Source organism: Microbacterium sp. che218, assembly GCF_040436305.1.
Lineage (GTDB): Bacteria > Actinomycetota > Actinomycetes > Actinomycetales > Microbacteriaceae > Microbacterium > Microbacterium algihabitans.
Map to the genome: position 1 here is coordinate 1,249,443 of NZ_AP031501.1, position 57,432 is coordinate 1,306,874.

At 72.1% G+C, this 57,432-nt stretch carries 46 protein-coding genes (2 of these 46 running past the window's edge); 20 read left to right on the forward strand and 26 right to left on the reverse strand.

Annotated features, from left to right (window positions below):
• Positions 1-408 carry the final stretch of an NADH:flavin oxidoreductase/NADH oxidase gene (locus ABXS86_RS05950; RefSeq protein ID WP_353665926.1) on the forward strand. It extends 651 nt beyond the left edge of the window, so the window shows 408 of its 1,059 coding nt (coding positions 652-1,059); its start codon lies beyond the left edge, outside the window; it ends in the stop codon at positions 406-408.
• Positions 409-482: 74 nt separating this feature from the next.
• Here ABXS86_RS05950 and ABXS86_RS05955 read toward each other — a convergent pair whose 3' ends face one another.
• Positions 483-1,538 (reverse strand): hemolysin family protein, encoded by a 1,056-nt coding sequence (locus ABXS86_RS05955; RefSeq protein WP_144828739.1) that lies wholly within the window; start codon positions 1,536-1,538, stop codon positions 483-485.
• Positions 1,538-2,878 carry a hemolysin family protein gene (locus tag ABXS86_RS05960; RefSeq protein WP_353665927.1) on the reverse strand — a complete coding sequence of 447 codons (1,341 nt, stop codon included), beginning with the start codon at positions 2,876-2,878 and terminating at the stop codon, positions 1,538-1,540. The genes ABXS86_RS05955 and ABXS86_RS05960 overlap by 1 nt, the downstream gene beginning before the upstream one ends.
• Positions 2,879-3,034: 156 nt before the next feature.
• Here ABXS86_RS05960 and ABXS86_RS05965 point away from each other — a divergent pair, with 156 nt between their 5' ends.
• Positions 3,035-4,069: a glycoside hydrolase family 76 protein gene (locus ABXS86_RS05965; RefSeq protein WP_353665928.1), complete on the forward strand. Its 1,035-nt coding sequence runs from the start codon at positions 3,035-3,037 to the stop codon at positions 4,067-4,069.
• Here ABXS86_RS05965 and ABXS86_RS05970 read toward each other — a convergent pair.
• On the reverse strand, positions 4,059-5,519 hold the full coding sequence (locus tag ABXS86_RS05970) for a GuaB1 family IMP dehydrogenase-related protein (RefSeq protein WP_307209810.1): 1,461 nt from the start codon (positions 5,517-5,519) through the stop codon (positions 4,059-4,061). The genes ABXS86_RS05965 and ABXS86_RS05970 overlap by 11 nt on opposite strands.
• A gap of 148 nt (positions 5,520-5,667) precedes the next feature.
• Here ABXS86_RS05970 and ABXS86_RS05975 point away from each other — a divergent pair, with 148 nt between their 5' ends.
• Positions 5,668-9,360: a multifunctional oxoglutarate decarboxylase/oxoglutarate dehydrogenase thiamine pyrophosphate-binding subunit/dihydrolipoyllysine-residue succinyltransferase subunit gene (locus ABXS86_RS05975; RefSeq protein WP_353666227.1), complete on the forward strand. Its 3,693-nt coding sequence runs from the start codon at positions 5,668-5,670 to the stop codon at positions 9,358-9,360.
• Positions 9,361-9,588: 228 nt separating this feature from the next.
• Here ABXS86_RS05975 and ABXS86_RS05980 read toward each other — a convergent pair whose 3' ends face one another.
• The 5 genes from ABXS86_RS05980 to ABXS86_RS06000 form a co-directional block, all read right to left on the reverse strand.
• The gene (locus ABXS86_RS05980; RefSeq protein ID WP_353665929.1) at positions 9,589-10,893 is read right to left on the reverse strand and encodes an alpha/beta hydrolase; all 1,305 of its coding nucleotides are present in this window, start codon (positions 10,891-10,893) and stop codon (positions 9,589-9,591) included.
• On the reverse strand, positions 10,890-13,400 hold the full coding sequence (locus ABXS86_RS05985; RefSeq protein ID WP_353665930.1) for a bifunctional lysylphosphatidylglycerol flippase/synthetase MprF: 2,511 nt from the start codon (positions 13,398-13,400) through the stop codon (positions 10,890-10,892). The genes ABXS86_RS05980 and ABXS86_RS05985 overlap by 4 nt, the downstream gene beginning before the upstream one ends.
• A gap of 84 nt (positions 13,401-13,484) precedes the next feature.
• Entirely contained in the window at positions 13,485-14,783 is a 1,299-nt protein-coding gene (locus ABXS86_RS05990) for a GNAT family N-acetyltransferase (RefSeq protein ID WP_353665931.1), read from the reverse strand.
• 57 nt (positions 14,784-14,840) lie between these two features.
• Positions 14,841-15,083 (reverse strand): zf-HC2 domain-containing protein, encoded by a 243-nt coding sequence (locus ABXS86_RS05995; RefSeq protein WP_251504411.1) that lies wholly within the window; start codon positions 15,081-15,083, stop codon positions 14,841-14,843.
• A complete protein-coding gene (locus ABXS86_RS06000; RefSeq protein ID WP_373459130.1) occupies positions 15,080-15,763 on the reverse strand; it encodes a sigma-70 family RNA polymerase sigma factor in 684 nt (227 codons plus the stop codon). The genes ABXS86_RS05995 and ABXS86_RS06000 overlap by 4 nt, the downstream gene beginning before the upstream one ends.
• Before the next feature lie 31 nt (positions 15,764-15,794).
• Here ABXS86_RS06000 and aroA point away from each other — a divergent pair, with 31 nt between their 5' ends.
• The 3 genes from aroA to bcp are packed head-to-tail and all read left to right on the forward strand — an operon-like array spanning position 15,795 to position 18,670.
• Positions 15,795-17,138, forward strand: a complete 1,344-nt coding sequence (aroA, locus tag ABXS86_RS06005; protein ID WP_353665932.1) for a 3-phosphoshikimate 1-carboxyvinyltransferase — start codon at positions 15,795-15,797, stop codon at positions 17,136-17,138.
• A 3-nt stretch (positions 17,139-17,141) separates the two neighbouring features.
• Complete coding sequence (gene rsgA, locus ABXS86_RS06010) at positions 17,142-18,200, forward strand: ribosome small subunit-dependent GTPase A (protein ID WP_353665933.1); 1,059 nt, start codon at positions 17,142-17,144, stop codon at positions 18,198-18,200.
• On the forward strand, positions 18,197-18,670 hold the full coding sequence (gene bcp, locus ABXS86_RS06015; protein WP_353665934.1) for a thioredoxin-dependent thiol peroxidase: 474 nt from the start codon (positions 18,197-18,199) through the stop codon (positions 18,668-18,670). The genes rsgA and bcp overlap by 4 nt, the downstream gene beginning before the upstream one ends.
• 55 nt (positions 18,671-18,725) lie before the next feature.
• On the opposite strand, the gene ABXS86_RS06020 is transcribed toward bcp, so the two are convergent.
• Positions 18,726-19,115 carry a histidine kinase gene (locus ABXS86_RS06020; RefSeq protein WP_307209797.1) on the reverse strand — a complete coding sequence of 130 codons (390 nt, stop codon included), beginning with the start codon at positions 19,113-19,115 and terminating at the stop codon, positions 18,726-18,728.
• Between the two features lie 214 nt (positions 19,116-19,329).
• On the opposite strand from ABXS86_RS06020, the gene ABXS86_RS06025 reads away from it, so the two are divergent.
• Positions 19,330-19,578 (forward strand): WhiB family transcriptional regulator, encoded by a 249-nt coding sequence (locus ABXS86_RS06025; RefSeq protein ID WP_013583608.1) that lies wholly within the window; start codon positions 19,330-19,332, stop codon positions 19,576-19,578.
• Positions 19,579-19,725: 147 nt separating this feature from the next.
• Here the strand turns inward: ABXS86_RS06025 and ABXS86_RS06030 are convergent, their stop codons facing one another.
• Positions 19,726-21,222, reverse strand: coding sequence for a sensor histidine kinase (locus tag ABXS86_RS06030; RefSeq protein WP_144828773.1), 1,497 nt, complete (start codon positions 21,220-21,222; stop codon positions 19,726-19,728).
• 518 nt (positions 21,223-21,740) lie between these two features.
• Here ABXS86_RS06030 and ABXS86_RS06035 point away from each other — a divergent pair.
• A complete protein-coding gene (locus tag ABXS86_RS06035) occupies positions 21,741-22,166 on the forward strand; it encodes an Rv3235 family protein (protein WP_307209763.1) in 426 nt (141 codons plus the stop codon).
• 351 nt (positions 22,167-22,517) lie between these two features.
• Here ABXS86_RS06035 and ABXS86_RS06040 read toward each other — a convergent pair whose 3' ends face one another.
• Positions 22,518-23,744 (reverse strand): pyridoxal phosphate-dependent aminotransferase, encoded by a 1,227-nt coding sequence (locus ABXS86_RS06040; protein WP_144828778.1) that lies wholly within the window; start codon positions 23,742-23,744, stop codon positions 22,518-22,520.
• A gap of 218 nt (positions 23,745-23,962) precedes the next feature.
• Positions 23,963-26,764: a preprotein translocase subunit SecA gene (gene secA, locus ABXS86_RS06045; RefSeq protein ID WP_353665935.1), complete on the reverse strand. Its 2,802-nt coding sequence runs from the start codon at positions 26,762-26,764 to the stop codon at positions 23,963-23,965.
• 183 nt (positions 26,765-26,947) lie between these two features.
• Here secA and ABXS86_RS06050 point away from each other — a divergent pair, with 183 nt between their 5' ends.
• Complete coding sequence (locus ABXS86_RS06050; protein WP_353665936.1) at positions 26,948-28,261, forward strand: hypothetical protein; 1,314 nt, start codon at positions 26,948-26,950, stop codon at positions 28,259-28,261.
• Positions 28,262-28,348: 87 nt separating this feature from the next.
• Here ABXS86_RS06050 and hpf read toward each other — a convergent pair whose 3' ends face one another.
• The 5 genes from hpf to mtrA all read right to left on the reverse strand — a co-directional run bounded on the left by hpf (position 28,349) and on the right by mtrA (position 33,918).
• Positions 28,349-29,011, reverse strand: a complete 663-nt coding sequence (gene hpf, locus ABXS86_RS06055; RefSeq protein WP_353665937.1) for a ribosome hibernation-promoting factor, HPF/YfiA family — start codon at positions 29,009-29,011, stop codon at positions 28,349-28,351.
• 135 nt (positions 29,012-29,146) lie between these two features.
• A complete protein-coding gene (locus tag ABXS86_RS06060) occupies positions 29,147-29,791 on the reverse strand; it encodes a ComF family protein (RefSeq protein WP_353665938.1) in 645 nt (214 codons plus the stop codon).
• Between the two features lie 98 nt (positions 29,792-29,889).
• Positions 29,890-31,548 (reverse strand): LpqB family beta-propeller domain-containing protein, encoded by a 1,659-nt coding sequence (locus ABXS86_RS06065; protein ID WP_353665939.1) that lies wholly within the window; start codon positions 31,546-31,548, stop codon positions 29,890-29,892.
• On the reverse strand, positions 31,545-33,230 hold the full coding sequence (gene mtrB, locus ABXS86_RS06070; protein WP_251504435.1) for an MtrAB system histidine kinase MtrB: 1,686 nt from the start codon (positions 33,228-33,230) through the stop codon (positions 31,545-31,547). The genes ABXS86_RS06065 and mtrB overlap by 4 nt, the downstream gene beginning before the upstream one ends.
• A gap of 7 nt (positions 33,231-33,237) precedes the next feature.
• Positions 33,238-33,918 carry an MtrAB system response regulator MtrA gene (mtrA, locus tag ABXS86_RS06075; protein WP_144828821.1) on the reverse strand — a complete coding sequence of 227 codons (681 nt, stop codon included), beginning with the start codon at positions 33,916-33,918 and terminating at the stop codon, positions 33,238-33,240.
• Between the two features lie 163 nt (positions 33,919-34,081).
• Between mtrA and ABXS86_RS06080 the strand changes: the two genes are divergently transcribed.
• The 8 genes from ABXS86_RS06080 (at position 34,082) to ABXS86_RS06115 (ending at position 44,487) form a co-directional block, all read left to right on the forward strand.
• Positions 34,082-35,545 carry a glycerophosphoryl diester phosphodiesterase membrane domain-containing protein gene (locus ABXS86_RS06080; RefSeq protein WP_353665940.1) on the forward strand — a complete coding sequence of 488 codons (1,464 nt, stop codon included), beginning with the start codon at positions 34,082-34,084 and terminating at the stop codon, positions 35,543-35,545.
• Positions 35,542-36,198, forward strand: coding sequence for a DUF4129 domain-containing protein (locus tag ABXS86_RS06085; RefSeq protein ID WP_353665941.1), 657 nt, complete (start codon positions 35,542-35,544; stop codon positions 36,196-36,198). Before ABXS86_RS06080 ends, ABXS86_RS06085 begins: the two co-directional genes overlap by 4 nt.
• Positions 36,195-37,361 carry a DUF4350 domain-containing protein gene (locus tag ABXS86_RS06090; protein ID WP_353665942.1) on the forward strand — a complete coding sequence of 389 codons (1,167 nt, stop codon included), beginning with the start codon at positions 36,195-36,197 and terminating at the stop codon, positions 37,359-37,361. Before ABXS86_RS06085 ends, ABXS86_RS06090 begins: the two co-directional genes overlap by 4 nt.
• A gap of 146 nt (positions 37,362-37,507) precedes the next feature.
• Positions 37,508-38,437, forward strand: coding sequence for an AAA family ATPase (locus ABXS86_RS06095; protein ID WP_353666228.1), 930 nt, complete (start codon positions 37,508-37,510; stop codon positions 38,435-38,437).
• Positions 38,437-39,738, forward strand: a complete 1,302-nt coding sequence (locus ABXS86_RS06100) for a DUF58 domain-containing protein (protein ID WP_307209740.1) — start codon at positions 38,437-38,439, stop codon at positions 39,736-39,738. Before ABXS86_RS06095 ends, ABXS86_RS06100 begins: the two co-directional genes overlap by 1 nt.
• A 125-nt stretch (positions 39,739-39,863) precedes the next feature.
• Positions 39,864-40,886, forward strand: a complete 1,023-nt coding sequence (locus tag ABXS86_RS06105; protein WP_154096019.1) for a 3-oxoacyl-ACP synthase III — start codon at positions 39,864-39,866, stop codon at positions 40,884-40,886.
• Positions 40,883-43,531, forward strand: coding sequence for an alpha/beta fold hydrolase (locus ABXS86_RS06110; RefSeq protein ID WP_353665943.1), 2,649 nt, complete (start codon positions 40,883-40,885; stop codon positions 43,529-43,531). The genes ABXS86_RS06105 and ABXS86_RS06110 overlap by 4 nt, the downstream gene beginning before the upstream one ends.
• The gene (locus tag ABXS86_RS06115) at positions 43,528-44,487 is read left to right on the forward strand and encodes an NAD-dependent epimerase/dehydratase family protein (RefSeq protein ID WP_353665944.1); all 960 of its coding nucleotides are present in this window, start codon (positions 43,528-43,530) and stop codon (positions 44,485-44,487) included. Before ABXS86_RS06110 ends, ABXS86_RS06115 begins: the two co-directional genes overlap by 4 nt.
• 366 nt (positions 44,488-44,853) lie before the next feature.
• Here the strand turns inward: ABXS86_RS06115 and katG are convergent, their stop codons facing one another.
• From katG to ABXS86_RS06130, 3 genes are all read right to left on the reverse strand, one after another.
• Positions 44,854-47,106 carry a catalase/peroxidase HPI gene (gene katG / locus ABXS86_RS06120; protein WP_307209734.1) on the reverse strand — a complete coding sequence of 751 codons (2,253 nt, stop codon included), beginning with the start codon at positions 47,104-47,106 and terminating at the stop codon, positions 44,854-44,856.
• Positions 47,103-47,564: a Fur family transcriptional regulator gene (locus tag ABXS86_RS06125; RefSeq protein ID WP_353665945.1), complete on the reverse strand. Its 462-nt coding sequence runs from the start codon at positions 47,562-47,564 to the stop codon at positions 47,103-47,105. Before ABXS86_RS06125 ends, katG begins: the two co-directional genes overlap by 4 nt.
• A 96-nt stretch (positions 47,565-47,660) precedes the next feature.
• Positions 47,661-48,656 carry a stage II sporulation protein M gene (locus ABXS86_RS06130; protein WP_307209731.1) on the reverse strand — a complete coding sequence of 332 codons (996 nt, stop codon included), beginning with the start codon at positions 48,654-48,656 and terminating at the stop codon, positions 47,661-47,663.
• Between the two features lie 16 nt (positions 48,657-48,672).
• On the opposite strand from ABXS86_RS06130, the gene ABXS86_RS06135 reads away from it, so the two are divergent.
• Complete coding sequence (locus ABXS86_RS06135; RefSeq protein WP_353665946.1) at positions 48,673-49,503, forward strand: RDD family protein; 831 nt, start codon at positions 48,673-48,675, stop codon at positions 49,501-49,503.
• A 70-nt stretch (positions 49,504-49,573) separates the two neighbouring features.
• Here the strand turns inward: ABXS86_RS06135 and ABXS86_RS06140 are convergent, their stop codons facing one another.
• Together ABXS86_RS06140 and ABXS86_RS06145 are read right to left on the reverse strand one after the other, a co-directional pair.
• Positions 49,574-49,780 (reverse strand): DUF3499 family protein, encoded by a 207-nt coding sequence (locus ABXS86_RS06140; RefSeq protein WP_353665947.1) that lies wholly within the window; start codon positions 49,778-49,780, stop codon positions 49,574-49,576.
• Between the two features lie 64 nt (positions 49,781-49,844).
• Positions 49,845-50,342, reverse strand: a complete 498-nt coding sequence (locus ABXS86_RS06145) for a MarR family winged helix-turn-helix transcriptional regulator (protein ID WP_353665948.1) — start codon at positions 50,340-50,342, stop codon at positions 49,845-49,847.
• Between the two features lie 87 nt (positions 50,343-50,429).
• On the opposite strand from ABXS86_RS06145, the gene ABXS86_RS06150 reads away from it, so the two are divergent.
• On the forward strand, positions 50,430-51,359 hold the full coding sequence (locus ABXS86_RS06150; RefSeq protein ID WP_353665949.1) for an NADP-dependent oxidoreductase: 930 nt from the start codon (positions 50,430-50,432) through the stop codon (positions 51,357-51,359).
• Positions 51,360-51,464: 105 nt separating this feature from the next.
• Entirely contained in the window at positions 51,465-51,899 is a 435-nt protein-coding gene (locus ABXS86_RS06155; protein WP_230704316.1) for a hypothetical protein, read from the forward strand.
• 15 nt (positions 51,900-51,914) lie between these two features.
• On the opposite strand, the gene ABXS86_RS06160 is transcribed toward ABXS86_RS06155, so the two are convergent.
• The 4 genes from ABXS86_RS06160 to manA all read right to left on the reverse strand — a co-directional run.
• On the reverse strand, positions 51,915-53,306 hold the full coding sequence (locus tag ABXS86_RS06160; protein ID WP_353665950.1) for a DUF5719 family protein: 1,392 nt from the start codon (positions 53,304-53,306) through the stop codon (positions 51,915-51,917).
• On the reverse strand, positions 53,303-56,146 hold the full coding sequence (locus tag ABXS86_RS06165) for a glycosyltransferase (protein WP_353665951.1): 2,844 nt from the start codon (positions 56,144-56,146) through the stop codon (positions 53,303-53,305). The genes ABXS86_RS06160 and ABXS86_RS06165 overlap by 4 nt, the downstream gene beginning before the upstream one ends.
• 86 nt (positions 56,147-56,232) lie before the next feature.
• Entirely contained in the window at positions 56,233-56,556 is a 324-nt protein-coding gene (locus ABXS86_RS06170; RefSeq protein ID WP_144828863.1) for a WhiB family transcriptional regulator, read from the reverse strand.
• A gap of 155 nt (positions 56,557-56,711) precedes the next feature.
• On the reverse strand, positions 56,712-57,432 hold the 3' portion of the coding sequence (gene manA / locus ABXS86_RS06175; protein WP_353665952.1) for a mannose-6-phosphate isomerase, class I. It continues 440 nt past the right edge of the window; 721 of the gene's 1,161 nt are visible here — the last part of the coding sequence; its start codon lies beyond the right edge, outside the window; it ends in the stop codon at positions 56,712-56,714.

The window sequence follows — 57,432 nt, forward strand, 5'->3', positions numbered from 1 at the left end:
GCCGCCGCCCCCGACGCGGCGCTGTTCGTGCGCTTCTCGGCCACCGACGCGGCCGAGGGCGGGTGGAGCGTCGACGACACCGTCGCGGCCTCTCGCCTCGTCGCCGACGCGGGCGCCGACCTCATCGACGTCTCCAGCGGCGGACTCGTTCCCCACCAGCACATCGTCCCCGGGCCCGGCTACCAGGTCGACTACGCCGAGACCGTCCGCCGCGAGACGGGCCTGCTCGTCGCCGCGGTCGGCATGATCGACGACCCGACCTTCGGCGAGCAGATCCTCGCCGACGGCCGCGCCGACGCGATCCTCTCGGCCCGCGAGTGGCTGCGCGACCCGCACTACGCGCTGCGCGCCGCGGCGGCGCTGGGGGCACCGAACCCCGCCCCCGCGCAGTACCTCCGCGCGTACTGAGGCCGGCCCCTCACACGAAGACACCGGATGCCGCGAGCCCCAGGGGCCGCGGCATCCGGTGTCTCGAACCGGGGTCAGACGAAGCGGCGACGCTCCGTGGCGTCCTGCACCTCGCCGACGAGCTCTTCGATGACGTCCTCGAGGAAGAGCACGGCCCGCACGTCGCCCTCGTCGTCGCGCACCTGGGCGAGGTGGCGACCGGAGCGACGCATGAGCGCGAGCGCATCTTCGAGGTCGGTCGTCTCGAGCACCGACACCATGTGGTGCACGCGCTTGTTCGGAATGGGGCGCGCCATGTCGGCATCCGCCCCCTCGGCCGCGCGCAGCACGTCCTTCAAGTGCACGTAGCCCGTGGGGTTGCCGGCGCCGTCGACGATCACGTAGCGCGAGTAACCGTGCTGCGCGACCGCGCGTTCGATCTCGGCGGGCGTGGTCGTCTCGGGAAGGGTCACGAGCTCGGCCATCGGCACCGCGATGTCGGCGGCCTTCTTCTCGGTGAACTCCACCACCGCGGTGACCGTGCCCGACGCGTCGTCGAGCACGCCCTCGCGGCGCGACTGCGTCACGATCGTCGCGACCTCATCGAGCGTGTAGGTCGAGGCGGCCTCGTCCTTCGGCTCGACGCGGAACAGGCGCAGCACGTGGTTGGCCGTCCAGTTCAGCGCGACGATGATCGGGTGAAACGCCTTCGACACCGCCACCAGCGGCGGGGCGAGCATGAGCACCGCGCGATCGGGCAGCGAGAACGCGAGGTTCTTCGGCACCATCTCGCCGAACACCACGTGCAGGTACGACACCAGCAGCAATGCGACGACGAAGCCGATGACGCCGACGGCGGCCTCCGGCAGACCCGTGAGCCCCAGGGGCCCCTCGAGCAGGTGGTGGATCGCCGGCTCCGAGACGTTCAGGATCAGCAGCGAGCAGATCGTGATGCCGAGCTGGCAGGTCGCCAGCATCATCGTCGCGTGTTCCATGGCGTACAGCGCGGTCTTCGCGGCGCGCGATCCCCGGTCGGCGTGCGGCTCGATCTGCGAGCGGCGTGCCGAGATGACGGCGAACTCCGCGGCGACGAAGAAGGCGTTGAAGGCGAGCAGCACCACGAGCCACGCGATTCCGGCCCAGTCGTTCATCACTGGTCCCCTCCCTTCGCGGCACGCACGAGGTCGTCGACGTCCTGCTCCTCGACGGAGGGCGTGAACTGCACGCGGTCGACGCGGCGACCGTCCATGCGCTGCACGGCGAGCACCCCGTCGTCGAGGTCGACGGTGTCGCCGACGGTGGGGATGCGCTCGAGCGCGGCCATGATGAATCCTCCGACGGTGTCGTAGACCTCACCCTCGGGCACGCGCACGCCGGCGCGGTCGAGGGCCTCGTCGGGTCGCAGGTCGCCCGGGAAGGTGACGGATGCCGCGGAGCGCACCACACCCGCGCGCGAGCGGTCGTGCTCGTCGAGCACCTCGCCAACGATCTCCTCGACCAGGTCTTCGAGCGTCACGACGCCGGCGGTTCCGCCGTACTCGTCGACGACGATCGCCATCTGGTAGCCGCGCGAGCGCAGCTCCGACACGAGGGTGTCGAGGTGCACCGTCTCGGGCACGCGCAGCGGCTCGGTCGACAGCGCCGCCACCGGCACGTCGCCGCGACGCTCGCGGGGCACGCCGATCGCGGCCTTGAGGTGCACGACGCCGATGATGTCGTCCATCGACTCGCCGTACACGGGGAAGCGGCTGTGGCCGGTGCGACGGGCGAGCTGCACCACGTCGTCGGCGGGGTCGCCCGCGGCGAGCGCGTGCACGCTCGGGCGCGGGGTCATGACGTCGGCCGCGCTGAGGCGGGCGAAGGTGAGGCTGCGGTCAAGCAGCGACGCGGTGTCCTTCTCGAGCATGCCGGCGCTCGCCGAGCGCTTGACGAGGCTCGACAGCTCTTCGGCCGAGCGGGCGCCCGAGAGCTCTTCCTTGGGCTCGACGCCCATCGCACGCAGCACGCCGTTCGCGCTGCCGTTGAGCACGAGGATCGCGGGCTTGAACACCGCGGTGAAGGCCACCTGGAAGGGCAGCACGAGCTTGCCGGTCTGGCGCGGGATGGCCAGGGCGAAGTTCTTGGGCACGAGCTCGCCGAGGATCATCGACAGCACCGTGGCGAAGCCGACGCCGATGATCGCCGCGAGGGGGACGAGGACCGTCTCGGGCACGCCCCACCCCTGGAACAGCGGGCGCAGCAGGTTCGAGATCGCCGGTTCCATCGTGTAACCGGTGAGCAGCGTCGTCAGCGTGATACCCAACTGCGCGCTCGACAGGTGCGTCGAGGTGATGCGCAGCGCATCGATCGTGAGCGACAGACGGGTCTCGCCCGCGGCGCGACGGGATTCGAGGTCGGCGCGGTCGAGGTTGACGAGCGCGAACTCGCTCGCGACGAACAGACCGGTACCCACCGTGAGCAGGAGCCCCACGCCCAGCATGACGTAATCCATCAGGCATCACCCCCGCTCGAGCGTGCGGCGGAAGAGGGTCTGTGGGGCCTGGGTCTACAACTGGGAGGGTCGTCCATCGTGACGTCGATTCTATTGCAGCCCCGGGCCTGCGGCATCCGTCTCGTGCACGTTTTTCGCAGCGGGGAGGATGGGCGAATGGATGCCGACACCCCGGCGCAGCACCGCGCCGCCGCCGCGGAACGAGCGGTGCTCGATCGCTACCTCCACCGCTACGGCCCCGTCGCCTGGGCGCACGCCTCGGTCGCCGACGCCCGCACCGCGCGGACGTGGCACTACTGGTGGCATGCCCACCTGATCCACGTGCTCGCCGACGCCGAGCGCAACCGCCCCGACCCGCGTCGCCGGCGGCTCCTGCGTCGACTGGGCCGTGGGGTGACGCTGCGCACCATCGGGCGCTGGACGACGCCGTTCTACGACGACATCGCCTGGATGGGCCTCGGGCTGTTCTCCAGCCGTGCGAACCCCCGCGCGTTCCGCAAGATCGCCGGCGTCCTGCACGAGGCGATCGACCCGAGCGTCGGCGCCCTGCCGTGGAGCGTCGGCAGCGCGCTGTACAACGCCCCCGCGAACGCTCCGGGGGCGATGGTGCTCGCCCTCACCGGTCACCGGGCCGACGCGGAGCGGCTCGCCGACTGGATGGCATCCACCCTCGACGACGACGCGACCGGCCTCGTGCGCGACGGCATCGAGCACGACGCGGTGCGCCCCGACCTGTGGACCTACAACCAGGGCGCCACGATCGCCCTCGAGCTGCTGCTGGGCGAGTCGGCGATCGACGAGACGGACGCCGCCTGGAGGCACGTGCGCCGGGCGCGCGAGCTCGTGCTCGCGGTCGAGCGCTGGTGCGCCGACGACGACGGCCTCTTCCCCGCGGCCGGGGGCGGCGACGGGGGCCTGTTCGCCGGCATCCTGGCCCGCCATCTCGCCGATGCGGCCGTGGAGCTGTCCGAGAGCGAAGACGCCGAGGGCGACGCCGCCGCACGCGCGGCCCGGCGCCTGGTCGAGCGCAACGCCGACGCCCTGTGGGAGGGCCGGCGCGAGGGGCTGTTCCCGGCCGACCCGCGCCGTGCGGCCGCCGCCGACGGCGACGACCTCGACCTCTCGGTGCAGATGGGCGCCTGGATCACGCTCGAAGCCGCGGCGAGCCTCGACCGCCTGCTCACCAGCTGACGGGGAGCGCCTTGCCCTCTTCGTAACCTGCGGCCGACTGCAGGCCGACCCGCGCGCGCTCGTGGAACTCGGCGACGGTGGCCGCCCCCGCGTAGGTGAACGACGAGCGCACGCCCGAGGTGATCATGTCGAGCAGGTCTTCCAGTCCCGGGCGCTGGGGGTCGAGGTAGATCCGCGACGACGAGATCCCCTCGGCGAACAGCTCCTTGCGCGCCCGCTCGAAGGGGTCGAGCGCGCCGAAGCGGCCCTGCACCGCCTTCGTGGAGGCCATGCCCCACGACTCCTTGTAGAGCCGCCCGGCCTCGTCGGTGCGCAGGCGCCCCGGCGCCTCGATGGTGCCCGCGAACCACGAGCCGATCATGACGGATGCCGCGCCCGCCGCCAGCGCCAAGGCGACGTCGCGCGGGTAGCGCACCCCGCCGTCGGCCCAGACGTGCGCCCCGGCCGCCCGCGCCGCCTCGGCCGTCTCGAGCACGGCCGAGAACTGGGGGCGCCCGACGGCCGTCATCATGCGGGTCGTGCACATCGCGCCCGGACCGACGCCGACCTTGAGGATCGTCGCGCCCGCGTCGGTGAGGTCGCGCACGCCGTCGGCGGTGACGATGTTGCCGGCGGCGATCGGGATGCCGAGATCCAGCGCCGCCACCTCGCGCAGGGCCCGCAGCATCTGGGCCTGGTGGCCGTGCGCGGTGTCGACCACCAGCACGTCGACGCCGGCCGCGGCGAGGGCGCGGGCCTTGGTCGCCACGTCGCCGTTGACGCCCACCGCGGCGGCCACGATGAGGCGGCCGTCGGCGTCGACCGCGGGGCGGTAGACCGAGTCGCGAAGTGCGCTGCGCGCCGAGAGCGTGCCGACGACGCGATCGCCGTCGACCACGGCGACGATGTCGGCGCCGGCCGACTGCACGAGCGAGAACACCGCGCGCGGGTCTCCCACGCGCTCGACCTCGACGACGGGGGCGTCGCTGCGGGCGATGTCGCCGAGCAGGGCGTCGGGAAGGGCCGTCGCCAGGCGCTGCGCCGAGACGATCCCCCGGAACCCGGCGAGGTCGACGATCCCTCCCTCGCGCTGGTCGGCGACGATCACTCCGCGGCCCGGCACGGGAGGCAGGGCGAGACGCGCGTCGGCGACGGTGGCCGACGGCGGGAAGACCAGCGGGGCGTCCCACGCCACCGGCTGCGCCTTGACGTGGCCGATGGCCTCGACCAGGCGCGGCAGCGGCATGTCCTGCGGCAACACGCCGAGTCCACCGCGACGCGCGAGGGTCGCGGCCAGTCGCGTTCCGGTCACCGAGTTCATGTTCGACGACACGAGGGGGATGGTCGCTCCGCTGCCGTCGGCGGGGGCGAGGTCCACGTCGAGGCGGCTGCGCACCTCGGAATGACGGGGGACGAGGAAGACGTCCGAGTAGGTCAGGTCGACATCGGGCTGGGCGCCGGAGAACTCCATGGCATCCACCCCATCACACCATTCGAAAGTAAAGGCCCCGTAAAGCCCCCGGATGCCCGCAGAAACCTCGGCTAGGCTGGAAGACGCGTTGGACGGCGACGTCGGCGCATCCACAGGAATCTTCATCGAGGAAAGCAGGCGATCGACTGTGTCGAGCCAGGTGACGGGCGTCGGTACTTCGAGCGAGGGCGAGTTCGGCGCGAACGAGTGGCTCGTAGACGAACTCTACGAACAGTTCAAAGTCGACAAGCACTCCGTAGACAAGGCCTGGTGGCCGATCCTGGAGGCGTACCACCCGGTCGTCGACGGGTCTTCCGCCGCCGCTCCCCCGCCCTCCGCGCCGCAGGCGCAGTCGGGGTCCGAGCCCAAGCCGGTGACGGCCCCCATCCCCGTGGTCGGTCAAGCACCCGTCGCCCGCACCACGGCGAAGCCCGCGAAGCCGCAGCCCATCCCGGCGCAGGCCCCCAGCACGGTGCCCTCCGCCGCCGGCCAGAGCACCGAAGAAGACCGCGTGACGGTCCTCAAGGGCATGCCGAAGGCCCTCGCGTCCAACATGGACGACTCGCTGACGGTTCCCACCGCGACCAGCGTGCGCACGATCCCGGCGAAGCTGATGATCGACAACCGCATCGTCATCAACAACCACATGTCGCGCACGCGCGGCGGCAAGGTCAGCTTCACCCACCTCATCGGGTGGGCGCTCATCCAGGCGCTCAAGGAGTTCCCGAGCCAGAACGTCTACTACGCCGAGATCGACGGCAAGCCCTCGGTCGTGGCACCCGCGCACGTCAACCTGGGCATCGCGATCGACATGCCCAAGCCCGACGGGTCGCGCGCCCTGCTGGTCCCCAGCATCAAGCGCGCCGACACGCTCAGCTTCGGCGAGTTCCTCGCCTCGTACGAAGACCTCGTGCGTCGCGCCCGCTCCAACAAGCTCACCCCCGCCGACTTCCAGGGCACCACGGTCTCGCTGACCAACCCCGGCGGCATCGGCACCGTGCACTCGGTTCCCCGTCTCATGCGCGGTCAGGGCGCGATCATCGGCGCCGGCGCGCTCGACTACCCCGCCGAGTTCATGGGCGCGAGCACCAAGACGCTCAACGAGCTCGCGATCGGCAAGACGATCACCCTCACCAGCACCTACGACCACCGCGTCATCCAGGGTGCCGGTTCGGGCGAGTTCCTCAAGAAGGTGCACGAGCTCCTCATCGGAGAGCGCGGCTTCTACGACGACATCTTCGCCGCGCTGCGCATCCCCTACGCCCCCATCCACTGGGCGGCCGACGTCAGCGTCGACATCTCCGAGCGCATCGACAAGAGCGCGCGCGTGCAGGAGCTCATCAACTCCTACCGCGTGCGCGGCCACCTCATGGCCGACATCGACCCGCTCGAGTACGTCCAGCGCACGCACCCCGACCTCGAGATCGAGTCGCACGGGCTGACGTTCTGGGACCTCGACCGCGAGTTCGTCACCAACGGCCTCGGCGGCAAGCGCGTCGCCAAGCTGCGCGACATCCTCGGCGTGCTGCGCGACTCGTACTGCCGCACCATGGGCGTCGAGTACATGCACATCCAGGACCCGGCCCAGCGCCAGTGGTTCCAGAGCAACATCGAGGTCAAGTACACCAAGCCCGGCCACGACGAGCAGCTGCGCATCCTGTCGAAGCTGAACCAGGCCGAGGCGTTCGAGACGTTCCTGCAGACCAAGTACGTCGGCCAGAAGCGCTTCAGCCTCGAGGGCGGCGAGTCGCTGATCCCGCTGCTCGACCAGATCCTCCAGGGCGCGGCATCCACCGGCCTCGACGGAGCCGCGATCGGCATGGCCCACCGCGGCCGCCTCAACGTGCTCACCAACATCGCGGGCAAGACCTACGGTCACGTGTTCCGCGAGTTCGAGGGCGCCGTCGCGATCGGCAGCAAGCGCGGCTCGGGCGACGTGAAGTACCACCTCGGCACCGAGGGCACCTTCGTCGGCGACGAGGGACACGAGCTCCCGGTGTACCTGGCGGCCAACCCCTCGCACCTCGAGACCGTCGACGGCGTGCTCGAGGGCATCGTGCGCGCCAAGCAGGACCGCAAGCCCATCGGCACGTTCTCGTGGCTGCCCATCCTCGTGCACGGCGACGCCGCGTTCGCGGGTCAGGGTGTCGTGGTCGAGACGCTGCAGATGTCGCAGCTGCGCGGCTACCGCACCGGCGGCACGATCCACGTGGTCGTCAACAACCAGGTCGGCTTCACCACCACGCCCACCGACGCCCGCACCTCGGTGTACGCCACCGACGTCGCCAAGACGATCCAGGCGCCGATCCTGCACGTGAACGGCGACGACCCCGAGGCCGTCGTGCGCGCGGCCGAACTCGCGTTCATGTACCGCGAGGAGTTCCACCGCGACATCGTCATCGACCTCGTCTGCTACCGCCGCCGTGGTCACAACGAGGGCGACGACCCCTCGATGACCCAGCCGCTGATGACCAACCTCATCGAGGCCAAGCGTTCGGTCCGCCGTCTGTACACCGAGTCGCTCGTCGGCCGCGGTGACATCACCGAAGACGAGTACGAGCAGGCGAAGCAGGACTTCCAGCGCCGCCTCGAGGTGGCCTTCGCCGACACGCACGAGGCCGAGACGGGCACCAACCCCGTCGTCACGACCGACGCGGCCGACGAGCCCGCCGTGGGTGCTCCCGAGACCACCGGCGTCTCGCGAGAGGTCGTCCAGCACATCGGCGACGCCTTCGTGAACAAGCCCGACGGCTTCACGGTGCACACCAAGCTGCAGCAGCTGCTCGACAAGCGTCTCGACATGAGCCGCAACGGCAACATCGACTGGGCCTTCGGCGAGCTCCTCGCCTTCGGTTCGGTGCTGATGGAGGGCACGCCCGTGCGCCTGGCCGGTCAGGACTCGCGCCGCGGCACCTTCGTGCAGCGTCACTCGGTGCTGCACGACCGCGACAACGGTCAGGAATGGTTGCCGCTGGCGAACCTCAGCGAGAACCAGGGCCGCTTCTGGGTCTACGACTCGCTGCTCAGCGAGTACGCCGCGATGGCGTTCGAGTACGGCTACTCGGTCGAGCGCTCCGACGCCCTAGTGCTGTGGGAAGCCCAGTTCGGCGACTTCGCCAACGGCGCGCAGTCGGTCATCGACGAGTTCATCTCGTCGGCCGACCAGAAGTGGGCGCAGCAGTCGAGTGTCGTGCTGCTGCTCCCCCACGGCTACGAAGGACAGGGACCCGACCACTCGTCGGCACGCATCGAGCGTTACTTGCAGATGTGCGCGCAGGACAACATGATCGTGGCGCGCCCCTCGACCCCCGCGTCGTACTTCCACCTGCTGCGTCGTCAGGCGTACCAGCGCCCCCGTCGTCCGCTCGTGGTCTTCACACCGAAGGCGATGCTGCGTCTGCGCGGAGCGACCAGCCCCGTCGAGGACTTCCTCGAGGGTCGGTTCGAGCCGGTGCTCGACGACGACCGCGGTGTCGACGCCGGCGCCGTGAAGCGCGTACTCCTGCACGCCGGCAAGATCCACTGGGACCTGCGCGCCGAGCTCGAGAAGAACCCGAACCCCGAGATCGCCCTGGTGCGGGTGGAGCAGTACTACCCCGCCCCGATCGACGAGCTCAACAAGGTGCTCGCGCAGTACCCGAACGCCGAGCTGGCGTGGGTGCAGGACGAGCCCGAGAACCAGGGGGCGTGGCCGTTCATCGCCCTCGAGGTCGCCGACAAGCTCGACGGCCGCCCGGTGCGTCGCATCTCGCGTGCCGCCGCCGCCTCGACGGCGACCGGTTCGCCCAAGGTGCACGCGAACGAGCACGCCGCGATCATGAACGAAGCGCTCGCGCGCTGACCTTCGCGAACGAAGGGGCCCTGCCGACCGGCGGGGCCCCTTCGTCGTTCCCGGATGCCGTGGTGCCGAGGTCGCGAGGCCTCGCGGGTCGCGCGCCGGAGGCCTCGCGGAACCGGCTCACCCCCGCAGAAGGGGATGAGCCGCGCCGACGTCCCCCCTCCGATGCGCATCACCGTCTCCGGGGCGCTGCATCGACCTTCCCGCGGGCAGAGCCCTTCCGCGCAGGGATCAGGAGGCCGGAGGTGCCGCGAGACCGAGCGCAGGCGCGAGTGCCGGAATGGCCCACGCGAGACCCTTGTCGAGCGCCTCGCCGGTATGGCCGGCACCGTCGACGACGTAGGTCAGCACCGTGAAGCCCGCGGCCTGCGCGGCCTCGGAGTTCGCCTGCTGCCCCGGGCCGAAGGTGGTGTCCGCGCCGCCCCAGGTGAACACCGCCGTGTGACCGGTGTAGGTCCCCGCGGGGGCGGCGGCCATGATGACGGACGGCTTGGAGGCCTGGAAGGCGTTCGCGTCACCCTTGTACACGTCGGACGTCGTCTGCGACGGGTGCTCCGACCCGGGGAACTCGTTGCCCGAGACGTCGAGCACCTGCCCCCAGATGTCGGGGTGCTTCGCCCCGTAATACGCGGCGCACGCGCCACCGTTCGAGAAGCCGCCGATGGTCCAGTAGCGGTGGTCCTGCACGATGTTGAGGTTGCTCGCCGCCCACTGCGGGACCATCTGGTTGATGTAGGTCTCCACCGCGCCGTAGGTGGCCGAGTCGGCGCACGCCGGGTCTTTCTCGGGGGCGCTCAGCTGGTCGACGACGACCGCGATCGGTGCGAGCCCGCTGTGCTGGGCGGCGAACGCGTCGAGCGCCTTCGCCAGGGCCGAGGGGTCGGGACCGCCCGGCTGCCCCATCATGAAGACGAGCAGCGGGAGCGCCGGGGGGTCGGCGACACGGGCGGCGGGCGGCAGGTAGAGCGAGGCGTCGCGCGCCGCGAACTGCCCCGTCGGGATCTTGGTCGAGCCGGTCAGCGCGCTCACCGAGCTCGTCGTGGGCATGCCGGCCGGCGGCTGCCACCGCTCGTACAGGGTCGCCGGATCGCCCGCGGCGTCGCCGCGCGGCGGCAACGAGGCCGGGTCGAGGGCCTGTACACCGAGGATCGCGGCGATGTTGTGGGTCACGCCGTATGCCGCGTTGACGCCCAGGGCTCCCGCGAGCAGCGAGGCGATCACGGTCACGATCCCGATGATGCGCCGCGCCCACGGACGGCGGCAGATGCCGACCACGCCCACCGCGGCTGCTCCGACCGCGACCGCCGCCTTCGACGCGGCACCGACCGGAAGCGGCCCTTCGAACACGCCCATCGACTCGAGCACGTGCGCGACGACGTACATCACGATGGCCGCTCCGAGGCCGATCGCGGCGGTCGTGATGAGGCGACGCGGGGCCCACAACACGATCGCGACGACGCCGAGACCCGTCACGATGGCGCAGACGGCGAGCAGGGGGCTGTCGATGAGTTCGAAGGACAGCACGAATTTGTTCACCGACGCCCCTCCCAAGCGGTGCGGGCGAGGGCGACCATCTCCCGGCGCGACGCGTCGGGCAGGTACGCCCGCCCGACCGCGGCGCCGATCGCGGGCAGCTCGAGGGGATCCCGGTAGGCCAGCGCGAGGGGGCGGTAGCGGGGGCGGAACTTGCCCTTGAAGCGGAACAGCGACGCGAACCCGTACGCCGGCTCGAGCACTTCGGCCAGCCACCGCAGCAGCGCGCGCAGCAGGGCGGGGTCGTCGTCGGCCTCTTCGTCGGGGTCGTCGGCCAGGGGGGCGCCCGACAGGCTCAGCACGACGGCGCCCTCCTGCTGCAGCTCGAGGGCGGCCTTGGCGATGAGGAACTCCATCATGCCGTTCTGGCCATCGGTGCGACGCCGCATGAAGTCGAGGGTCCAGCCGGTGATCTCCCCGTCGGTCCAGCTCGGCATCCAGCTGGTGACGGCCTCGATCCGGTCGTCGGGTCCGACGGCGAGCAGCAGCCGGACGTCGCGGTCGCGCAGCTCGTCGAGGGAGCCGAGCGTGAAGCCCATCTCCGGGAGCGCGCGGTCGGCCACCCACTCCTCGTCGATCGCCACCACCTGCGAGGCCTGCGCCACGGTGAGCTCGTTCCAGCGCGACCAGACGGCGGTGTAACCCTCGCGCTCGGCGCGGGTGAGGGGCTGACGCACCTTCTGCCAGGTCTTGCCCGCGAAGGTCAGGCCGGGGAGGTCCATGACCGTCTCGACGCCCACCGAAACGTGGCGCCAGCCGAGCGCGGCGAGGTCGTCGAGCGTGTCGGAGTGGATGCTGTAGAACGCCGGTGTCCAGTCGTGCTCGACGCAGTAGTCGGTGAAGGCGCGCAGAGCCTCGGGCCGCCGCCCCTCGGGCGCGAGGGGGTCTGCCACGGCGAGGGCCACGTCGCCGACGAGGCGGTACGCCACGGCGCACTCCCGGTCGTCGGAGTACCAGTGGCGGTTGCCCTCCCACGTGCCGAGGAACCCGAGGGTGTCGCTGCCGCGGCGCAGCAGCTCGCGATAGTGGGCCTCGTCGCCCGCATCGGGGCGCCGAGCGCGGCGGTACAGCCACAGGATCGCCGCGACCACGATCGCCCAGAACAGCACGCCGATCCACTGGTAGGCGAAGAGAGCGGGGCCCCCGTGCGGGAAGGCTCCGCCGCCGCCCGGATGCGCGAACGCCGGCGGAAGGAAGCGGCGCAGCGTCAGTCCGACCAGGTCGAGCACCGAGACCTCGCGGTCGAATGCGCGTCGCCCCACGGCTTCGACCACGAACAGGGTCGATGCGCACACGATGAAGGCGACCACGAGCGCCACGGCGACGGTGCGGGCGGCACGACGGGTCGCGCGCACCGGGAAGCGCGCACGGGCGACGTACAGTGCCGCGGCGAGCACGAGAGGGAGCACGATCGACGCCAACGCCCAGAGCACGTACTCGGCGCCGCTGCCATCGACCCACGGGTCGATGCGCAGCCGGCCGTCGAGGAGCGAGACGATCGGGAGCACGGCGGATGCCAGAAGCACCACGGTCGCCAGCACCCAGGCCGAGCGGCGCCCCTGTCGCAGGCCCCACGCGGCCACCAGCAGCAGCACGAGGGGCACGATCGCCAGGAGGGCGGGACCGGCCCCGCGGGTCATCAGCAGGGCGATCTGCTCGTCGCAGACCGAGGAGGCGACGCTCCCGCACTGCGAGAGGATCTCGTCGTCGTACTGGGTGTACGCCTCGACGACGAGCGAAAGCGGACCGCGACCCCCGCCGCTGACCAGTGCCACGATCGGACCGCTGCCCACCACGGCGACGAGCAGCGCCAGAAGCGTGCGCGTCTCACGGGTCGAGCTGCGGTGCCACGACCGGCGCTCGCGCCCGCGGGCCAGGACCGCCCCGACGAGCAGGCCGATGACGGCGGCGCTGAGGCGGTACCAGGAGTCGGCATCGCCGGCGTAGAGGGCGAACATGCCCAGCAGCGCGAAGCCGATCAGGCGCACGCGCCGACGCCAGAGGGTGGGGGCGAAAGCCGTGCCGGCCATGACGGCACCCGCGATGGCAGTGGTCGGGTCGAGCACCGGCACCTCGGCGGCCACCACGGGACGCAGGTCGGTGACCGTCCACGCGGCCGCGTGCAGGCCGATCCCGACGAGGAGTCCGCTGAAACCGATCACGAACATCAGCACCGCGGTGCGGCGCGACCCGAGCAGGCGTTCGGCGTACGCCAGCACGGTGAGGGCCAGCAGCACCGACGACGCCGCGTCGATGGACGAGTCGGGCACGACGAGGGCCGTGAGCAGCGTCCACCACCGACCACTGCCGAACGTCGCAAGGGGTCCGGCGCCCCAGACGAGGGCGTCCTCGTTCCACAGCGACCCCGTCGCGGCGGCGGCGGCGATCACGAGCACCGCGGCGCACACGGCGACGGGATTCGCGCGCACGTAACGGCGCAGGGCGGAACTCACCGCACCCAGGCGCGTGGGAGGTCGCTCCTCGGGCGGGGGCGCAGCAGTTTCGGACATCGGCGGCATCGTATTGCTGTTTCCTATGAGGGCCCAGATCAGATGACCATCATGCGCCGATAGCGGCTGCGCCCGCGACGTGGATCAGTACCAGATGTCGAGGTGCGGCGTGACGGCGGCGGTGAACGCGCGATCGATCGCCGCGCACTCGTTCATCCCCGTTTTCACCAGGCCGGCCGCCGCGAGCTCGGTGGCGCGGACTCCGCCGAGCAGCAGGGAGCCGAGCGCAGCCACGGTCATCTCCACGGCGGCATCGTCGTCGGTGGGGACGACCGCTGCCTCTCCGTCATCGCCGATCGTCACGCGCCACGTGCCGTCGGCGAGTCCGAGCGGGTCGTCGATGCGGAGCACGAGATCGAGGGGCGCGGCGTACGCGCGAGCGGCGAGCGCGGCGGGAACGTCGAGCACGCGCAGCCAGTGGTGGTCGGTCAGGGTCGCGGTGACGGCCCGGCGGTCGTCGACCATCCACTGCACGGGCGGCACCGGCTGTTGCAGCCACGCCTTCACCCGCCCGACGAGGTCGTGCTCGATCGCGAAGCGCCAGAGTGCGGCGTAGGCGTCGGCGTCGGCGGCGAAGAGCGTGCGCACCTCGAGATCGTGCGCCGAGCAGTCGTCGCGCTCGTCGATCGTGTAGACGAGGATGCCGGTCTCGATGCCCTCGGCGTCGCGGTAGACCACCGCGCGCACGCGCTCGGCCGCCTTGTCGCCGGGGGCCAGACCGGCCAGACCGCGCCAACGGCCGTCCCAGCCGGGCACTGCTCCGGGCTGACGCACCCGCACCCGCTCGTGCACGGCATGCAGGCGCTCGACGAGGGTGTCCTTCGGTACGAAGTCGAGACGCCCCGGAGCCTGCGGCCCCGTCCAGCGCGCACGCCGCGTGTCGACGACGACGTCGGAGGCCCACGCCGCGGGCGAGAAGCCCCACCGGCCGTAGATCGTCGCCTCCGTCACCGTGAGGCCCGCGAGGGCGAACCCGGCGGCCTTGGCCGTGCGCAGCTCTCCGCCGATCATGGCGCGCGCGATCCCGCGGCGCCGATGCGTCGGGGCGACGGTGACCGCGCTGATGGCCCAGAGGTCGATCATGCGACCGGGAGACGCGGTCAGCTCGGTCGCCCACGAGTCGATCGTCCCCACCGGCATGGCCGGGACGGCCCCGGCGCGATCGAAGACCCCCGTCAGACGGCGGGTGCGGAGCGTGAGCCGCGAGTTGTCGACCTCGGCATCCGTCGACTCCGCGCCGAGGAACCCGCGGCCGACGGCCTGCAGGAACGGACGGAAGTCGTCACCGTCGGCGTCGACCCGCCGGTACTCGAGACCCGAGGCGGCGAGGTCGTCGCCGGAGGTCTGGTCGAGGGGCAGCGTCAGAGTGTCGAGGGATGCCATGCCCCCAGCCTAGGGACACCGTCCGACATCGCCGGGCGACCGGCGACCGAGGCCGGGTCAGTGCGTGGCCTGAATGGCGCGCAGGCGCGAGAGCACCTGGTCGCGCAGCTCGTCGGGCGCCGTCTCTTTGCACGCCCGCGCCACCACATCGGTCAGCGTGCGCGCCACGAGGGCTTCGTCCTGGCATCCGGGGCAACTCTCGAGGTGCTCCCGAATGTCCTTCGCCTCGGTCTTGCAGACCTCGTTGCGCAGGTACTCCTCAAGGTCACGTCGCGCCTTGTCGCAGCCGCAGTCGCTCATTTCTTCTCTCCCGTCGCGGCCTTGATGCCGCGCTCCTTGGCGTAATCCGACAGCAGGTCGCGCAGCAGCCGCCGGCCGCGGTGCAGACGGCTCATGACCGTACCGATCGGGGTTTTCATGATGTCGGCGATCTCCTGGTAGGCGAAGCCCTCGACGTCGGCGAGGTACACCGCCATCCGGAAATCCTCGGGGATCGACTGCAGCGCGTCTTTGACGACGGATGCCGGCATGTGGTCGATCGCTTCGGCCTCGGCCGAACGGGCGCTGCTCGCGGTGGTCGACTCGGCTCCGCCGAGCTGCCAGTCCTCGAGGTCGTCGATCGCGCTCTGGTAGGGCTCGCGCTGCTTCTTGCGATACGTGTTGATGTACGTGTTCGTCAGGATGCGGTACAGCCACGCCTTGAGGTTCGTGCCCTGCGTGAACGTCGCCCACGAGCCGAAGGCCTTGACGAAGGTCTCCTGCACCAGATCGGCGGCGTCGGCGGGGTTGCGCGTCATGCGCATGGCCGCGGCGTAGAGCTGATCCATGAAGGGCAGGGCCTGCTCTTCGAACTGTGCGCGGGGCTCCGCCTGCGGGCCGGCGTCTGCGGTGTCGTTCATCGCGCGCCAGTCTACGTCGGGCGCGTCGACCACCACCGGGACGGCTGTCGCCGTGCGGTCGAGCTCGAGAAGTGCGGTCACGTGTCGTCCCCTTTCAGTAGGCTAGGAACCGATGACTCCCCTCGGGTATTCCCCTTCCGCAGACACTCCCCGTGGCGAATGGGACGCGCCCGTCGCACGGGGTGCGGTCGAGGCCACCGTCACCGTGCCCGGGTCGAAGTCGCTGACCAATCGCGAGCTCGTGCTCGCCGCCATCGCCGACGGGCCCGGCACGCTGCACGCGCCGCTGCACTCCGACGACTCGGCGCGCATGATCGACTCCCTGCGCGCGCTCGGTGTCGGCATCGACGAGGTCGAGACCGACTCGCCCTTCGGCCCCGATCTGCTGGTGACTCCCCCGTCGTCGTTCGCCGGCGACAGCACGGTCGACTGCGGCCAGGCCGGCACGGTCATGCGCTTCGTCGCCCCGCTCGCAGGGTTCGCCCGCGGCGACGTGCACGTCACGGCCCACGAGAGCGCCCTGCACCGACCCATGGGTGCGATGATCCGCGCCCTGCGCGATGTGGGCGTCGACATCGACGACGGCGGCCACTGGTCGCTCCCCTTCTCGGTGCGCGGGCACGGTCACGTGCGCGGCGGAGAGGTCGAGATCGACGCGAGCCAGTCGAGTCAGTTCGTCTCGGGCCTGCTGCTGGCCGCCCCCCGCTTCGACGTCGGTCTGCACCTGCGCCACGTCGGCTCGCGCCTGCCGAGCGTTCCCCACATCGACATGACCGTCGAGGCCCTCGCCCACCGCGCGGTGCACGTCGAGCGCCCCGCGCCGGGCGAGTGGATCGTGCCGGCGGGACCGGTGCGCGCGAAAGACGTCGCGATCGAGCCCGACCTCTCCAACGCCGCGCCCTTCCTGGCCGCCGCGATGGTCACGGGCGGCTCGGTCACGGTCACGGGGTGGCCCCTGCACAGCACGCAGCCGGGCGCTCTGCTGGTCGACATCCTCGCCGAGATGGGCGCTCGCGTGAGCCGCCGCGGCGGGGCGCTGACCGTGGCGGGCGGCGAAGACGGCATCGTCGGCGTCGAGCTCGACCTGTCGGCGGCCGGCGAACTGGCCCCCACGCTCTTCGGGCTCGCGGCCTTCGCCGACGGCCCCACCACGCTGCACGGCATCGGCCACATCCGCGGCCACGAGACCGACCGCATCGCCGCCCTCGTCGGCAACCTGCGCTCGCTCGGCGGCGAGGCGCACGAGCTCGACGACGGCATCCGCATCGTCCCCCGCCCGCTGCGCGCCGGCGAGTGGAAGGCTCACCACGACCACCGCCTGGCCACCACCGGCGCGCTGATCGGCCTGCGCGTGCCGGGCGTGCGCATCGACGACATCGGCACCACGGCCAAGACGCTCCCCCAGTTCGCCGCCCTGTGGCAGGCCATGCTGGGCGCGGATGCGACGGGCGACTGAGTGATGAGCTGGCTCGACGACGATGACGACGGCGACCTGGAGTTCGACGAGTCGTCGATCCGGGTCCGCCCGAACCCCAAGGCCAACCGACCGCGCACGAAGCGTCGCCCCGCCCACGCCGACGCGCAGATCGCGCGGGTGCTCGGCGTCGACCGCGGCCGCTATACAGTGCTCGTCGACGAAGACGGCCCCGACGAGCGCCGCGTGCTCGCGACACGCGCCCGCGAGCTGCGCAAGCAGCCCATCGTCAACGGCGACCGCGCCAAGGTCGTCGGCGACCTCTCCGGCGACGAGGGAACGCTCGGCCGCATCATCGGCCTCGAGGAGCGCACCTCGCTCCTTCGCCGCAGCGCCGACGACACCGATCAGGTCGAACGGGTCATCGTCGCCAACGCCGACCAGATGCTCGTCGTGGTGGCCGCGGCCGACCCCGAGCCGCGCGCGCGACTGGTCGACCGCTACCTCGTCGCAGCGCTCGACGCCGGCATCCGTCCCCTGCTCGTGGTGACCAAGACCGACCTCGCCGACCCGACCGAGTTCCTCGCGCACTTCGTCGGCATCGACCTGCGCGTGTTCACGAGTGCACAGGGAGAGATGCCGCTCGACGAGATCGGCGAGGCCCTCGCGGGGCACTCCACGGTGTTCGTCGGACACTCGGGCGTCGGCAAGTCGACGCTGGTGAACGCCCTCACGGGCTCCGAACGCGCGATCGGTCACGTCAACACGGTCACCGGTCGCGGGCGGCACACCTCGTCGTCGGCCGTCTCGCTGCGCTACCGCGGACCGGCCGGCAGCGGCTGGGTCATCGACACCCCGGGCGTGCGCTCGTTCGGCCTCGGCCACGTCGATCCCGCGCACGTGCTCGGCGCCTTCACCGACCTGGCCGCGGTGGCCGAGGAATGCCCTCGCGGCTGCACGCACCTGCCCGACGCCCCCGACTGCGCGATCATCGAGGCCGTCGAATCCGGCCGACTCGGACCGGGGGCCGCCGCGCGACTCGACTCGCTGCAGCGCCTGCTGACGACGTTCCAGGGCATCGAGCGTTCTAGGCTGGAGGGGTGACGAACCTCGAACCCGGCTCCGCCGCGCCCGACTTCACCCTGATGGACCAAGACGAGCACCCCGTATCGCTCAGCGATTTCCGCGGGCGCCGCGTCATCGTGTACTTCTACCCCGCGGCGCAGACGCCCGGGTGCACGACGCAGGCCTGCGACTTCCGCGACAGTCTCGCCTCGCTGCAGGGCGCCGGCTACACGGTGCTCGGCGTCTCGCGCGACACCCCCGAGAAGCTGCGTGCCTTCCGCGACAGCGACGGGCTCACCTTCCCGCTGCTGAGCGACCCCGACCACGCCGTGCACGAGGCCTACGGCGCATGGGGCGAGAAGCAGAACTACGGCAAGACCATCACCGGCGTGCTGCGCTCGACGTTCGTCATCGACGAAGAGGGCACCGTCGTCGAGGCCCTGGTCAACGTCAAGGCCACCGGGCACGTCGCGCGACTGCGCAAGAAGCTCGGCGTCGACGCGGCCTGAGCCACGGCATCCGGCACCCCGCCCCGCACCCGCGGTCGGCGGGGTTCCGTCGTTCTCAGGCGTCGGTGTCGGCCTCGCGGCGTCGCGGTGCGGCACCACGAACGGCGAGGAAGAGCAGCACGAGGCCGACGATCGCGGGCAGCGCGATGAGAAGGGCCACGAAGGGGGCGGCCCACTCCCCCGTGATCGCGCCGATCGCGACCGACAGGATGAGCAGCTGCGTCACGATGCCGCCCGAGCGTCCGGCCGACACGTCTCGCGCGGTCGCCACCGCGAATCCGGCGACCGCCACGGCGCCGATCACCGTGAGCACGATGAGCGCGATCGAGCTCACCGCGGAGTCGGTGTCACCGCCGATGAGGGCGACCGTCTGCCATCCGGCGAGGGCCAGGATGCCGAGGGCTTCGAGGCCCAGGAGTGCGGCTGCCGCGAGACGAACGGGCATCGGGAATGGCCTCCTCGACGCGCAGCTCCGCGCCGTTACGTTCCGGAAACCTCGCGGTTACCTCTTGATCAGGCGGAATCGCTATGGGAGCATAGAACAAGCCGTGTGCTCCCACAGCGAAGTGGGGCGAGCAATCGCTCGCGTTCCCACCAGGGTACCGGACCCGAATGCCGGTGCCGAATCGTCTGAAATTTCTGTTACAAGGAGCACCTCTATGGATTGGCGCGACAAAGCAGCCTGCCTGACCGTCGACCCCGAACTGTTCTTCCCGGTCGGCAACACCGGCCCCGCGGTCGACCAGATCGAGAAGGCCAAGTCGGTCTGCGCACGCTGCACCGTCACCGAGGTCTGCCTGCAGTACGCCCTCGAGTCCGGTCAGGACTCGGGCGTGTGGGGCGGTCTGAGCGAAGACGAGCGTCGCGCGCTCAAGCGCCGCGCCGCTCGCGCCCGCCGCGCCTCCTGACGACAGCGTCTCCGGCAGAAGCCCGCCCCTCGGGGCGGGCTTCTCCGCGTTTGGGGCTCTTTCGAGAATCCGCTCCGGGCCCGGGCGCCGTTCCGCGCGGCAAGCGCCGGCACGCGGCATCCGGAATCGGAACGGATGCCGCGGGGCTCAGGCCGACGCGCCGCCGATGTAGCGCAGCGGGATCTCGATCGTGACCTCGGTGCCGCTGCCCATGAGGGTGTGCCAGTCGATCGTGCCGCCGAGCTCGCCCTGGATGAGGGTGCGGACGATCTGCGTGCCCAGACCGCGACCGACCTGCCCCTCGGGGAGGCCGACGCCAGTGTCGCGCACGCTGACCTCGAGCATCTCGCCGTTGCGCTCCGCGGCGATCTCGACATCGCCCTCCTGACCGGCGAGCCCGTGCTCGACGGCGTTGGTCACCAGCTCCGTGAGGGCGAGCGCGAGCGGCGTCGCGAACTGGCTCGGCAGCGTGCCGAACTGACCGGTCGTGCGCGTGCGGGCGCGCGTGTTCGGGGCGGCGGCGACCTCGGCGACGAGCTTGAGCACGCGCGCGAAGACGTCGTCGAAGTCGACGTTCTGGGCGAGCCCCTCCGACAGGGTGTCGTGCACGACGGCGATCGCCGAGACGCGGCGCATCGCCTGGGTGAGGGCGTCGCGCGCCTCGTCGGAGTGGGTGCGGCGCGCCTGGATGCGCAGCAGCGAGGCGACCGTCTGCAGGTTGTTCTTGACGCGGTGGTGGATCTCGCGGATCGTCGCGTCTTTGGTGATGAGCTCCTGCTCCTGGTGGCGGATCTCGGTGACGTCGCGGCTCAGCACGATCGCGCCGATGCGCGTGCCGCGATCGCGCAGCGGAATGGTGCGCAGCGACACCTGCACGCCCCGTGCTTCCATGTCGGCGCGCCACGGTGCGCGCCCGCTCACGACCACGGGCAGCGACTCATCGACGTCCTGCCGCTTGGCCGGGAGGATGCGCGCCGTCACCTCGGCGAGCGACTCGCCCTCGAGTTCGTCGTCGAAGCCCATGCGGTTGAACGCCGAGAGGGCGTTGGGGCTGGCGAAGGTCGTGATGCCGTCGACGTCGAGACGGATCAGCCCGTCCGAGGCGCGAGGCGCTCCGCGACGCGGTGCGGTGGGGGCTGCGAGGTCGGGGAACTCGGCCGACGAGATCATGCCGAACAGGTCGTCGGCGCAGTCGTTGAAGGTGATCTGCTGACGCGAGGGGGTGCGCGTCTCACCGAGGTTGGTGTGGCGGGTGAGCACGCCGACCGTGGTGACGGCGTGGCCCTCGCGCGACAGCTCGCGCACGATCGGCACCGCGCGCACGCGCGTGGGCGTCTCTTCGAACCAGTCGGGCGACGCGGAGTCGACGATGCGTCCGCTCTGGAAGGCGTCGCGCACCTGGGTGCGCCACTGCGGTCGCACGCGGTCTCCGACGATGTCGCGGTAGAACAGCGTCGCCGCTCCCCCGGGCCGGGTGTGGGCCACCGCGACGAACGAGTCGTCGGGGGTGGGCACCCAGATGACGATGTCGGCGAACGCGAGGTCGGCGAGCAACTGCCCGTCACCCGCGAGCCGGTGCAGCCACTCGACGTCCGCCTCGCTGGAGCGGCCCTGGGCGTAGACGAGTTCACTCAGTGTCGACACCGTCTCAGTCAACCACGCCGGGTCGTCGGCGTGTGCCGACCGCGCGAGCCCGCGCGGCACTGAGATTCACCCCTCGGGCGATGGTTTTCACCCGCCGCGGCCGGGCGCCGTTCGTCTCGTGCATGTATACATGTACATGGCGGACTTCGCACGCCGTCGTCACCGATCGTCGCTCCCCCACGACGGGCGGTCGGTCCCGCCTCGGGGCACGGCGGGCCCAGCCCCGGGGCGCGGCCGCCCGCGAGGCGCGCGGGTCGCAGGTGAACTCCCCCGTCCCCCAGAACGGGGGACAAGGCGAGCGGAGAGACTCCGCCGGGTCAGGGTGGGAGCGGTTCCGCCGACTTCCTCCGCGCGGCGGTCGGCCCCCTCCCGAACCCCGTGCGCCGCGGATTCTCCCCATTCCGCCCGCTGTGGCGTGTCGTCCACAGATGACCCCGGCGAGGTCGTCGCGCCGCGCGACTCGCCTACTGTCGGCACCACCCCCCGCTCGCTGCCGCACCACAGCCCGGAGGAAATCCATGTCACCGAAGCCCGCAGCTCGCCTCACCCCGACCGCTCCATCCGACCCCGACTTCTTCGATCGGCAGCGCACCCCGACTGCCCAGCTCCCGCCGCCGGCGGTCTTCACGCGCAACGTCGCGCGAGGTGCGTTCGAGGTCCTCGCCGGAGTCCGCCGAGCGGAGCAGCTCACGCGCTGGATGTCGGAAGACGTGCTCGACCGTCTCACCACGATCAAGAACCTGTCGGCCCGCGCGCGCAGCGCCCGTCGCGTGCTCAGCCTCTACGACGTGTACGAGGTACAGCGCGTGCGCCTCTCCTCCCCCGGCGACGGCATCATCGAGGCCACGGTGACCGCCTCCGCGCGGGCGCGCACCCGCGCCCTGGCCATGCGGATCGAGGGCCTCGACGGACGCTGGCGCGTCACCTCGCTCGGCATGATGTGATCCCCGCCCCGCCGACCCGTCCGCCGCCCGCCGAGCTCCTCAGCCGTGTGGTCGGACCGGTCGGCGCTGCGGCGGGGCCTCGACCGCCCGAACCGACGCCAAGGGGCGGCGTGCCGGGCGCGGGGCCAGATCGACGCCGTGGATCGACGGGGTCACGGCATCCGGGGTCATGGCATGCGGGGCAACGTCATCCGCGTCACGGCATCCGGGGCAACGGCATCCGCGTCACGGCGTCCACGTCGCGGCATGCGGGGCACCCCATCCGCGTCACGGCATGCAGGTCACCCCGTCCGCGTCACGTCATCCGCGTCACGCCAGCCGCGTCACGGCGTCCGCGTCGCGGCATCCGCGTCACGGCCGCCAGGTCGAGAGGAAGTTGCCGAGCCGCTCGATCGCGTCGCTGATGACCCGCGCCTCGGGGAGCGTGACGATGCGCACGTGATCGGTCGCGGGCCAGTTGAAGCCCGACCCCTGCACGAGCAGCACGTGCTCGGCGACCAGGAAGTCGCGCACGAACTTGCCGTCGTCGGGGATCTCGTACACCTCGGGGTCGAAGCGCGGGAAGGCGTAGAGCGCTCCGCGCGGCATCACGCACGAGACCCCGGGGATGGCCTCGAGGCCCTCCCACGCGGCATCCCGCTGCTCGTGCAGTCGACCCGACGGGGCGATCAGCGCGTCGATCGACTGCACGCCCGACAACGCCGCCTGCACCGCGAACTGCGCGGGGACGTTGGGGCACAGGCGCGTCGAAGCCAGCAGGTTGATGCCGTGCAGGAAGCCCTGCGCGTGGTCCTTGGGTCCCGTGATCGCAAGCCACCCCGAGCGGTAGCCAGCGACGCGGTAGGTCTTGGAGAGACCGTTGAAGGTCAGGCACAGCAGGTCGGGGGCGATGGTCGCCATCGGGATGTGCACGGCCCCGTCGAACAGGATGCGGTCGTAGATCTCGTCCGACAGCAGCAGCAACGAGTGCTCGCGCGCGATCGCCGCGATCCCCTCGAGCACCTCGCGCGAATAGACCGCGCCGGTGGGGTTGTTCGGGTTGATGACCACGATCGCCTTGGTGCGCGGGGTCACCTTCGACCGGATGTCCTCCAGGTCGGGCTGCCACTCGCGCGCCTCGTCGCACAGGTAGTGCACGGGCGTTCCGCCGCCGAGGCTCGTCATAGCCGTCCACAGCGGGTAGTCGGGGGCGGGGATGAGCACCTCGTCGCCCTCGTCGAGCAGCGCCTGCATGGTCATCGTGATGAGCTCGGACACGCCGTTGCCCAGGAACACGTGGTCGGGGTCGAGGTGCGGGAAGCCGGGCTCCTGCTCGTAGCGCGACACGATCGCACGACGGGCCGACAGGATGCCGCGGCTGTCGCTGTAGCCGTGCGCGTTGGGCACCGACGCGATCATGTCGCGCACGATCTGGTGCGGGGCCTCGAAGCCGAAGATGGCGGGGTTGCCGGTGTTGAGCTTGAGGATCGCGTGCCCCTCGGCCTCCAGACGATCGGCCTCGACGAGGGCCTCTCCACGGATCTCGTAGAGGACGTCCTTCAGCTTCGATGACTGGTCGAGGGGGCGCAGCGGGCTCATCGGTTCAGGATATCCCCGCCCCTTCGGAGCCAATCGACACCCGGTGGCCCGCCCGCGGCGGAACCGTCGTGCGGATCCGGCGCCCGACACGCCGTCCCGAGGGAGTTCCCCCCAGCGCGCCGAGCTCGCGATCCGCGCGACGGCGGTCCCGCCGCACCCGAGCCCGGAAACGCCGGATGCCGCGTCCCGGGGCGGGACGCGGCATCCGGGGATCCGTCTTACTTCTTCTTCGCGGCCCGGCGATCGGCGCGGTTACCCGACGCGGCCTGCTCGGGAGCGTCGGTGCGCTGCCCGAACGCGCCGCGCGCGGCGGCGGGCGCCTCGGCGGCGGGAGCGGCGGCCGGCTGAGCCGCCTGTCGCACGCGGTTGGTCGCCGCCTGCTGCACCTGACCGCGGTCGTTGCGCACCTCGACCTCGCCGGCGTCGTTCGCCGCCGAGTACTCCAGGCGCTGGGTCTCGACGGGGGTGGGCGCCAGGCCCTTCGCCTCGACCTGCGCCGCGGGCTCGCCCTCGACCTCGCGCACCTCGACCTCGAGGTTGTAGAGGAAGCCGACCGACTCCTCTTTGATCTGCCCCATCATCGACTGGAACATCTGGTAGCCCTCGCGCTGATACTCGATGAGCGGGTCGCGCTGGGCCATGGCGCGCAGGCCGATGCCGTCCTTGAGGTAGTCCATCTCGTAGAGGTGCTCGCGCCAGCGGCGGTCGAGCACCTGCAGCACCACGCGGCGCTCGAGCTCGCGCAGCGCCTGGGCGCCGAGGGCCTTCTCGCGGTTCTCGTACGCGATGCGGGCGTCGGAGATGATCTCGCGCTTGAGCCCCTCGGGCGTGATGCGGCCCTTGCTGCCGCCCGCCTCGGCCACGACCTCGTCGATCGTGACGCTCACCGGGTACATGGTCTTCAGCTCGGTCCACAGGGCGTCGAAGTCCCACGACTCGGTGTGACCCGAGCCGGTGTGGTCGTCGATGACGGCCGTGATGGCGTCTTCGATGAAGTGCTGCACGCGGTCGGCGATGTCGTCGCCCTGGAGCATGTGACGGCGGTCGGCGTAGATCGCCTCGCGCTGGCGGTTCAGCACGTCGTCGTACTTCAGGACGTTCTTGCGCATCTCGGCATTGCGCGCCTCGACCTGCGACTGCGCGCTCTTGATCGCGCGCGAGACGAGGCCCGACTCGATAGCGACGTCGTCGGGGAAGTTGGTCCGCGCGAGGATCGCCTCGGCCGCCCCCGACTGGAACAGACGCATGAGGTCGTCGGTGAGCGATAGGTAGAAGCGGCTCTCGCCGGGGTCGCCCTGACGGCCGGAGCGACCGCGCAGCTGGTTGTCGATGCGGCGCGACTCGTGGCGCTCGGTGCCGAGCACATAGAGGCCACCGGCCTCGACGACCTTCGCGGCCTCTTCGGCGACGACGTCGCGCGTGCCCTGGTAGACCGAGTCCCACTCGGACTCGTAGGCCTCGGGCGTCTCGACGGGGTCGAGGTTCTTCGCCTTCATCTCCTGCACGGCGAGGAACTCGGCGTTTCCACCGAGCATGATGTCGGTTCCACGGCCGGCCATGTTGGTGGCGACGGTGACGGCGCCCAGGCGACCGGCGCGGGCGACGATCTCGGCCTCGCGCGCGTGGTTCTTGGCGTTGAGCACCTCGTGGCGCACGCCCTTCTTCGCGAGCAGGCGTGAGAGGTACTCGCTCTTCTCGACGCTCGTGGTGCCTACGAGGACGGGCTGGCCCTTCTCGTGACGCTCGACGATGTCTTCGACGACCTGCGCGAACTTGGCCGTCTCGTTCTTGTAGACGAGGTCGGACTGATCCTTGCGGATCATCGGCTTGTTCGTGGGGATGGGCACCACGCCGAGCTTGTAGGTCGACATGAACTCGGCCGCCTCGGTCTCGGCGGTACCGGTCATGCCCGAGAGCTTCTCGTACAGGCGGAAGTAGTTCTGCAGCGTGACGGTGGCCAGGGTCTGGTTCTCGGCCTTGACCGGCACGTTCTCCTTCGCCTCGATGGCCTGGTGGATGCCCTCGTTGTAGCGACGGCCCACGAGGATGCGACCGGTGTGCTCGTCGACGATCATGACCTCGTCGTTCATCACGACGTAGTCGGTGTCGCGCTTGAACAGCGCGATCGCCTTGATCGAGTTGTTGAGGAACGAGATCAGCGGGGTGTTGGCCGACTCGTACAGGTTGTCGATGCCGAGGTAGTCCTCGACCTTCTCGATGCCGGGCTCGAGCACGCCGATCGTGCGCTTCTTCTCGTCGACCTCGTAGTCGACCCCGGCCTCGAGGGTGCGGGCGAGCTTGGCGAACTCCGCGAACCAGCGGTTGGCTTCACCGGATGCCGGGCCCGAGATGATCAGCGGGGTGCGGGCCTCGTCGATGAGGATCGAGTCGACCTCGTCGACGATCGCGTAGAAGTGACCGCGCTGCACGAGGTCTTCCTTGCGCCAGGCCATGTTGTCGCGCAGGTAGTCGAAACCGAACTCGTTGTTCGTGCCGTAGCTGATGTCGGCCTCGTACTGCTGGCGGCGCACCTCGGGGGTCTGACCGGCCACGACGGTGCCCGTGGTCATGCCCAGCGCGCGGTAGACGCGACCCATCAGCTCGGACTGGTAGCTCGCGAGGAAGTCGTTGACCGTGATGACGTGAACGCCCTGGCCCGCGATCGCGTTGAGGTAGGCCGGCAGGGCCGCGGTCAGGGTCTTGCCCTCACCGGTCTTCATCTCGGCGATGTTGCCGAGGTGCAGGGCCGCGCCGCCCATGATCTGCACGTCGTAGGGACGCTGACCGAGCGTGCGCTTGGCCGCCTCGCGCACGGCCGCGAACGCCTCGGGCATGAGCTGGTCGAGCGTCTCGCCGGCTTCGTAGCGGGCGCGCAGCTCGACGGTCTCGTTGCGCAGCTCGTCGTCGGTGAGCTGCTCGTAGTCCTCTTCGAGCGCTCCGGTCGCCTTCACGACGCCCTGCAGTCGGCGCAGGATGCGGCCCTCGCCGGCACGCAGCAGTTTCTCGAGCGGATTGGCCACGAGCATCTCCATCTGGTCGGGTGCGGTGTCCGTACGGACACCGGCCTGCGAACAGGCATACATTGCCCATGTTATCCGTGTTACCCGTTCGTGACCTGCGAGCAGGCCGCAATCCGAAAGAGCCGCTCGCGCCCGCAGCGAACACACGGCTGGGGGCGGGAAACACCGGCTTAGGATCGAGCCATGGCCGGTTTCTGGGGCAAGAGGAAGCGCGAAGAACAAGACGCGGCGGATGCCGACCTGGCACGCCGAGCGGAACTCGCGATCGTCGCGGCTGACGAACGTGTGCGCCTCACCTCGGATGAGCTCGATTTCGCCCGTGCCGAGCTCGGCGACAAGGCCACGGAAGACCTGGCGGCGGCCCTCGAGTCGGTGCGGACGCACCTCGCCGAAGCGTTCCGGCTGCACCAGCTGAACCACGACGAGATCCCCGACACCAAAGAAGAGCTGCGCACGCGCAACGCGCGCATCATCCAGCTCTCGGAGTGGGCCGAAGACCTGCTCGAAGAGCGCACCCAGGTGCTGCAGCCCAAGATCGACGCCGTGCGACGCGCCCCCGAGATCCTCGCCCGCGTCCGCGCCGACCGCGACCGCCTCGCCGAGCGCATCCCGAACGCCCGCGAGGTCGTGGATCGCCTCTCGCGGCGGTACAGCGACTCCGCCCTCTCGCAGATCGGCGGCAACCCGGAAGAGATCGAGCAGCTGCTCGACTTCGCCGTGCACACCGCCTCGGTCTCCGAGCGCCGTCGCGACGCCGGTCAGCGCGAGCAGGCGTCCGTCGCCCTCGAGGCCGCGACCGAGGCCGTGCGCCGGGCCGAATCGCTCCTCGACGCCGTGGACACCTTCGAGATCGAAGCGCTGCGCGCCGAGTCGACCCTCGCCGCCGTCGTCGACGACTCGCGCAACGACCTCATCGAAGCGCGACGCGGCCCGCAGACCCCCGTCGTCACCCGGGCGATGGCGACGCTGCAGCAGGCGTTGACCACCCTGCCGGCATCCGGAACGCGAAGCGACCCCTTCGCGGCCCTGTCGTCGCTGCGCCAGGCGAACGCCGACCTCGACCTCGCGCGCGAGCGCGCCGCCCGGCCGGTGCCCTCCCAGGATCAGGTCGACCACGCCATCGACGATGCCGATCGGCAGATCGCCGTCGCGCGCGGCCTCATCACCGGTCACCGCGGCTGGATCGGCGCCGACGCCCGCACGCGCTTCGTCGAGGCGGAGCGACTGCGCGCCGGACTCCCCCTCGGCCCCATCTCCGAGGACGACCGCGAGACGGCCCTCGCCACCGCGCGTCGCGCCGGCTCCCTGGCATCCGAGGCCCTGCAGATCGCCCAGCGCGACATCGAGCAGTCACGACCCGACGACTGGGGCGGCAACGGCTACGGCCGGGGCGGCGGCTACGGCCGCGGGGGCGGCATGGGCGGCGGCAACATGGTCGGCGGCATGCTCGGCGGCCTCGTGATCGGATCGCTCCTCGGCGACATCTTCGACGGCTGACCCTCGGCGCGACGAACGCGCCGCGCGCAGCACGAAACGACGACGCCCCCGACCTTCCGGCCAGGGGCGTCGTGTCGTGGGTACAGGTCAGGAAGCGACCGGCACGGCAGGCTGAGCCTGCGTCGCCAGCTCGATCACGCCGTAGTCCCAGCCTTTGCGGCGGTAGACGACGCTGGGGTGATCGGTGCGCGCGTCGATGAACAGGAAGAAGTCGTGGCCGACCAGTTCCATGCGGTCGACCGCGTCTTCGACGGTCATCCATTCCGCCTCGAACTCCTTCTGGCGGATCACGACCGGGCAGTAGTCCTCTTCGTCGGCCGTGTCGGCCTGCACCGGCACCGAGCCGGTCGCGACCGCGCGCAGCACCTCGACCGAGGCGGGTTCGACGTCGATGCCCGCGATCTCTCCGGTGCCCTTCTCGAACTTCGCGCCGCGCGGGTGGTTGCGCAGATCGACGCGCTTGTCCTTCGCGCGGCGCACCTGCTCCGAGATCTTGTCGACAGCGAGGTCGAGAGCGGCGAACTTGTCGGCGTCGGTGGCCTCAGCCCGCACGACGGGGCCCTTGCCGTCGAGGGTGAGCTCGACCGTATCGTCTTCCATTCGTCCGTTGCGATAGGAGCGATGCGTCACCTTGACCTCGAGCGCCTGCGCACGCGGCGCCAGGTGCTCGATGCGGCTGACCTTCTCTTCGACCACCGAGCGGAAACGATCGGTGATACCGACTCCCACGCCGACGATGTTGGTGTCCATCCGTGACCTCCTTGTTCCGGGTTCCGCCCGGTCTAAGGGCGGAACGTCCGTCGCCTTCAGTCATCCTTACGCTAGTGCGCGGCCACCCTCATGTCACGTTGCAATCACCCCTGATTCATCTTCCGGCTCACCGATTCATCCCGCATCGCCGTGATGACGCGGCGTGGCCGCCAGGGTGACCGCGATCACGCGATCGGCCCCCGCCGCGCGCAGCGCCCGTGCCGCCTCGACGAGGGTCGCCCCCGTGGTCACGACGTCGTCGACGACCACGACGGTGCCCGTCACGGGGCGCGCCCTCAGGGCCCCCTCGAGGTTGCGCCGGCGCGCGTGACGGCCCAGCCCGCGCTGATCGAGCGTCGATCGCTGCAGGTGGAGCAGCCGCTGCGTGCGCCACCCCGCTCGGGCGACCAGCAGGTCGACGGGTCGGTAGCCCCGTCGCCGGAACGCCGCGCGGGATCCGGGCACGCTCGTCACCCGCGCGCCGACCGGGACCGCGGCGCGCAGCGCGACGTCGAGGGCGGGTGCGAGGGCCCGCGCGAGGCCGGTGCGACCGTCCTCCTTCAGCGCGCGGATGGTGCGCGCGACCACACCGTCGAAGGGCAGGGCCGAGGTGACGGTGAGGCCGGGGGCCAGCGGGCGCCGAACGCAGCGCGGGGCGAGGGCGTCGCGGCATCCGGAGCAGAGGGACACGTCGATCGCGTCGCATCCCGCGCACGAGACCGGCAACCAGAACGTCAGGGCGTCGCCGAAGGCTGCGGCGACGACGGAGGCGAGGGGCATTCCCCCACGCTGGCCGACACGGCACGGACGCACCGCCCGCTCACCCCCGTTCGGGGAGGGAACGGCGGAACACACCGCTGGGGAGGAGGGGTCGGCCGCTACGAGGTCGTGCCCTGCTGACCCGCCAGCACCCGGATGCCGGTGGCCACCAGGGTCCACGAGCTGCCGCGACGGCTGTACAGACGACCGGAGTCGTCGAGGACGCGAACGCTCGTGCTGCCGGCCGCCAGCGTGCGCGCGCCGTCCGGCGCGGCCGACTCGGTTCCGCGCCCTCCGACGTTGAGCTCGCGCAGCAGGCTGCCCCCGTCGACCGCGACGAGCACGCCGACGCTGGTGTCGTCGAGCCACGCGAGGTCGAACGCCCCCTGCTGCGAGAACGACAGCACGTGCGGGGCACCGAGGGTGACCTCGCCGCCCTCGCGCTCGATGCCGGCGACCCACACCTCGCGGGTCCCCGAGACCGTCACGATCGCCGCGACCCGCGTGCCGTCGCGCGAGATCTGCATCGCGGTGATCTCCGACGCGTCGGGCCAGGCGTTGCCCACCTGGCGCGGCACTCCTTCGGCGGTGATCACGCGCACCTGGTTCGGCGCGTTCGACGGCACGCTCCAGATGGCGCCCTCGGCGTCGATCGAGGGCGCGATGAGTCCGGGACGATCGTCGAGGAGGAAGGTCTGCCCGTCGGCGAGGGCGCTGGCCACCGGCCCCTGCTGGGTGCGCACCGCCGCGAGAGACCGATCGGCCTCGAGCTCGACGGCCGTCGGGGCCAGCGACTCCACGGCGTCGGAGAGGCCGTCGATCGCCTCGACGGTGTCGCCGGTGAGCGAGCCGAACAGCCCCGCGGTGGTCAGCACCGCCGGCGAAGGATCGACGCGGGTGACGCGCACCGGCACCTCGGAGGCGGTGACGGGAGTGCCCTCGACCGTCATCTGCACGTCGCTGATGCCGGCCGTAACGAGGCTGCGGGCGAGCTGCGTTTGCATCCGGTCGAGCGTCGTGCGGTCCAGGCTCAACGCCGCGGGGGGCAGCTGCACCTGGGCGACGCCGCTCGAGGAGAGCGTGACGGAGCGGCCCACCAGCGACAGTTCGTCGGGGAAGGCCGAGCGCACGGCTCCGGCGAGCCACGGACTCGGTCGGCCGTCGACGAGGGCGGTCGCGACGCGGCTGGCGACGAACCCGCGGGGGAACCACCGCACGTCGGGCACGATGAAGCTCCACGTCGGGTCGAAGTAGGCGATCGAGGCCGACTGGTAGACGGTCGGGAACACCTCTTCGTAGAGCACCACGCCGTCGGGGGCCGCGGTGATGCGCCACTGCCCGTCGATCTGGGTGAGGGCGAACGCGAGGTTGACGGCGGTCCCGGATGCCGCGGGCGCATACGCGCCGGAAGAGTCGACGGATGCCACGGTGGCGAGCGACACCGTGACCCCGGTGCCGTCGTCGGTGGCCGTGGCGCGGCGGTCGGCGAGACGGTCGATGGTCACGCTCGCGCGCGGATCCCACTGGGTGCCGGGCGCGAGGAACGTCTTCGCGGTCGCCCAGTCGTCGGCGGGGCCGGAACCGGCGCGCAGGAACCCCTCGACGATGTCGGCGGGCGCGGCGTCGTCCTGCGGGCCGTCGGGGACGAACGCGAACGCCTGGGTGTCGTCGGTCTGCGGGCCGCGACCCGGGTTGACGTATCCCGAGGTCGGCAGCCCCGTGCACGCGGCGAGCGCAAGCACGAGGGTCAGGCTGACGAGGGCGAGAGCGCGCCTCACGGGGTCCTCCTCACGCCGGGTCGGGTGGAGATCGGCTGGGTCAGTCCCAGCGCCTCCAGGGCGCCGCCCTGCTCGTCGTCGGGGACGAGGGGCAGCGGCGAACTGCTCACGGGCTTGCCGTCGCGCGGCAGGGTCAACACGAAGTTGGAGCCGCGGCCCGGCTCGGACCACACCGCCAGCGTGCCGCCGTGCAGACGCGCGTCGCCGAGGGCGATCGACAGGCCCAGGCCCGTTCCGCCGATGGTGCGCACGCGCGAGGGGTCGGCGCGCCAGAAGCGGTCGAACACCCGCTCGACGTCGTCGGCGGTCATGCCCAGGCCGAAGTCGCGCACGCCCAAGGCCACGGCATCCCGATCGCTGTCGACCGACACCACGATGGGGCGCCCCTCGCCATGCTCGATGGCGTTGCCGAGGAGGTTGCGCACGATGCGGCGCACGCGGCGCGCGTCCATCTCGACCGGCGTGTAGCCGCCGGGTGCGACGAGCCGCACGTCGGAGCCGTGGCCCTCGGCCAGCTGCTCCATCGAGTCGATGACGTCTTCGGCCAGGTGCGCGAGGCTCGTGGCCTCGAGCTCGAGCTGCACGGACCCCGCGTCATACCGGCTGATCTCGAGCAGGTCGGTCAGCAGCACCTCGAAGCGCTGCACCTGGGCGTGCAGGAGCTCGGCGGCGCGACCCGTGGCGGGATCGAACTCCGCGCGCTGATCGTTGATCATGTCGGCGGCCAGGCGGATCGTCGTCAGCGGAGTCCGCAGCTCGTGCGACACGTCGGACACGAAGCGCTGCTGCACGAGCGACAGGTCGGCGAGCTCCTTGATCTGCTGCTCGATGCTGTCGGCCATGGCGTTGAACGAGCGGTTCAGCGTCGCCAGCTCGTCTTCTCCGCGCACGGGCAACCGCACCCCGAGGTCGCCCGCCGCGAGCTTGGCGCTGGTCTCGGCGGCATCCGCGATCGGCGTCGTCACCGAGCGCAGCACGAACCACGCGATCGCCCCGATCAACAGCACCAGCACGAGACCCACGACCCACAGCAGCACCTGCACGAACGCGAGGGTCTGCGAGGCGCTGGTGAGGTCGTACCCCATGTACAACTCGTACGAATCGACGCCGTCTTCGGCCGGGAAGCGCAGTTGATGGCCGACGAGGATACCGGGGACCTCGCGGCCGTTGTCGGTGGGCAGGGCGACCGACTGCCACCACTGCAGGTCGGGGCTCGACTGCACCTGCGTGCGCATCGCCTCGGTGACCATGCTCGACTGGAACGCGGGAGAGATGAACGGCTGCGGAGCCAGCGGCGAGGGCGGCCCGATGCGGTAGAGCGCGATCAGGTCGCTCGAGGACTGCTGCGAGAGCCGGGTCGCGATGCCGTTCATCAGCGTCTGCGCCGCGGCCGGATCGGTGGAGTCCACGGCCGCATCGAGAGTAGCCTGGGCCGCCGCGGTCGCGCGCTGGGCCTCGAGGAGCACCTGGTCCTTGCGGGCGGTGAAGAGCTCGTTCTGGATGACGAGGGCCATCGCCACGCACGTGACGAGGATGGTCGCCGCCGTCAGCGTGACGGTGATCACGATCGTGCGGAAGCGCAGCGATCGGCGCCACAGCGTGGCGAAGCGGTCGCGCAGCGACCTCCAGTCGCGCAGCGACAGTCGCCTCGGCGGCGGCAGGGTCCGCACCGCGCCGGTCATGGCCCGCTCAGGCCACCGCGCCGGCGCGGTAGCCCACGCCGCGCACGGTGGTCACGATCCGCGGGTTGTCGGGATCGGCCTCGATCTTGGCGCGGAGGCGCTGCACGTGCACATTGACCAGGCGGGTGTCGGCCTTGTAGTGGTAGCCCCACACCTGCTCGAGCAGCATCTCGCGCGAGAACACCTGCTGGGGCTTCTCGGCGAGCGCGACGAGCAGCTCGAACTCGAGGGGTGTGAGCGCGATCGGGCTGTCGCCGCGCCGCACCTCGTGGGCGGCGACGTCGACGACGAGGTCTCCGATCCGGAGCGTCTCATCGACCGCGGCCTGCGTCGGACGCAGGCGCGTGCGGATGCGCGCCACGAGCTCCTTCGGGTTGAAGGGCTTCATGATGTAGTCGTCGGCACCCGACTCGAGCCCCTTGACCACGTCGGCGGTGTCGGTGCGGGCCGTCAGCATGATGATCGGCACGCCGGACTCGGCCCGCACGCGCGTGCAGATCTCGATGCCGTCGACGCCGGGGAGCATGAGGTCGAGCAGGATCAGGTCGGGACGCTCGGTGCGCCAGGCGTCGACCGCCTGGGCTCCGTCGGCGCAGAACACCGTGTCGAATCCCTCGGTGCGCAGCACGATGCCGATCATCTCGGCCAGTGCGGTGTCATCGTCGACGACCAGGATCCGTGAAGTCATTCGGGTGTACGTCTTCCGTCTCGAAACCCGCTCGGGGACGGGCACAACGCCCCGGGTGGGGGCACGTCGTATCGAGAGTAGTCGACGTGCCCGCACGGCAGGCGTGCGTGTCGGAGGTCTATGACACGATGAGGACATCGCCACGCGACGAGGAGGCGCCACCGTGACCGCGTATCCGGCCTGGACCCCGGCATCCCGCCCCGGCATCGTTCCGCTGCACCCGTACGGGTTCGGCACGATCCTGAGCCGTTCGTTCGTCGCGCTGCGACACAACCCGAAGGTGCTGCTCGGCTTCGCGCTCATCGTGCAGGCCATCGCCTACGTCGTGCTCACGGCGGCGGTGGGCGGCGTCGCGATCGCGAGCTTCGCCCGGCTCGACACCGTTCCCCCCGGCAGCGACGACTTCAACGCGATCCTCGCGGGCTCCACCGTCATCACCGCCGCGACCGCCCTGGTGCTCGGCCTCGCCACCGGCGCGCTCAGCGTCGTGGTCCAGGGCGTCGTGGTCTCCGAGGTCGCGCACGCCGTGGTGTCCGAGAAGCCGCGCCTGCGCGAAGTGTGGGCCCGGGTGAAGCCGGTCTTCTGGCGCCTCGTGGGCTACAGCGCCCTGAGCGCCCTCGCCGGCCTGATCGTGGTCGGGGTGGTCGTGGGCATCGTCACTCTGCTCGTGATCAGCGTGATCTGGGTCGGTGTCGTCGTCGGGATCCTGCTGGCGATGGTGTTGGTCGCCGGCTATCTGTGGCTCGCGCCCAAGCTCTTCCTCGTGCCCTCGGTCATCATCCTCGAACGTGCGGGGGTCTTCCGCGCGGTCGCACGCTCATGGCGCCTGACGCGCGGCCGGTTCTGGTCGACGCTCGGGGTTCTCCTGATCATCTCGATCGCCTTCGGCATCGTCGCCCAGATCGTGGCGATCCCCCTGAGCCTCGTCAGCGGTCTCATCCCGGTGCTGGTCGATCCGACGGGCAGCTCCGGAGTCGAGGCGTTCGTGGGCTACCTCGTGGTGCAGCTCATCGGTCAGCTCGCCATCCTTCTCGTGCAGTGCATCGCTCTCGTGGTGCAGTCGACCTCCGCCGCGCTCGTCTACGTCGACGCCCGCATGCGCGTCGAAGCCCTCGACCACGACCTGCAGACCTACGTCGAGCAGCGCGACGCCGGGGCGACCTCTCTGCCCGACCCCTACCTGGTGGGCGTCGGTCGGGTGGTCGAGCGACCCGCTCCCGCCCCGGTCGGGTCCGCCCCGGCCTACGCCGGGTGGGGCGCGCCGGCGTACGGCGCGGGTGCCGTCGGCCCGCAGCAGGGGTACGGCGCACCGGCGCAGGGGTACGGTGCCGCACCGTACGGCGGCCCGGGGCAGCCCGGCTACGGCGCTCCGACTCAACCCCCCTCCGGCGCTCCCGCACAGGCCCCGTCCGGCCCGCCGGCGCCGCCCGCGTACGGCGCACCCGCCCCGGGCGCCCCCGCCCCCGTCGCCCCGGCGGCCGCACCGGCGCCGCGCGATCCCTCGTGGGCTCCCCCGTCGACCAGCGACTCCCCGCGTGCCGACCCGCCCGCGGCGGACACCCCCGCGCCGCCGGCACCGCCCGCCCCCACGGCGTGGGCGGCCCCCGGCTCGGGCGGAGGCGAATGATCGCGCTCCCCGCCCTCGCCGCGACCTTCCCCCTGCTGCCCGATCCCGACCAGGCGCGGGAGTGGGCTGAGAAGGAGTTGAGCGATCCGTCGTACCAGGCTGCCGAGCCGACCTTCATCGACCGCATCGCCCAGGCCGTCGCGAAGTTCCTCGGCGACCTCCTGCGCGTGCCCGACACCGACGGGTGGGGTCCGGCCGCCCTCATCGTGATCGCGGTGATCGTGATCGCGCTCATCGTGGTCGCCGTGCTCATCTGGGGTCGACCGCGCGTCGCGAACCGCGCCGCCCCCGCCGCACAGGCGCTCTTCGACGACGACGACGCGCGCTCCGCTTCCGAACTGCGCGCCGATGCGGCCGCCGCCGCCGCGCGCGGCGAATGGGACGAGGCGATCGTGCTCCGTTTCCGCGCCTTCGCGCGCGGACTCGGCGAGCGCGGGCTCGTCGACCCGCCGCCGGGTGCGACCGTGCGCGCCTTCTCGCGTGAAGCGGCCCGCGCCCTCCCGAGCCTCGCCGACGCCCTCGACGACGCCGCGACGATCTTCGACGACGTGCGCTACCTGCGTCGACCCGGCACGGCCGAGCGCTACCGGGTCATCTCCGACCTCGACGACGCCGCGGTGCGGGCTCGCGCGACGCCGGTGGACGCCCCGTGAGCGTCGCCGCTCCCGCCCGTTCGCGGCGCCGCAGCGCTCTCGGGTGGGTGGCGCTCGTCGTCGGGCTGCTGGTGGTCGCCTTCGTCGGCGGGTCGTTCGTCTACGGCGGCTATTCGCAACGCGCCGTGCTCGACCCCGAGTCGGCCGGGCCCGATGGCACGCGCGCCGTCGTGCGCCTGCTCGAGCAGCAGGGCGCACGGGTCGTCGTCGCCCGCGATCGCGAGGCCGCCGAGCGTGCCCTCGCCGCCGACGACGCGACCCTCGTCATGCGCGACGCCCCGATGCTGTCCGACGACACGCTCACCGCGCTCGCCGACCGCGCACGCCACGTCGTGCTCGTCGAGCCCCGCTCGCGCGCCCTCTCGGTGCTGCTGAACGAGTCGACGCTGGGCGGGTTCTCCGACGGCACTGCGGTGCGGGCCGACTGCTCCTTCCCCGCTGCCGACAACGCGGGTGCCGCCCGCACGGGCGAGCTCATGACCCCCGGCGACGACGTCACCGGCTGCTTCCCCGTCGACGGGGAGTTCACGCTGTTGACCGCCGACCGCCCCGCCGGAGGGACCGTCACGGCGCTCGACGGCCTGGCGGTCCTGACCAATTCGACCCTGCCCGCCGACGGCGACGCGGCCCTGGCCCTGGGCGTGCTCGGGCAGACGGCCACGATCGTCTGGTACGTGCCCTCACCCACCGACGCGGCACCCGGCTCGGCTCCGCCCACCCTCGGCGATCTGACCCCGCCGTGGGTCACCCCCGCCCTCCTGCTGCTCCTCGCGGCCACTCTCGCTGCAGCACTTTGGCGCGGGCGGCGCTTCGGCCCGCTCGTGGTCGAACGTCTGCCCGTCACGGTGCGCGCGAACGAGACCACCGAGGGGCGCGCCCGTCTGTACGCCTCGGCGCGCGACGCCGGGCACGCCCTCGACGAGCTGCGCCGCGCCAGCCGCGCGCGGCTCGTGCGCCTGCTCGGCCTGACCGACCGCACCCCCGCCACCGAGGTCGCCGACGCCGTCGCCGAACGCCTGGGCGCCGACCGTTCCGTCGTGCGCGGCATCCTCGTCGACGACACCCCGACCACCGATCGCGACCTGGTCGCGGCCGCCGACCGACTCCGCGATCTCGAGGCGAGCGTGCGCGCCGCCGTCCGACCCGAAGGGACCACACGATGACCGACAGCCCCGAATCGCCCACCTGGCCCGCGCCCGCCTTCCCGGCCGAGACCGCGCCCGCGCAGCCGGCCGACGCAGCGCCCGAGTCGCCGTCGACCCCGGCGAACGGCGCCCCGGATGCCGACGACGCGGCCCTGCGCGAGGCGATGCATCGCGTGCGCCTCGAGGTCGGCAAGGCCGTGGTCGGGCAGGACGGCACCGTCACCGGTCTGCTCATCGCGCTGCTCTCGCGCGGGCACGTGCTGCTGGAGGGCGTCCCCGGCGTCGCCAAGACCCTGCTCGTGCGCTCGTTCAGCCGGGCGCTGGGCCTCGACACCGCGCGGGTGCAGTTCACGCCCGACCTCATGCCCGGTGACGTCACGGGCTCGCTCGTGTACGACGCGCGCGCCGGCGGTTTCGAGTTCCGCGCGGGCCCGGTCTTCACGCACGTGCTGCTCGCCGACGAGATCAACCGCACCCCTCCCAAGACCCAGGCCGCCCTGCTCGAGGCAATGGAGGAACGCCAGGTCTCGTCCGACGGCGAGAGCCGCCCCCTGCCGGATCCCTTCCTCGTCGCCGCGACCCAGAACCCGATCGAGCACGAGGGCACGTACACGCTGCCCGAGGCCCAGCTCGACCGCTTCCTGCTCAAGCTGGTCGTCGACCTGCCGAACCGCGAGGCCGAGGTCGATGTGCTCCGTCGCCACGCCGCCGGTTTCGACCCTCGACGCCTGAAAGAGGCGGGGGTGGATGCCGTGGTCACGGCATCCGAGATCCTCGCCGCGCAGCGGGCCGCGGCATCCGTCGCCGTCGACGACGACCTGCTCGGCTACGTCGTCGACCTGGCCCGCGCGACGCGCCAGAGCCCCTCGGTGCTGCTGGGCGTGAGCCCGCGTGCGACCACGGGCCTGCTCGCGGCGGCGAAGGCCTGGGCCTGGCTCGGCGGATACCCCGCGATCACGCCCGACCACGTGCAGACCATGCTCGTGCCGGTGTGGCGCCACCGCATCCGCCTGCGGCCCGAGGCCGAGATCGAGGGCGTGTCGGTCGATGCCATCCTCACCTCGGTCTTGCAGCAGACCCGCGTTCCGATCTGATGTTCGTCACCGGCCGTCTCGCCCTGCTCGTCGCCCTCGGCGTCGTCCCCCTCGTGCTGCTGAGCACGGCGGGGCTGTCGGCGTGGGCCGTGGCGGGCGGCTGGCTGCTGCTCTGCGCGGTGCTCGCCCTGGTCGACCGCGCTCTGGCCGCCGATCCGCGACGCGTCGAGATCACCCGCACGCACCCCGAGCGCGCCCTGCTCGACGAGCCGGTCGCGGGCGAGCTGCGCGTGCGCAACCTCGGCACCCGCACGCTGCGGGCGCGGGTGCGCGACGCGTGGCAGCCGACCGCCGGCGCCCCCGCGGAGCGCCAGCGGTTCACGGTGCCGCCCGGTGAGCGGCGCGGGGCGCCTCTCCCTTTGCTCCCCCGCCGCCGCGGCGAGCTGCGCAGCGCCTTCGTCGTCGTGCGGGCGGCCGGGCCGCTCGGTCTCGCCGGCCGCCAGGGCGTGGTCGACGCCCCGGCCCGCCTGCGCGTGCTGCCCCCGTTCACCTCGCGCCGGCACCTGCCCTCGCGTCTCGCGCGCCTGCGCGAGCTCGACGGCAACACCACGCTGCAGGTGCGCGGCCCGGGAACCGAGTTCGACAGCCTGCGCGAGTACGTGCGCGGAGACGACGTGCGCTCGATCGACTGGCGAGCGACGGCTCGCGCCGGCACCACGATGCTGCGCACGTGGCGACCCGAGCGCGACCGGCACGTCGTCATCGTCATCGACACCGGCCGCACGGCTGCGGCGCGCGTCGGCGACGGCGTGCGCCTCGACGCCGCGATGGAGTCGGCGCTGCTGCTGTCGGTGCTGGCCTCGCGGGCCGGCGATCACGTGCACCTCGTGATGTTCGACCGCGTGCCCCGCGCCCGCGTGACGCGCGTCGAGGGCGCGCAGCTGCTGCCCGCCCTCGTCGACGCCATGGCCCCGGTCGATCCGCAGCTGATCGACACCGACTGGGACGCCGCCCTCGCCCAGGTGCGGGGGCTCGCGGTGCGCCCTGCCCTCATCGTGCTGCTCACCGCGGCCGACGACCCCGAGGCCGCGCGCGCCTTCCTCGCCGCCCTCCCCTCGGTCGCCGCGCGCTCACGCCTGCTCGTGGCCACGGCCACCGACGGCCCCGGCGAGGTGCCCGCTCACCACGACGCGGCCGACGTGTACGCCGCCGCCGCCGTCGAACGCGCTCGCCACGACGCGCAGCGCGTGCGCGACGCGGTCGTGCGCGCCGGAGGAGACGCGGTCTCGGCCTCGGCCGACGACCTGCCGCCGCTCGTGGCCGACCGCTATCTCGCGCTCAAGGCCGCCGGTCGCCTTTAGCACGTCCAGCCCGCATGCAGCCCGCGACATACGACGCGGCTTATCCTGGGGGGTACCCTTCCAGCCGTCTGCGCGTCCCCTCCGTGCGCGGCTCTGCCGTCTACGCACAGGATGCGGGAGCTCTCTTGCCAGGAAACGCCACCACGCACTTCGACGATGTGGCCCTCGTGTCGGTGGCGAGCGTCTTGCCCAGCCGCATCACGACGTCGGATGACATCGAGGAGCGTCTGGCTCCCGCGCTGAAGCGACTCAAGCTCAAGCCGGGGCTTCTCCGCCGCGTGGCGGGCGTCAACGAACGCCGCAACTGGGCCGACGGAGAGTCATCCGATGAGGCCACGATCGCCGCGGGCAAGCAGGCCCTCGCCGAGGCCGGGGTCGATCCCAGCGAGATCGGCCTGATCATCAACACCTCGGTGACCCGCAAGCACCTCGAGCCCTCGGTCGCGGTGCGCCTGCACCACGGTCTGGGCCTGCCGAGCTCGGCGATCAACTTCGACGTCGCCAACGCCTGCCTCGGCTTCATCAACGGCATGAGCCTGGCCGCCGGCATGATCCAGTCGGGTCAGGTCAAGTACGCCCTCATCGTCAACGGCGAGGACGCCGACGAGATCCAGGTCAACACGATCAACCGCCTCGTGCGCGAGGACCTCGACCGCGACGCGTTCATGCAGGAGTTCGCCTCCCTCACCCTCGGCTCGGGTGCGGCCGCCGCCGTGCTCGGTCGCGCGAGCGACCACCCCGAGGGCCATCGCATCGTCGGTGGCGTGACGCGCGCGGCGACCCAGTTCTACGATCTCTGCGTCGGCAGCGTCGACGGCATGTTCACCGACGCCAAGGCGCTGCTCAAGGGCGGCCTCGACCTCGTCGTGTCGGCCTGGAAAGAGGCCAAGGGCGAGTTCGACTGGACGGGCATGGACCGCTACGTCACCCACCAGGTCTCGTCGGTGCACACCAACGCGATCGTTCGTGCCGCCAAGCTCGACCGCGACCGCGTCCCGGTCACCTACCCCGAACTGGGCAACGTCGGCCCGGCCTCGATCCCCATCACCCTGGCCGCCGAGCAGAAGACGCTGCGGCGGGGTGATCGCGTGCTGCTGATGGGAGTGGGCTCCGGACTCAACACCGGCATGCTGGAGCTGGCCTGGTGAGTCACCCCCGCGCGATCGGTCCGCAGGCCACCCTGCCCCCGGCCGGTCTCCCCGGTCTCGATCCCGCCCTCTCGCGGCTCGTGAGCGTCGACGGAGTGCTCGCCGATGCGGGTGCGACCCGGCTCTGGCACGTGCTCGACACCGGCGACGCCCTCGCCGAACGCGGCATCGAGCCGCGCGGCACGATCGTCGCGGTGCACGGAAATCCCACGTGGTCGTACCTGTGGCGCGCCCTCGTGAACGCCTCTCTCGCCCGTGCCGACGCGGGGGCGACGCCCTGGCGCGTCGTCGCCGTCGACCAGCTCGAGATGGGCTTCTCGGAGCGCACCCCGCTGCGCCGCACCCTCGCCCAGCGCATCGCCGATCTCGACGCGCTCGTGACGGAGCTCGGCATCCGGGGCCCGATCGTCACGATCGGTCACGACTGGGGCGGGCCCGTCTCGCTCGGGTGGGCCGTCGAGAACCGCGACCGCCTCGCGGCCGTCATCGCCCTGAACACCGCTGTGCATCACCCCGACGGGGCCGAGCTGCCCTTCGCGCTGCGCGTGGCGACGGCCCGCGGCATGCTCGCCGCCGGCACGACCGGCACGACGGCCTTCCTCGACGTGACGCTGGCCCTCGCCGACCTCGACCCGGCCGTGCGCGCGGCGTTCCGCGCCCCGTACGCGACGATCGCACGTCGGCGCGGCATCGGCGGGTTCGTCGCCGACATCCCCGCGACCCCCGCGCACGAGAGCACCCCCGCCCTGCACCGCATGTCGGCGGGCCTGCGCGAGCTCGAGGTGCCGGCGCTGCTGCTGCGGGGTCCGAAAGATCCGGTGTTCGGCGAGGATCACCTCGACGACCTCACCGAGCGTCTGCCCCACGCCGACGTGCACCGCTTCGAGGGCGCCGGGCACCTCCTCGCCGAGGAGCGCCCCTACGCCGACGTCGTGCTCGACTGGCTCGACGAGAAGGTTCCGGATGCCGCGCCGGCACCAGCCCGCACGCGCCGCGCCTCGTCGCGGAAGCGTCCGGCCCCCACCGGCCGCCTGTGGGATGCCCTCGACGCGCGCCGCGACGACGACGACACCGCCGTGATCGACATGACGACCTCGCGCGGCGACGGCCCCCTGAACGTGAGCTGGCGTCAGCTGTCCACGCGGGTCGACGAGCTCGCCGCGGGCCTCGACGCCTTCGGCGTCCGCGCCGGCGACCGCGTCTCGCTGCTCGTGCAGCCCGGTCCCACCCTCACCGCGGCGCTGTACGCGTGCCTGCGCATCGGGGCCGTGGTCGTCGTGGCCGACCGGGGTCTCGGCATCCGGGGTCTCTCCCGTGCCGTGCGCGGCGCGGTGCCCGACGTCGTCATCGGAGAGGTGGCCGGCCTCGCCGCCGCCCGTGCCCTCGGCTGGCCGGGGCGACGCATCTCTGCCGCCGCGCTTCCCGCCGCATCGTCGCGGGCGCTCGGGGTCGAGGCGAGCCTCTCCGACCTCCCTCGCGCCGGTCGGGGCCGCCCCCTGCCCGCACCTCCTGCCGCCGACGCCGACGCCGCGGTGCTGTTCACCTCGGGGTCCACGGGGCCGGCCAAGGGCGTCGTGTACACGCACGCGCAGCTCTCCGCCCTCCGCGACACCCTCGCCGCCCACTTCGGCGTCACGGCCGACACGGGGTTGGTCACCGGCTTCGCCCCGTTCGCTCTGCTGGGCCCCGCCCTCGGCACGCGCTCGGCGACGCCCGACATGGACGTCTCGGCCCCGCGCACCCTCACCGCCGCAGCCGTCGCCGCCGCCGTGCGCGCCTCGGACGCGCGGATCGTGTTCCTCTCGCCCGCCGCGGTGGCCAACGTCGTCGCGACCGCCGGAGGGCTGACGGATGCCGACCGGGCCGCGCTCTCGCGCGTCGAGACGTTCCTCTCCACCGGCGCGCCCGTGGGCATCGACCTCCTGCGTCGGGCGCAGGCCCTCATGCCGAATGCCGTCGCGCACACCCCCTACGGCATGACCGAGTGCCTGCTCGTCGCCGACGTGACCCTGCCCGAGATCGAGGCCGCCGCAGGCGACCGCGGCGTGTGCGTGGGTCGTCCGCTCGGCACCGGCGAGGTGCGCATCGCCCCTCTCGACGAGCTCGGCCGTTCGTCCGATGACACGACGACGGAGCCTCGGGTCACCGGCGAGATCGTCATCTCGGCACCGCATCTCAAGCGCGGCTACTTCCGCCTTCACCTCACCGACCGCGAGGCCCGCCGCGGCCTCGGCGAGCGGTGGCACCGCACCGGCGACGTCGGGCACCTCGACGCCGAGGGCCGGCTGTGGGTCGAGGGGCGTCTCCCCCACGTCATCACCACCGCCGAGGGTCCCGTGACCCCGGTGGGCATCGAGCAGGACGTCGAGACCGTCGCGGCCGTGCAGCGCGCGGCGGCGGTCGGGGTCGGACCCGCGGGCCGCCAGGTCGTCGTCGCGGTCGTCGAGACGGGGGCCCGTCGCCCGGGCCTGGCCTCGCCCGAGCTCACCGAAGCCGTGCGCGCCGCCACCGCGCAGCGCCTCGCGGCGGTGCTGGTGGTGCCGACGCTGCCGACCGACATCCGGCACAACTCCAAGATCGACCGCACCCGCGTCTCCGCGTGGGCCGAGCGCGTGCTCGCGGGCGAGAAGCCGAGCGCGCCGTGAAGGTGCTCGCGACCGGTGCGTCCGGGTTCCTCGGCCGCGCGGTCGTCAGCGCCCTGCACGACGCGGGGCACGAGGTGCGCACCCTGCAGCGCCGCCCCTCGGGTATCGACGGCGCCGACGACCGCTTGGGTTCGGTGACGGATCCGGATGCCGTGGCATCCGCCCTCGAGGGGATCGACGGGATCGTGCACCTGGCGGCGAAGGTCTCCCTCGCGGGAGACCCGGCGCAGTTCCGCGCCGTGAACGTCGAGGGCACGCGCACCCTGCTCGACGCCGCGGCCGCGGCCGGGGTCGCCCGCATCGTGCACGTGTCGTCGCCCTCGGTCGCTCACGCCGGTCACGCCCTCGCCGGTGTCGACGCCGAGCCCGCCGATCCGCAGGCCGCGCACGGCGAGTACGCCCGCACGAAGGCCGAGGCCGAGCTGCTGGCCCTCTCCCGCGCCGGGGGCGGCACCGCCCTCGTCGCCATCCGCCCGCACCTCGTGTGGGGACCGGGCGACACGCAGCTCATCGCGCGCGTCGTCGCGCGCGCCCGCCGGGGCACGCTGCCGCTGCTCGACGGCGGCACGGCGCTCATCGACTCCACGTACGTCGACAACGCGGCATCCGGGATCGTCGCCGCCCTCCACCGCGTCGACGAGGTCAGCGGTCGCGCTTACGTGCTGACCAACGGCGAACCGCGGCCGGTCGGCGACCTGCTGGCGGGCATCTGCCGCGCCTCGGGCGTCACGCCCCCGCGGTTCAGCGTGCCCGCGGGCCTCGCCAAGGCCGCCGGATCGCTCATCGAGCGCGTGTGGGCCGTGCGCCCCGGTGAGGACGAGCCGCCCATGACGCGCTTCCTCGCCGAGCAGATGTCGACCGCGCACTGGTTCGACCAGACCGAGATCCGCCGCGACCTGCAGTGGATGCCCGCGGTCTCGCTCGACGAGGGCCTGCGCCGCCTCGCGCGCGCCTGAGCCGCGCGGCATCCGGCCCCCTCCTCAGTCCCCCGCGTCCCACTCCGCGCAGAGCATGTCCCGAAAAGTGCTGCCCGACGCCGGCTCAGACAACCAGAAGTGGGACATGGTCACCCCCGACCCCGCGTCCCCCCTTGCGCAGAGCATGTCCCGAAAGAGGCTGCCTGACGCCCGCCCGCACAGCCAGAAGTGGGACATGGTCACCCCCGACCCCGCGTCCCACTCCGCGCAGAGCATGTCACGAAAAGGGCTGCCCGACCCCCGCCCAGACAGCCAGTAGTGGGACATGGTCTGCTCGCAACGCGGCGCTCCCCACGCGCCGGAAGGCCCGCCCCACGAGGGGACGGGCCTTCCGGATGCCGCGGCTCAGACCAGGTCGAACCGGTCGAGCTCGGTGACCTTGCGCCAGGCGGCGACGAAGTCGCGCACGAACTTCTCCTTGGCGTCGTCGGAGGCGTAGACCTCGGCGAGCGCGCGCAGCTCGGAGTTCGACGAGAACACCAGGTCGACGCGGGTGCCGATGCCGACCTTCTCGCCCGAGCCGTCTTTCGTGCCCTCGAACGCGTGCTTGCCGCTGTCGAGCGGCTTCCACGTCGTGCCGAGGTCGAGCAGGTTCGCGAACACGTCGTTGGTGAGGGCGCCGGGGGTGTCGGTGAACACGCCCCAGTCGCTGCCGTCCCAGTTGGCTCCGATCGCGCGCAGGCCGCCGACCAGCACGGTCATCTCGGGAGCGGTGAGCGTGAGCAGGTTGGCCTTGTCGAGCAGCAGGAACTCCGCCGGCAGCCGCGTCGAGCGCGAGGCGTAGTTGCGGAAGCCGTCGGCGACCGGCTCGAGCCAGCGGAACGACTCGATCTCGGTCTGCTCCTGCGAGGCGTCGGTGCGGCCGGGGGTGAAGGGCACCTCGACCTCGACGCCGCCGGCGAGGGCGGCCTGCTCGACACCGGCGTTGCCCGCGAGCACGAGCAGGTCGGCGATCGACACCTTCTTCTCGCCCTGGGCGTCGAAGGCCGCCTTGACGCCCTCGAGCACGGAGAGAACGGATGCCAGCTGCTCGGGGTTGTTGACCGTCCAGCTCTTCTGCGGCTCGAGGCGGATGCGCGCGCCGTTCACGCCACCGCGCTTGTCGCTACCGCGGAACGTGGATGCCGCGGCCCACGTCGTGGTCACGAGCTGCTGCACCGTGAGGCCGCTGTCGAGGATCTGCTTCTTGAGCGCAGCGGCATCCGCCTCGTCGATCAGCGGGTGGTCGACGGCGGGCACGGGGTCCTGCCACACGAGCACCTCGGCGGGCACCTCGGAGCCGAGGTAACGCTCGCGCGGTCCCATGTCGCGGTGGGTGAGCTTGAACCAGGCGCGGGCGAAGGCGTCCTGGAACGCGGCAGGGTCCTCGGCGAACCGGCGCGAGATCTTCTCGTACGCCGGGTCTACGCGCAGCGCCAGGTCGCTGGTCAGCATGCGGGGCTCGCGGCGGCCGTCGGAGTGCGCCTCGGGGACGAGACCTTCGCCGCCGCCGTTGACCGGGCGCCACTGGTGGGCGCCCGCGGGGCTCTGGAACAGCTCCCACTCGTAGCCGAAGAGGATGTGGAAGAACTCGTTGTCCCAGCGGGTGGGGTGGTAGGTCCAGGTCACCTCGAGGCCGCTGGTGATCGTGTCGTCGCCCTTGCCGGTGCCGTGACTGTTCTTCCAGCCCAGACCCTGGTCGTTGATGTCGGCGGCCTCGGGGTTGACGCCCACGTGCGAGTCGCTCGCCGCGCCGTGCGTCTTGCCGAAGGTGTGGCCACCGGCGATGAGGGCGACGGTCTCCTCGTCGTTCATCGCCATGCGGCCGAACGTCTCGCGGATGTCGTGGGCCGACAGCTGCGGGTCGGGGTTGCCGTTGGGACCCTCGGGGTTGACGTAGATGAGGCCCATCTGGACAGCTGCGAGCGGGCGCTCGAGCTCACGGTTGCCCGTGTAACGCTCGTCGCCGAGCCACGTGGTCTCGGGACCCCAGTACACATCGTCATCGGGCTCCCACACGTCGGTGCGGCCGCCGGCGAAGCCGAAGGTCGGGAAGCCCATGTCTTCGAGCGCGACGTTGCCGGCGAGGATCATGAGGTCGGCCCACGAGATCGACTGGCCGTACTTCTTCTTGATCGGCCACAGCAGGCGCCGCGCCTTGTCGAGGTTGACGTTGTCGGGCCAGCTGTTCAGCGGGGCGAAGCGCTGCATTCCCGCGCCCGATCCGCCGCGACCGTCGGTCACGCGGTAGGTGCCGGCGCTGTGCCAGGCCATCCGAATCATGAGGGGGCCGTAGTGGCCGAAGTCGGCGGGCCACCAGTCCTGCGAGGTCGTCATGACCTGCTGGATGTCGCCCTTCACGGCGGCGAGGTCGAGCGCCTCGAAGGCCGCCTTGTAGTCGAAGCCCTCGTCGAGCGGGTCGCGCAGGGCGTTGTTCTTGGCGAGGATCTTGACGTTCAGCGACTCGGGCCACCACACGCGGTTGGCGGATCCCTGGGTGGGGTGGGGCAGCGCGCCCGCGGGCTCGCTGTCGGCGGGGGCTTCGCCCACCGGCAGTCGGTTGTCGTCGGGGGCGGCGCCGTCGGGGAAGACGGGGCATCCGTTCAGAGTGTCGCTCATCGGGATCCTCTCGGTTTTTCGGCTTCGGATTCGGCTCGACAATCGGAGCACACGCCCCAGAACGTCACCTCGGCGGTCTCGACGAGATAACCGCTCCCCTCCGGCACGTGCAGGCACGGCGCCGAACCGACGACGCAGTCCACGTCGTCGATGCGGCCGCAGTGCGTGCACACCACGTGGTGGTGGTTGTCGCCCACGCGCAGTTCGAAGGTGCCGGCGTGGCCGGCGGGTTCGATGCGGCGGGCGAGTCCCGCGTCGGCGAAGTCGCGGAGCGCGTTGTACACCGACTGCTTGCTCGTTCCGGGGAGGGAGCCGACGATGCGGTCGAAGACGTCGTCGGCGGTGGCGTGCGGCCGGACGCGGAGGGCGTCGAGCACGGCGACGCGTGTCGCCGTGACCCGCAGCCCGGCTCCGCGGATGAGGGCATCCGCGGCGGCATCCGGCTGACTGTCGAGCATGTCGCCAGCCTAGCTAATTTTGAGTGAATCAAAAATGACACGCCGGGGAACGGTCGGGAACGCGGGGCGATGGATCACCCGAATGACCGGATGCCGTCAGCCCGCGGTGAGCGTCGGGGTTCCGGCCTCGTACTCGGTGAGGTCGCCGGTCTCGCCCGCTCGCGCTGCGCGACGCCCGACCCACAGCATGTAGAAGAGGAACACCCCGAGGGCCGCGGCACCGATGGCGATCTTGATCGGCCAGGGCCACTCGCGCGGGGTCACGAAGCCCTCGACGACACCCGAGAGGGCGAGGGCGAACACGAGCCCGACCGCGATCGTGGCCAGCGAGCGCCCGGCGGCCGCGAGCGCCTCGCCCCGCGTGCGCCGGCCCGGCGCGACCCACGCCCAGAAGATCTGCAGGCCCGCCGCCCCCGCGACGAAGATCGCGGTCAGCTCGAGCAGGCCGTGAGGGAGGATGAACTGGAAGAACACGTCTGCCCGGTCGAAAGCGATCATGATGGCGGCGGACTGCCCCACACCGACGGCGTTCTGCATGATGACCATCGCCGGCCAGATGCCGGTGACGCCGAACAGCACGCACTGCGCCGCGATCCACGCGTTGTTGGTCCAGACGGTGCCGGCGAAGATCGCGTTCGGGTTCTCGCGGTAGTAGCTGACGAACTGCTCGTCGGCGTAGTTCTGCAGTTGGCTCTCGGCACCGAGAGAGGCGACGGCGGTGGGATCACCCGAGATCCACAGCGCCATGAGGGTCGCCACGATCACGAAGAAGACCGCCACCCCGAGCGTCGTCCAGCGCACGCGGTACAGCGCGGCCGGGAGCTGCAGCACGAAGAACCGCGGCAGCTGCTTCAGCACGTTCTCGCGCACCCCGGTGAGCCGCAGGCGCGTGCGGGCGAGCAGCACCGAAACGTAGTCGCCCTCGGGCGTGCGGCCGGCGGAGGTCTTGATGTCGGCGAGATCGGCGGATGCCGCGCGGTAGCGCGTCACGAGTTCGTCGACCTCGGCCCCGCGCAGGCGCCGGCGACGGCCCAGTTCGTCGAGGCGCGCCCACTCGTCCCGCCGCGCGGCCGTGAGGGCGTCGAGGTCCATGTGGTCAACTGTACGCATGGCTTCGTCGTCGACCCCCGTTCCCGCGGTCGCTCTCGTGCACCAGAGCACCGAGGAGACGCTGACGGGCGAGGCCGTCGCGCTCGACGTGCAGCCGATCGGCTTCTTCCTGCGCGCTGTCGGGTGCCTCATCGACTTCGTCGTCGGCGCCGCGGTGCTCATCGGCGGGGCCATCCTGCTCACGGCGCTGGTGACCAACGGGGCGCTTCCCGAGTCGGCCATCGGCATCGGCGTCATCTCGCTGTTCGTTCTCGCGATGGTCGCCATTCCGACCGTGGTCGAGACCCTCTCCCGCGGCCGCAGTCTCGGCCGGCTCGCGGTGGGCGCGCGCATCGTGCGCACCGACGGCGGGGCCGCGGGCTTCCGTCAGGCCCTCATCCGCGCTCTCACCGGCGTGCTCGAGATCTGGTTCACCTTCGGCGCCATCGCCGCCGTGATCGGCATGTTCACGCCGCGCGCGCAGCGCCTGGGCGATCTGCTGGCCGGCACGGCGAGCGAGCGCACGCGCACGCGCCGTCTTCCCCCGCCGGCCCCCGGACTACCCCCGGGTATGGAGGAGTGGGCGGCCGTCGCCGACGTCTCACGCTTGCCCGACCGGCTCGCCGCGCGCATGGCGCAGTTCGTGCGCGGCGCCGACGCCCTCGAGCCCGCGGCACGGGCCCGCGTCGCCGCGTCGCTGGCCGAGTCCGTGCGCCCGCACGTCTCGCCCGTCCCCCCGGTGGATGCCGAGATGCTCGTGCGGGCGGTGTCGTCGGTGCGCCGCGACCGGGAGTACCGCGCCCTGCTGCTCGAGAACGAGCGGGCTGCGGCCCTCACCGAGCGCGCCTGACCGCGGGAGTCGCCGATGATCGGCGCCGCGACATGACGCGTGCCTCACCCCCGACAGGGCGGGCAGCCACTCAGGCGCGCAGCGTCTCGTGTCTCACGACGACCCAGCCCTTGGGGACCGAGAGGCGGTCGGCGTGGATCGCGCACAGGTCGTGGGCGTGCGGATCAGCGGCGGGGCCCAGCGGGCCGAGGGCCGCCATCTGGTCGCCGTAGTCGTAGGTGAGGGTGCTCATCGCCTCGCGGGCGCATCCCACCTTCGAGCAGAGTCTGTCGCGCATCGCGGTCAGCCTAGCCACCCCCTCCGACACCGGGCCGACGCCGCGCCGCGCATCGCCCGGCGCGTCATGCCTTGCGTCGGCGCGGGGCGGCGGATCTCGGCGGATCCGCCCGCAGGTGGTCGGCGGCGCGCTGCAGGATCCGCGCCAGGTCGGCGATGTCGGCGTCGTTGAGCGACGAGAAGAGCAGGCGGTGCAACGCATCGATGTGGCCGGGGAACACGGCGCCGAGCACGTCGCGCCCCGCCGAGGTGAGGGCGACCACGACGCTGCGCTCGTCGTCGGGCGACGGCGCCCTGGTCACCAACCCCCGCCCCTCGAGCACCTGCGCCTGGTAGGTCAGACCGCTGCGGCTGTAGACGACCCGGTCGGCCAGATCCGTCATGCGCAGGCGCCCGTCGGGACTGTCACCCAGGGTCGCCAGCAGCTGGAACTGCACGTAGCTCAGATCGCCGGCATCGCGGAGCTGCTTCTCGACCGCGTGCCGAAGCAGGCTGCTCACCTCGGTGAGGGCGAAGTACGCCTGGAGCTGCGTGGGGGTGACCTCCGCGGTATTCCGTGTCATATCCAGATCCTATCTTGCTTCGAGTTCGTAGCAGTGTTAGCGTTCCGATATTGCTTCGAATCCGAAGCACCAAGGAGAGGACACCCCATGAAGGCCATGCGATTCCACGAAGTGGGCGGACCCGACGTCCTGCGACTCGACGACGTCGAGCTGCCGACACCCGGCCCGGGGCAGGTGCGGCTGAAGGTCGCGGCATCCGCGTTCAACGCCGCCGACAACGGCATGCGCGCCGGATTCCTCCCCATTCCCGTCCAGCTCCCCCACGTGCCCGGCTACGACGTGTCGGGCACGGTCGATGCGATCGGCGCCGGCGTCGACGACCTCGAGATCGGCCAGCCGGTGATCGGGTTCCTCCCGATGCAGACCGACGGCGGTGCCGCGGAGTACGTCGTGGCCCCGGCCGACGCCGTCACGGCGGCTCCCACCGCCGTCGATCTCGTCGATGCGGCCGCCCTCCCCTCGGTCGCGCTGACCGCGTGGCAGGCGCTATTCGACGACGGCGGGGTGCGCGCCGGTCAGCGGGTGCTGATCGTGGGCGCGGGAGGAGCCGTGGGCGTCCATGCTGTGCGCCTCGCTCACCGCGCCGGGGCGCACGTCATCGCGACGGCGAGCCCGCGCAGCCTCGACGCCGTGCGTGCGGCGGGGGCGGATCAGATCGTCGACCGCACGCGCGCCTTACTGCTCGACTCCGTCGGCGAACCCGTCGACGTGCTGCTGAACCTCGCGCCTCTCGACCCCGACGACTTCGCCGCCCTGGTCGACCTCGTGTGCGACGGCGGGGTGGTGGTCAGCACCACGGCGTTCATGGCGACCCCCGGCGACGACCGCCGTGGCGTCGACGCCAAGACCGTCTTCGTCCGGGCCGACGCCCCGCGGCTCGCCGAGATCGTCGCTCTCGTCGACGCGGGCGAGCTCACCGTCGAGGTCGACCGGCGCATCGACCTCGTCGACCTGCCCGCCCTGCACGCCGAGGCCATGGCGGGGCGCGTCGCCGGCAAGGTCGTCGTCGTCCCGTGAGTCGATCGCGGTCCGCCCCGGCGTCTCCCGCGCCGATGCCGACCCGCGTGCCGTCCGGCGTCCGCCGGATGACCGCGGGTCGGCCCGCGAACGTAGGATGAACGCATGATGCGTCGTCGGTCCCGCGAAGCGCGACCCGTGGCCCGCCCCTCGCGTCACGGGCGGCACGGCCGCGAGAACCGCAGCCCGATCGTTCGTCCGCCCCTCCCCCCGATCGACACCCGCGTCGAGCGCTTCGACGTCGCCGTCGGCGCGGCGGCCGAGTTCCTGCGCTCCGCGTGGTCCGATCTGCGCGAGGTCTCGTTCGAGATCGGCATCATGCCTCCGGCGGCAGCCGACGGCATCCCGCGCTGGACGGTGCTGCGCGACGAGAAGCGCATCATCCTCTATCGCGTGCCGATCGAGCGGCTCGGTCATCCGCACCACGACGACGACCTGCACCGCCGCATGATGATCGAGGGCGCCGTGTTCCGCGCCGCCGCCGAGTACCTCGACCGCGACCCGTGGGACCTCGGTCCCGAGCGGTTCCGCTTCTTCTGAGCCCGACCCGCCCGGTCAGGGCAGGATCGTGAGGGCCCCGGCCGCGGCATCCGCGGGCCACAGCGGGTAGGCCGCCAGGGCCCCCGTGCCCGTGTACGACACCGCGGCGCGCACCGGCTCCGCCGACTCGAGCCGGTAGATCCCGGATGCCACGGCGACGGCCGCCGTGCCCCCTGCGGGAACAGCGGTGGTGATCGCATCGCCGCCGTCGACGGGAGTGAGCGTCACGGAGGCCTCGGCGTCTTCGGTCGCCAGCACGATCGACGAGCCCACACCGGGCGCAACGGCGACGACGGTGGGCTCGGTGATGCGCGGAGCGGGCACGTACCAGGCGAAATCGGCACCCTCGCCGAACCCGGTGGTCGACCACGTGGCCCCGACGATCGGGGCGGTCGCCGAGACCTCGACGGTGTACGCGCCGGCGGCGAGGCCCGAGAGGTCGAGCGAGGTCGGCAGGCCGGCGGTGAGCGGCACGTCGGTCGGAGCGGCCTCGGCCCCGGCGGCGTCGACGGGGATGACGCGCACGGTGGCGGTGGCATCGGACCCGGGCGACAGCAGACGCACGATCGTGCCCGCCTGGCCCTCTCCGGTGGTGAGCACGTGCACGCCGGGCATGACCAGACGCGTGTCGGCCTGCGCGAGAGGGGCGACCTGGTCGGTGCCGCCGGGCAGCAGCAGGCGCGTCAGGCTCGCCTGCAGCGAGGCGTGCACCGGGGCTCCCGACGACACGACGCGCACGACAGGGCTCTCCTCGCCGAGCAGCAGACCCGCGAGCGGCACGACCTTGCGCTCGCGCGCGGGGACGACGAGGTTCTGTCCCCCGGGCGGGGTCGACACGCCCTGCGCGCCGTACACCGACAACTGCACGGTGGCGGGCACGTCGCCCGGATTGGCCAGCACGACGAGGTCGTTCGCGCCGGTCGTGGACGCTCCGCCGACCAGCCACGACTCGGCCTCCGGCGGGCGGCACGCGGATGCCGAGAACCCGACGAGGTCGTCGGAGGCCACGGTCGCTGATCCGGCGGCGGCCAACGGCGTCTCGGAGCGGTCCTGGGGCGCCGCGCGCAGCGCCTGGGCGTCGCCGTCGGCATCCGCTGTCGCTCCGGAGAGCTGCTCGGCCTGGGCGTCGGCGTCGGAGGGGCCGCTGACGAGCTGCTGTGCGGCGGCCGCGCTCAGCCCGCCGGCGGAGTCGGCGCTGCGCCCGAGGGCGAGCAGCGGTCCGTCGCACGCGAGCACCGTGTCACCGGGGGCGGGGGTCGACTCGACCCGCACGGGGGTGGCGGTGTACGAGGGCCACGGCGCAGCGATGCCGACGACCGTGCCGACGACGGCCGCGGTCGCCACGGCGGTACCGGCCACGACACGGGCGCTCGTGGCGGCGAAGCGGGCCATGCGGTTCTCGCTCATCGCGATCCTCCCGAGCTCGGACCGACGATGCGGGGCGTGCGGCGCGCGGTCCGCCGTGAAGCTGCCGTAGGCACGGCGAGCAGCAGAGCCACCAGCAGCACGCCCAGGGAGCCGGCGGCGACCAGTCGCTGCAGGCCCAATCGGTGCGCATCGAGTTCGGGACGCGGGGTCACCTCGGCGTTCACGCGCCAGAGGTCGCCGCGCGAGGTCTCGCCGACCGGGTCGAGCGAGTCGCGCTGGTCGAGAGAGGTCGCCGCCCCGAGGCGCGTGCCGCGGATGACGTCGTCTTCACCGGCGGGCGCCGACTCGAGCAGCACGAAGGCGATGCCGTGGGCCGCCAGGCGCGACACCACGTCGTCGGACGACGGGGTGACCAGGTCGGCGGCGAGGTCGGCCAGCTCGAGGTCTTCGGGCGTCGGCGAGGTGCGGGTGGCCTGCAGGGTGCTCTGGCCGGACAGCGTCGCGCTGCCTCCCCAGACGACGTCGACGCGCAGGCCGTCGGCGCGCGGGTCGAGCACGATCGTGCCCAGGTCGAGAGAACCGCGCCCCTCGGCCGCGACGAAGGCGGGCAGGGTCGACACGGGTCCGTTGACGAGCGTCGACCGACCCGAGGCCCCGTTCGCCACCTGCGCGGTCAGCGCGGGAGCCACGCTGACAGCGAGCGCGACCAGGGCCACCAGAGCGCCGAGCGGCCGCAGCACGGCAACGCGCGCCGGAACCCCCGCGTCGAGGGCGACCAGAGCGCCCCCCACGAGTCCGATCCACGCGAGACTGAGCCCCGCGCCCGGCCACAGCGGCACGGCGACCGAGTGGTCGAACGAGAGCGCCACCCCGACGGCGGCGAACGCGGTCGCAAGGCCCGTGGCCGTGATCAGGATGAGGCCGGATGCCGTGATCCACCGCGGCGTGACCACCGCGAGCACGGCGAGCACGGCCAGCGGCGCGACGAGCAGGCCGACCCACCACACCGAGCCGCCGGTGAGCGACACCCATCCGCCCGGGTCGGAGGTGGGGAAGCCGGCCGCGAGCAGCGCTCGTCCGAGCGGGTCGGCGGTGGCCTCGGCGCCGCGGTACGGCACGCCGGGGTCGGCGAGGAGGGCCCACGGGTCGCCGGCGCGCAGGCGCGTCCACACGAGGGGGCCGAAGATCACGGCCGAGGGCACGAGCAGCCACACCACGCGGGCGATGCCGCGCGCGGCCACGAGGGCGACGACGACGAGCGCGGCCGACCACAGCACCACCACGGCGGGGGCCAGCGACGGCGCGCACGCCAGCACACCCACGAGCAGAACGGATGCCGCTCCGGCGGGGGCCCACGAGCGATGCGCGACGCTCGCGGCGTAGAACAGCCAGGGCAGCAGCAGGTGCACGAGCACGCCCGCCGGTCGACCCTCGACGATCGCGGCGAGGAAGGTCGGGGCGAGGGCCCAGGCAAGTCCGCCGACGATGCGCAGCAGCGACGACTCGGTCACGCGCGTGGCGGCGAACCACCCGCCGAGCACGGCGAGCGGCAGGGCGAGCACCCACAGCACGACGAAGGCGCGCGAGGGCTCGCCGGGCGAGAGGGTGCCGATGAGGGCGACGAGGCTCGAGAACGGGTCGGCGGGGCCGATCGCGTCGAGGCCGAGGGGGCGGGCGCCCCACGCGGCGTCCTGCCACAGCTGGGTGACGTTCGCGCGCAGCGGCGCCAGGGCTCCCCCGCCGAGCACCGGCCAGGCCAGCAGCGGGAAGAACAGCGCCGCCGACACCGCGAGGGTGCCGAGCACGGTCCACGCCCCTCCGCCGACGAAGAAGCGCAGCTCCGACCGCACGGGGGCCTCGGGGTCGGCGACGTCGCCCTCGAAGCGCAGGCGCATCTCGGCGCGCGTGACGCGCAGCGGCGCGAGACGCGACCACCCGACGACCCGCGAGGTGCGGATGCGGCGGCGGGCGCGGGCGACGGCAGCGGGCCGCGCCATCACGAGAAGGGTGGCGCCCCACTCGGGGAGCACCCGGTACGGCACCTTCGTCACGAGGTGCAGGATCGTGCGCCAGAGCGCGAGCGGCAGAAACGACAGCCAGTGCAGCAGCACCGTGGGCGCGGGGGCGTAGACGAGACGGCGATGCAGCTGGGCGGTGCGGGTCGCGAACGCGCGGCGCCGCGCACGACGCCGGCCGCGCGCCATCGCGGCGACGCCGTCACCGGCGACAGCCACGCGGGCGGTCGGCACGAGCGAGACGAGGTGGCCGGCCAGGCGCGCGCGAACGCCCAGATCGAGGCCCTCGTCGGCTCCACCGAGAGCGGGGTCGAGACCCCGGAGCTGCAGCCATGCATCGCGACGCACGAGCATGCCGCGCACGTCGGCGCCGAGCACGTCGGCGTCGCCGTCGCGTTGTCCCTGGTCGAGTTCTCCGGCGGCGAGCTCGACGGCTCCCCCGTACCGGTTCATGCTCACACCGAGCGACAGGATCTCGTCGCGGTCGTCCCACGCGATGAGCTTGGGGGCGGCGACCACGAGCGAGGGCGAGAGCTCGAGCGCGCCGGCGAGGCGGACGAGCGCGTCGGGGTCGGGGGCGGTGTCCTGCGCGAGCAGCCACACCGCGTCTCCCGTGAGCCGGGGCGTCGCGAGGGCCGTCGCGACGGCGAACGGCGTGCCGGCGGGGGCGGTGATGACGCCTTCGGCACCGGATGCCGCCGCCAACTGCGTCAGCGCCGCGTCGGCGCCGCACAGCACGATAGTCAGCGCGTCGACGGGTCGGGTCTGCGCCGCGAGTGCAGCGAGGGTTCTCTGCAGATGCTGCGCGGCGGGCGTGCGTCCTTCAGGGCGCACGACGAGGAGGGCGTGTACACGGGCGGGCATGACGCGGATCAGCCTAAGCGCGGTCGCGGACGATCGAGGACGCCGCGCCGTCGCCGACGGGATCGCTCAGGCGGGTGATCGACCGCTCAGGCGCGACGCTTGAGCTTGCGGCGCTCGCGCTCGCTGAGGCCGCCCCAGATGCCGAAGCGCTCGTCGTTCTGCAGCGCGTACTCGAGGCACTCGGTCTTGACGTCGCACGAGGTGCAGATGCGCTTCGCGTCACGCGTCGAGCCGCCCTTCTCGGGGAAGAACGCCTCGGGGTCGGTCTGCGAGCACAGCGCGTCGGTCTGCCAGGCGAGGGTGTTCTCTTCGACGGCGTCGATGTCGCGACGGACGCCGGGTACGCCGAGATCGACCGGATCAACGAACCAGTTGTCCGGGACTCCGGACCGGTACTGCGATGTCGCCATCTCGTCCTCCGCCTCGTTCACGCCCCCATGACACGTCTTGTGACGACGTGTCGCGCAGTCATAATTACACCTGTGTGATTCGCGAGAGTCAAGTCGCGGATCGTAAACCCTCAAGGCCGACGTGAACCTTTAGACGAGCGCTCGGCGTGTCGCGCTCAGCTCCCGGGCATCGCGACGAAGACCTCGCCACCGCCGTCGCTCGTCAGCGGCGTCTCGTCGGGGGTGACGAGCGCGACCTGGCCGGGGGCCAGGGTGATGCTGCGGCCCGACGAGCCCGTCACACGCGCCTCTCCCCCGACGCAGACCGCGATCGCGACACCGGAGAGCTCCAGCGCAGCCGTCTCGCCGCCGGCGAGGAGATGCCCGAGGGCGAAGTCCGCGATGCCCGGCGCGAAGACCTCCGCCTGCGGGCCCGCCGGCGCGGGGCGCAGGAACGGCGGGTCGGCAGGCGCGAAGTCGACGAGGTGCAGCAGCTCGTCCACGTCGATGTGCTTGGGCGTCAGGCCGCCGCGCAGCACGTTGTCGCTCGCGGCCATGATCTCCACGCCGAGACCGTCGACGTAGGCGTGCAGCACGCCGGCGGGCACGAAGATCGCCTCGCCGCGGCGCAGGTGCACGAGGTTCATCAGCAGGGCGACGACGATGCCCGGATCGGCCGGGTAGGCCGTGTGCAGCGAGCGCACGAGCGCCAGCTCGGCGGCGAAGTCGTCGGACGAGGCGGAGGCCGCGGCATCCACGATCTGGGCCACGTCCGCGGCATCCGCCTCTCCGAGCACCCAGCCGATCGCCGCGCGGAGCGCCTCGGGGCCGGAGGCTGCGGACAGGTGGTCGCGCAGCGTCGAGACGGCGGGCGCGTCGCCCAGCACGTCGATCAGC

What these genes read in the sequence shown, in the direction of transcription:
- ABXS86_RS05955 (WP_144828739.1), bottom strand. Translation starts at nt 1,538, where the DNA reads ATGAACGACTGGGCCGGAATCGCGTGGCTCGTGGTGCTGCTCGCCTTC.
- ABXS86_RS05960 (WP_353665927.1), bottom strand. Translation starts at nt 2,878, where the DNA reads ATGGATTACGTCATGCTGGGCGTGGGGCTCCTGCTCACGGTGGGTACC.
- ABXS86_RS05965 (WP_353665928.1), top strand. Translation starts at nt 3,035, where the DNA reads ATGGATGCCGACACCCCGGCGCAGCACCGCGCCGCCGCCGCGGAACGA.
- ABXS86_RS05970 (WP_307209810.1), bottom strand. Translation starts at nt 5,519, where the DNA reads ATGGAGTTCTCCGGCGCCCAGCCCGATGTCGACCTGACCTACTCGGAC.
- ABXS86_RS05985 (WP_353665930.1), bottom strand. Translation starts at nt 13,400, where the DNA reads ATGTCCGAAACTGCTGCGCCCCCGCCCGAGGAGCGACCTCCCACGCGC.
- ABXS86_RS05990 (WP_353665931.1), bottom strand. Translation starts at nt 14,783, where the DNA reads ATGGCATCCCTCGACACTCTGACGCTGCCCCTCGACCAGACCTCCGGC.
- ABXS86_RS05995 (WP_251504411.1), bottom strand. Translation starts at nt 15,083, where the DNA reads ATGAGCGACTGCGGCTGCGACAAGGCGCGACGTGACCTTGAGGAGTAC.
- aroA (WP_353665932.1), top strand. Translation starts at nt 15,795, where the DNA reads ATGACTCCCCTCGGGTATTCCCCTTCCGCAGACACTCCCCGTGGCGAA.
- rsgA (WP_353665933.1), top strand. Translation starts at nt 17,142, where the DNA reads ATGAGCTGGCTCGACGACGATGACGACGGCGACCTGGAGTTCGACGAG.
- ABXS86_RS06020 (WP_307209797.1), bottom strand. Translation starts at nt 19,115, where the DNA reads ATGCCCGTTCGTCTCGCGGCAGCCGCACTCCTGGGCCTCGAAGCCCTC.
- ABXS86_RS06025 (WP_013583608.1), top strand. Translation starts at nt 19,330, where the DNA reads ATGGATTGGCGCGACAAAGCAGCCTGCCTGACCGTCGACCCCGAACTG.
- ABXS86_RS06035 (WP_307209763.1), top strand. Translation starts at nt 21,741, where the DNA reads ATGTCACCGAAGCCCGCAGCTCGCCTCACCCCGACCGCTCCATCCGAC.
- ABXS86_RS06040 (WP_144828778.1), bottom strand. Translation starts at nt 23,744, where the DNA reads ATGAGCCCGCTGCGCCCCCTCGACCAGTCATCGAAGCTGAAGGACGTC.
- ABXS86_RS06050 (WP_353665936.1), top strand. Translation starts at nt 26,948, where the DNA reads ATGGCCGGTTTCTGGGGCAAGAGGAAGCGCGAAGAACAAGACGCGGCG.
- hpf (WP_353665937.1), bottom strand. Translation starts at nt 29,011, where the DNA reads ATGGACACCAACATCGTCGGCGTGGGAGTCGGTATCACCGATCGTTTC.
- ABXS86_RS06060 (WP_353665938.1), bottom strand. Translation starts at nt 29,791, where the DNA reads ATGCCCCTCGCCTCCGTCGTCGCCGCAGCCTTCGGCGACGCCCTGACG.
- mtrB (WP_251504435.1), bottom strand. Translation starts at nt 33,230, where the DNA reads ATGACCGGCGCGGTGCGGACCCTGCCGCCGCCGAGGCGACTGTCGCTG.
- mtrA (WP_144828821.1), bottom strand. Translation starts at nt 33,918, where the DNA reads ATGACTTCACGGATCCTGGTCGTCGACGATGACACCGCACTGGCCGAG.
- ABXS86_RS06085 (WP_353665941.1), top strand. Translation starts at nt 35,542, where the DNA reads ATGATCGCGCTCCCCGCCCTCGCCGCGACCTTCCCCCTGCTGCCCGAT.
- ABXS86_RS06095 (WP_353666228.1), top strand. Translation starts at nt 37,508, where the DNA reads ATGCATCGCGTGCGCCTCGAGGTCGGCAAGGCCGTGGTCGGGCAGGAC.
- ABXS86_RS06100 (WP_307209740.1), top strand. Translation starts at nt 38,437, where the DNA reads ATGTTCGTCACCGGCCGTCTCGCCCTGCTCGTCGCCCTCGGCGTCGTC.
- katG (WP_307209734.1), bottom strand. Translation starts at nt 47,106, where the DNA reads ATGAGCGACACTCTGAACGGATGCCCCGTCTTCCCCGACGGCGCCGCC.
- ABXS86_RS06125 (WP_353665945.1), bottom strand. Translation starts at nt 47,564, where the DNA reads ATGCTCGACAGTCAGCCGGATGCCGCCGCGGATGCCCTCATCCGCGGA.
- ABXS86_RS06130 (WP_307209731.1), bottom strand. Translation starts at nt 48,656, where the DNA reads ATGGACCTCGACGCCCTCACGGCCGCGCGGCGGGACGAGTGGGCGCGC.
- ABXS86_RS06135 (WP_353665946.1), top strand. Translation starts at nt 48,673, where the DNA reads ATGGCTTCGTCGTCGACCCCCGTTCCCGCGGTCGCTCTCGTGCACCAG.
- ABXS86_RS06140 (WP_353665947.1), bottom strand. Translation starts at nt 49,780, where the DNA reads ATGCGCGACAGACTCTGCTCGAAGGTGGGATGCGCCCGCGAGGCGATG.
- ABXS86_RS06145 (WP_353665948.1), bottom strand. Translation starts at nt 50,342, where the DNA reads ATGACACGGAATACCGCGGAGGTCACCCCCACGCAGCTCCAGGCGTAC.
- ABXS86_RS06150 (WP_353665949.1), top strand. Translation starts at nt 50,430, where the DNA reads ATGAAGGCCATGCGATTCCACGAAGTGGGCGGACCCGACGTCCTGCGA.
- ABXS86_RS06155 (WP_230704316.1), top strand. Translation starts at nt 51,465, where the DNA reads ATGATGCGTCGTCGGTCCCGCGAAGCGCGACCCGTGGCCCGCCCCTCG.
- ABXS86_RS06160 (WP_353665950.1), bottom strand. Translation starts at nt 53,306, where the DNA reads ATGAGCGAGAACCGCATGGCCCGCTTCGCCGCCACGAGCGCCCGTGTC.
- ABXS86_RS06165 (WP_353665951.1), bottom strand. Translation starts at nt 56,146, where the DNA reads ATGCCCGCCCGTGTACACGCCCTCCTCGTCGTGCGCCCTGAAGGACGC.
- ABXS86_RS06170 (WP_144828863.1), bottom strand. Translation starts at nt 56,556, where the DNA reads ATGGCGACATCGCAGTACCGGTCCGGAGTCCCGGACAACTGGTTCGTT.